The sequence below is a fragment of the Patescibacteria group bacterium genome (genome assembly GCA_038063375.1).
Taxonomy (GTDB): Bacteria; Patescibacteriota; Minisyncoccia; order Phycocordibacterales; family JANLHH01; genus JANLHH01.
On sequence record JBBTVG010000005.1, the window covers coordinates 21,669 to 73,553 of the forward strand.

Genomic DNA, 51,885 nt, shown 5'->3' on the forward strand with positions numbered 1-51,885 from the left:
CTATCACCCAAGGTCTTTCGGTGCTCCTTAAGGTCGCATCTTAATCTCCGCTTCATTTCTTTCCCGCCTCTTGCAATACCTCAACAATATCATCAATCTCTCCTCTCAAAATGCCTTCTATATTATGCCATGATTCTTTGATCCGGTGATCAGTGACGCGATTTTGTGGCACGTTGTACGTACGAATTTTTTCCGATCGGTCGCCGGTGCCGATCTGCCCCTTCCGCTGGGAAGATGTTTTTCGCGCCTCTTCTTCCTGTTTTTTCTCATCAAGCTTTGCCAAAAGGATGCTCATCGCCTTTTCGCGGTTTTTAAGCTGACTGCGCTCGCTTGTACAACGGACCGCGATGCCGGTCGGCTTGTGAATGATGCGAACCGCGGTCTCCACTTTGTTCACGTTCTGGCCTCCGGCACCCCCTGAACGAGAAAATTCCATTTCCAGGTCAACGGGGTTGATCTCAACGATATGCTTCTTGCGCAGTGGCATGATCGCGACCGAAGCGGTAGACGTGTGGATCCTCCCCGACTTCTCGGTCGCGGGAATACGTTGGATCCTGTGCACCCCCATCTCAAAACGAAGCTTCTTATAGACACCCTGCCCTTTTATCTCAAATGATGCTTCCTTGTACCCTCCCAATGGAGAAAGCGATTCATCCAGTTTTTTATATATCCACCCCTGTTTTTCCGCGTATCGTTGGTACATTTCCGCAAGTTGGTACGCAAAGAGCGCCGCTTCTTCTCCGCCGGCGCCGGCGCGCACTTCAAGAATGATCTCGTTGGGGTACGCTTCCTCTTCCTCTATCGCACCCTGTACCCGAGTGATCTGCGCAATGATTGAATCTTTTTGCGCTCTGATGTCTCGCAATTCATCCTTTGCGAGCTCCGTCATCGCTGCATCTTCTTCGGTAAGTTTCTGTATGTCCCGCTCCTCTCTAATCAGGCGCTCCAATTCGGCCGCTAAGAATTGGGTCTTGGGGTTCTGTTTCAACTCTGCAATATGTTCAATCAGAAACTGATTCGCATCCTGCGAAGATTGTATATTATTGTCGTTCATGATGTTTTTCCCTTTGAGTTCTGGGCAACGAATTCCTTACCTTTTATTATCGCATGATTTCTGTTCTAAGACCCACTGCGCAATAACCTTTTCTACTGCAATGACGAATTTTCGGCTACAAACAACTACACACTTCCCAATGAATACGCCGTATTCACCTCCTCGCGCTTCGCTGTTTTCGCCAGAAAATTCGTCATTTCGTTACGAAAAATTATTACGCAGTGGGTCTATACAAAAACCGCCCAAAAAAGAGGCGGTCTTTGTGTTAAAAGTCGCTATTTTTCTACCGATTGCTCCAGAGGCTTCTCTTTCTTTTTTTGTGCTTTTTCAGCTTTTTTTACCACAGGATTTTTCTTTGGTTTTTTCGGAGCGGCAGCGGCTCTTCGCTGTTTAAATTTCTCCACGCGTCCTGCGGTATCCAGTATTTTTTCATTACCGGTGTAAAATGGATGGCACGCGCTGCAGACTTCAACTCTGATCTCTTCCAAGGTGGATCCCACCTCAAATTCTGCGCCACACGCGCATTTTGCTTTTGCCTTTATATGGTATTGCGGGTGGATATCTTTTTTCATGGCATTAATGTAATTGGCTCAAAATATATCATATTCCTAGCTGGCTTGCAAGATATTGATCTGCGCCTGAATCTTGGTGGCAATCTCCATTACATCATCGCCATAAAATGCGTACGCGGATTTATTCGCGTTTTTCCACCCCGCAAAATAACGGAGCGCCGCAAGGCGTTCGGCGGTATACCCACCCGCCGCCGCACCATTATCTTCCAGAAGGATAGCCGCTGCCATAAAAGCATCCTCCGCCTCCCATGGACTCGGCGGATTGTTCCCCGTGAGTTTGGCAATCCTCTCTTCAAACAACACCCACGTGGAGGGAATGAATTGCGCGGGTCCCATCGCGCCACCGTAACCATACGATGGCGGACAGGAAACAGCCGTATTAAGCGGATCAAAACCGACTCGCACGGCAAGTGTCGCAAACGGATCGGTATCCCGCGGAGATTTCATGACCGTTGGAAAAAGTCTTCCCGTGTTTTTTCCTATTCCGGAACCTGTTCTTAAGTCCTTCACAAAACACTGACCCGTATTTTCTCCGAGATTTGATTCCTGCGTGATGATCCCTAAAATAAGCGCCGCGCGTACACCGGTTTTTTCAGACGCATGCATCGCATACTCAACCGCTTTACCGAACGGGATTGCGGCGGAATCTCGAAGAGAAAAAAGTTCAGCGCGGATTGTCGCGGCGCTTTTTTCCTTTTCTTTTAATATGCCTTGATACGCCTTCTCTTGCCCTTTTGTGGTCGCCAATATCTTATTGCGCTCTTTGCGTTTTTCTTCAATTCTTCCTTTCTGAAGTTCTTGGAGAGTGCGCAGTTCCACCTCCTCGGTTTTTTTCTCTTCCAGCGCATCTCGTTCCTGTGTCGTTATGTTTTTTGCGGTCTCAATGACATTAAACGACTCCTGGAGCGATGCCTTGATCGAATCAAACGAGTCCAGGTCAACAAAAAAAGCAGAGAGGTCTTCATTGGAAAGCACAACCTCAACCAAGGAAAATGAGTCTATTTCGTTGGTTTTGCGTATAAGCTGCGCGAGTGATTCTTTCTCCCTGCCTATCTTATCCGAAAGAGAGCCAATGATCTGTTCTTTGCGATCAATATCGGTACCGAGTTTTTTGATCGTGAGATTGCGAGCCTTGATGCTCAATTGCGCTTCGGCTATCTGCGCGTCCAAAATGGCAACATCACGTTCGAGCGACACTTTTTCGCGCTGTTTCTCCGAGAGTATGTTCCGTTGTGCTTCTATTTCCTTTTCCAATCCCGCCAAGTCATCTTCAAGCTGTGCCCTCCGACCATCAACGGTACTCTGGGTCGACTGCGCGAATGTTGCGCGAATCTCAACTCCGGCGGCAAAAACAAGCCACCCCATCAAGAGAGTCGCCGCGCATATCGCTTTTGTGTATTTCCGTAATATGATACCAGATTCGCTCATAGCACAATTACCTTTCATTGTACCCATGATCGCACGTTCGGGCAATACAAAACAACACCAGACGTTCGCGCATGGTGTTGTGTATGAGGGTAGAGTGTTCCCAATTAGGCCTTCTCGGATGGGGCTTCCTCTGCTTCTTCTTTCTTTCCCTTTTTTTCCACTTCAATGGAAGCAAGATCAATCTCCGGCGTAACAATCTCTTCCTCCTTCTGCTCTGCAATAGAAGCCACCGTTTCTGTCGGCTCGGCGGTTGCAACAACTCCTGCAGGTAATTTCAAGTCTCCCACGCTGATATGGCTATCAAGTAGGGTCAACAGCGAAAGGTCAACCGAAACATCGTGCGGCAGATCTTTGGGGAGCCCTTCCACTTCAAGTTCATAGAACACTTTCACTAAGGTGCCGCCCAAATTTTTTACTGCCAACGATTCGCCTGAAAACACGAGGGGGACGCTCACGGTAACTTTCTTATCCTTATCAATAGCATAAAAATCAAAGTGTATCGGTTCATCGGTGATCGGATCAAGCGCAACATCGTGGATGAGCACATCAACCTCCTTCCCTTCGGTATTGAGTGTGATGACGGATGATTCCCCGGCCTCTTTCCATATTTTCTTGAAATCAATTTTTGATATGGAAATAGGCGTGGACTTCGTTTTGCCGCCATAAAAAACACCGGGTATTTTGCCTCCCGCACGCACTTTTTTGGCATCAATGCCCGTATCTCTCTTTTCTGCAGCTAATGTAAACATGCGCCCTATTGTACACAACTTGCCAAAAATGTCCACCCTGTAAGAAGGGCTTCTTATAAAAATTCGGGGGAAATTACATGGTGACGAGATTAGGGGGTGTTTGCCCCTCCAGTACCGCAATGATATTTGCTGCCGCTATTTCAGACATCTTTGATCGCGTCTCTTCGGTCGCTGAAGCGATGTGGGGTGTCACGATAACATTCGGAAGATCTGTTAAACCCTTCGCTATGATTGGTTCATTCTCAAAAACGTCAATTGCCGCTCCCTTAATGGTGCCGCTCTGGAGTGCCACAACAAGCGCCGCCTCATCAACAACAAGTCCACGGGAAGTGTTCACGAGATATGCGGACGGCTTCATGAGAGCCAGTCGCTCGGCGTTGATGAGATGCTTGGTGGAATCAAGAAGCGGCACGTGCACCGATACCACATCGGCCGCCTTAAGCACTCCTTCCACCGTGTCATGAAAAATAGCATTCGTTGACGCCTCAAGAGCGCTGTTTGCTTTTACGTCGTAATAAATAATATCCATACCGAGTCCTCGGTACGCGCGCTCGGCCACCTGCGCCCCGATCCTTCCCGCGCCCAAGATACCGAGCGTCTTTCCGCGCAGATCAATACCCAAAAAAAGTTCCGGTTCCCATCCTTCAAATTTGCCCGCCCTGAGATAACTATCCGCCTCAACAATACGTTTGGTAAGCGCCATAATCATCGCCAAAGCGTATTCGGCGACCGTTTCGGTGAGAACGCCTGGAGTATTGGTGATGATCACGTTTCTCTCTTTTGCGGCATGGAGGTCTATGTTGTTGTACCCAACGGCATAATTGGCAAATACTTTCGCTTCTGGAGCCGCCGCGAATACTTCGGCGTCTATCGTGTCGGTCAAGAGACAGAGCACCGCGTCATACGGCTTCGCCGAAAGCGCGCTTTTCAATTCCTCTTTGGTAAGCACGCCGTCTTTCTCGCTCACCACCACGTCGTAGCCCTTTTCTTTGAGCATCATGATGCCGATTTCGGGAATGCGGCGTGTCACGAATATTTTTAACGGCTCATTCATACGCTCATTTTTAAACCTTCTGCTCTATATTGTTAAATAATTTCAATCGCTCAAAAACAACTTTTCCGACCGCGTCTTGCGCGGGTTTCATGAGTCGGTACGGCGCGATCTCGTCAGGGTTCTCCGCGAGCGAGCGTTCCATCCCCTCTCGATAAGCACGCCTGATCTCCGTATTGATATGGATAGTGGAAACACCCGCCGCGATCGCCGATTTAAAATTCTCATCGGAAATACCGGACCCGCCATGGAGTACGAGCGGCACGCCCGCCGCCTCTCGTATCTCCTTGATACGCGCGATGTTCAGCTCCGGGTTCTTTGCGTTTCGGAGCATGCCGTGGATATTGCCCACCGAAGGTGAAAAAAGGTCAACGCCCGTTTCTTGTACAAAACGTTTAGCGTCTTCCGGAGTCGTCAGATGTTCTAATGATACGCCTTCCGGTATCTCATCAAGCAGTTTTGAAGAGGTGCCGATGTACCCCAATTCCGCTTCCACTAAAATGTCAGGATTCACTGACCGGGCATACGCCACGCACTCTTTCGTCTTTGCAATATTTTCTTCTATTGATAATTTCGCTCCGTCAAAGATGACTGCGTCAAATTGAGCGTCCACCGCTTCTTTCACTCGCTCCACCGAATAGGTGTGGTCGGCATTGATGAAAATGGGATAATCAAACTCCTCGCGAATACTCTTCACAAGCGCAACAGCCTGTCGCACTCCCACAAAATCGCGCTCACCTTCCGAAAGACCGATAATGACGGGAACCTTGAGGCTTTGCGCCGCCCGAAAAATCCCCCATAGACCCTCAATATTGGAAATATTAAAATGACCAACCGCCACTTTTGTTTTTTCAGCTTCTTTTATGACTTCTCTCATCGATTTCATGTTTCATATTGTACCATGAACGCGCAAGAAAAAAATGGGGATACTACAACGAGAGAGGGTGGTGGAAATCTTTGCTCTTGTGGCCTTAGGTGTGAGTTGGTACTATGAAAGATACTATTACTAATGATAACGAGGAAGCCCCACGATATGGATGATTTTGATTTTATCGCGATCGGCGATATCACGACCGATGCTTTCATACAATTAAGGGACGCTTCGGTGGAAGATGGTATTGATGGACGTAAAAAACTCTGCGTAACCTTTGGAGATAAAATTCAGTACGAAAACGTAGTGGTCATACCGGCGGTTGGCAATAGCGCAAATGCCGCTGTTGCCGCGGCACGCTTGGGGCTCAAGTCGGGGTTGGTCACTAATGTGGGCAGCGATGACCACGGCAAAGAGGACCTGGAATCACTGAAAAAAAATGATGTCGCAATAAACTTCGTGAAAATACACGAAGGGAAATTAAGCAACTATCACTACGTGCTTCGCTTTGGAGCCGAACGGACTATTCTCATCAAACATGAGGCGTATGATTACGCCATACCTGACATAGGGTCGCCGAAATGGATCTATTTGAGCTCGCTTGGCGAGAACTCCCTGCCCTTTCATCATACCCTCGCGAAATATCTCACTGAACGCCCGGAGATCAAGCTTGCGTTTCAGCCGGGAACATTTCAGATAAAACTCGGCTACGAAAATATTCCCGACATTTATAAACTCTCGGAATTATTCTTCTGCAATGTACAGGAAGCGAAACGTATTCTGAAGACAAAAGAAAATGATATACAAAAGCTCCTCTTAGGCATGCGCGATCTCGGCCCGACTATTGTGGTCATCACCGACGGTCCGGCGGGCGCCTACACCTATGACGGCAAAGAAATGTGGCACATGCCCATGTATCCCGATATAGCGCCGCCGGTAGATCGCACCGGCGCCGGCGATTCGTTCGCGTCCACTTTCACGAGCGCGCTCGCACTCGGCAAATCCATCCCCGAAGCGCTCATGTGGGGACCCGTCAATTCCATGTCCGTCGTGCAGTATATCGGCGCGCAAGAAGGACTCCTCTCGCGCTCACAGCTGGAAAAATTCCTCAGGGAAGCCCCCGACACCTACAAGCCGAAACAGATCAAGTAATAAAGGGTATTAAAAAGAAAAAGGGTGACTCTGAAAAAGAGTCACCCTTTGTACAAATTACTGCTGAAGCTACTGCTTAGGACGAGATGCGGCTGTTCTTGTTGGCCTCGACCGTGTATCCCTTGTCCTTGAGGAACTGAACCGAGAAGATCTCGAGCTCGTCCGTGGGGGCAGAGAAGGCGACGCCGCTGTCGGTGGACCTTGTCACCCTTGGCGGTCGTGCCGTGGTAGGTCTTCCAGTTCTCGAGTGGGATCGACTCGAGGTTGATCATCACTTTTGAACCATTTTCGAGCTGGGCCGGAACACGCGGTTTCTTGAACAGCTTCTTCATGCTTTTTCTCCAGTAGTTGAAAGAACATTCATTGTTGCCGGATGGCAAAAATGAAAACCGACCGAAAAGGTCGATTGGAAATTATACTACACCCTAAGCATTTTTTTGTCAATACGCAGCACAAAACGAAACATCGCAGGGTTTAACCCTGCGATGTTTCGTTTTTTCAACAAGTGAGAAATTTTAGAGAGGACTAAAATCCGAGCTTTTCTTTGACGAGAATCATTCGCACAGTGCGTCCCATGAACGCAGGTTCGCGGAGAAATGTGAACGTCTTCGCCAGCACGGTGCCACCCATGCCAAGGTCCTTCATGCGATTGTTCTCAAGTGGCACCACATGCTCGTTGAGACGGCTATAAGCGTCATTATAGGTTGGCGCTATTTTTTGCACTCCTGCGACAAAAATGAGATTGGGAGAGGTAGATACTATCGGAGGCAACTGGCTCCCCGATGCCGAAGCGATTATCATTTCGCCGGTTTGCGCAATCGCGTGAACACTACCAAGATAGTACTCGGAAAAAATGGACTCGTTGCGCAACTGTGCTTGTTTTGCGGGATCTTTCTCCGCGAGCACGGCGGCATGCAGGTTGTTGTATCCATGCGTGTCTCCCTTTAAATACTCAATAAGTCCTATCTCCTCAAGCGTGGTTGAGGAGCCGTTATTGATGCTCGCCCCTTTGGGAATAAGCTCTTTTACTTTCGCGAGAGCTTCGGCGCGGTCGTTCACTACGAACACTTCCACGCCTCGTTCGCGCAAGGCATCTGCGGTTTTATTGATAACCTCGGTACTCGGGATTGTATTGTATTCCATATATTTATATTTATTGTTGTTAAATCTATTTCTTTTTGCTCTTCTTGTCCTTGTCTTTGCCGACACCTTGAACGAGCTTGTGCAAAAGCTTAGCCATGTATGCAACATTGATAGAGTAATACACCTCTTGGCCGCGCCGCTCGTCCATCACTAAGTCCGCCGCCTTGAGCACTTTGAGATGCTGGGAAACGGCCGGTTGCGAGAGTTTGACCCTCTTCACCACAACAGAGACCGTAGAGGGGCCGTTCATAAGAGCTTCGAGCACGCGGTAGCGGTTCGCGTTACCGATGCCTTTGCCCAACTTCTCCATTTCGTCGCATAACTCCGACATATGCAAATATTATTATATATCTATATAAAAGTCAACGCATTCATCAACTGCGCTCAGTATCAAATTACTTCTTTTTTATAGCGGCTTTGACGGCCTTTTTGATTGAGGCGATGCCCATGCCGTAGTGTTCTATGAGCTCATCCGGAGTGCCGGACTGGCCAAACTGATCTTGCACGCCGATGAATGTGATGGAGGTCGGGTGCGCGGTCGCCAAAAATTCCGCTACCGCCGAACCCATACCGCCGTATACCTGATGCTCCTCCACCGTAATGAGCGCTTGATGTTTTTTTGCAAAATCCAACACCCCTTTTTTATCAAGCGGTTTGATGGTTGCCAGATTCAAGACTGACACCCCGACACCCTCGTCTTCCAGTTCTTTCGCGGCCATAAGCGCGTTGTACACGAGCGCGCCGCACGCAATAATACCAACTTGGCTTTTTATTCCCTTTTTTGGCTCAAAATAAACTTCCGCCTTCCCTATCTTGAATGGTGTCGCCTCAGTGGTGATGACCGGTGTTTTTTCCCGCGCTAAACGTATATACACCGGCCCTTCCATTTTTGCCGCAGCCAAGGTAGCTTTTTTCGCTTCAATAGAATCGCACGGCGCAATGACCGTCATACGCGGAATCACTCGGGTAATGGCGATGTCTTCAATTGCCTGATGCGTACCGCCGTCAGGACCCACCGACACGCCCGCGTGCGCCCCCGCGATCTTTACGTTCGCATTGTTATAGCAAATGGTCGTTCTGATTTGCTCCCAGTTTCTTCCCGGAGAAAACATGGCATACGAAGCGATGAATGGAATCTTCCCCATCGCCGCAAAACCGCTCGCAACGGAGGCCATAGACTGTTCAGCGATTCCCATTTGAACAAAGCGCTCGGGAAATTCATTTGAAAAAATGCTAGTTTTGGTGGAGTCAGTCAGGTCGGCACACAGCGCGACTACGCGCTTGTCTTTCTTTCCCGCCTCCAAGAGCCCCTCGCCATATCCTTGCCGAATGGGAACCTGCTCAACGTCTTTGCTGAAAAGTTTTGGATTAAGTTTACTCATGTTCTGATTTTATTTTACCCCCAAGTGTGCGGAGTTCGGCAAGCGCCATCTTCGCCTCCTCTGCGTTCGGCGGTTTGCCGTGCCATCTGAAGTCGCGTTCAAATTCTTCCACGCCTTTGCCGGGAATGGTATGCGCAATGATCAGGGAAGGTTTGTCGTATGCGGTTTGCGCCTGTCCCAACGCATCATTGAGCACTTCAAAATTGTGCCCGTCTACTTCCTGTACATGCCAGTTAAAGCTTTCAAATTTTTCGTAGAGTGGCTCCAGCGGCATAATGTCCCACGTGTAGCCGTCTATCTGAATGTTGTTGCGGTCAACGATCGCAATCAGGTTGTGGATCTTTTCTTTGCCGGCTTGCATCGCCGCTTCCCACACCTGTCCGCAATCAAGCTCACCATCGCCCATCAATACGTAAAAATGTTTTCGTGATGTCATTTCCCTATTATCCATGCGGTCAGCAAGCGCCATGCCAACTGCCTGTGAAAGACCGGAACCCAAAGGGCCGGAGCTGGTCTCAAGGGCAGGCAGCCACTCTCTGTGGGGATGTCCCTGCAGGCGTGAACCGAATTTTCGCAAAGTGGCGAGCTCTTTGAGAGGAAGAAAGCCTGCATGTGCCATCGCGGCATAGAGCACCGGACAAATATGGCCGTTGGAAAGGATGACACGATCCCGATCGGGCCATGAAGGATCTTTGGGCTTTTGTTTTAATATATGAAAATAGAGTAGCGTGAAGATATCGGCCATACCCAAAGGGCCGGCAGTGTGTCCGGAACCTGCCTCCACGAGCATTTCAATCACCGACTTTCGGATCTCATTTGCCTGCAGTTCCAATTTTTTTACTTTATGATCGCTTAAATGTGCCATAGCGTAATTACTCCTCGTACATTCCTTCGGGATGGATGTTTCTGAAGTCGTTAATAGTTTTCTCTATGTCGTCGCTTTCAAAAATCGCGGATCCGGATATGAGACGCTCCGCGCCGGCACCCACCAAGAATGGAGCGATTTCCAAACTCACTCCTCCGTCAACACTTATTATAATATCCGGATGCTCTCTGCGCAACGTGGAAATCTTTTCAATAACGCGCGGATCAAACGGCTGTCCTTGGGAACCGATCTTTTCAATGCCCATGAATTGCACAAAGTTAATCCTCTCAATCCATTCTTCCAATTCACTATTGGGCGTGTCTATATTTATCGCGATGCCGATCTCCGTATCCATATGCTTCGCCATCTCAATGATCTCGCCCATCTTCTCCGTAGACTCAAGGTGCACAACAAGGCGGCTGAATCCCGCAAAAATAAAATCTTCTATGTGTTCTTCCGGCCGCTCTATCATGAGGTCCGCTTCAAAATAAAAATCCTCCCAAAAGGGCAACCCTTCTTCCTCTCGAAGGATCTTTTGGAAGTGCTCCTGGTCTCCCTTATAGTACGGCCAGCTTGGATGGGGGGCAAATTTGCCGTCCACTATGTCGATTTGAACTATGGGCGCGATACCGCGCACCTGGGCCAGTTTCTCCTTGAGGTCTTCAAAATCTTCCGGAATGATTGCGGGAAGTATCTCAATCATAGATTGGAAGATAAGGAACCGTGAGGCATATTGGCACCCTCGCCCAATTCATCAATTTTTTTAATCCTCCTTTGGTGCCGTGCGTCTTCGCTAAACGACGTTTCAAGGAAGAGCATCACCGCCTCTTTCGCCTCCTCTTCGTTCATGAAACGTGCGGCGAGTGAGAGAATGTTTGCATTATTGTGTTCACGAGACAATTTCACGATATCAAGAGAGCCGCCTGCCTCGCCGGCGCGAAGGCAAGGCGGGCCGTAATACACTATCGCGCGTACACCGGCTACTCTGTTGGCGGCAATAGCCTCACCTTGGCCTGATCCCCCCAGCACGATTCCCTTGCTTCCCGGATCCCCGGCAACCAATTTTGCGGCAGAAACGACAAAGTCCGGATAATCATCGGATTCGTCGTATTGGTACGCACCAGCATCAAAAACTTCGTACCCGCTCTCGGCAAGAAACATTTTTAATTTTTCTTTGAGTGGAAACCCCGCATGATCACTGGCAAGATATATTTTCATAGGTTGCATAAATAGTTTTTACTCCCCCCTCAACTTCCACGATTTGATGCCGATGATGAGGAGCGAGATGATGAGGAAGAGTGATGGAAGAAGAATTGATGCCAACTGATCGTCAGTCGGACCACTTATCCAGCTGCCGGTAACCGGTGTATTGTTGAAAGTAAATAAAAGAATGCCGAGCATGAGCGGAAAAGCAACGACTGCAAACTTCGCCCATGCAATGAATGCTTCACGGCGAAGGAAGAAAAGTATCAACGTAATAATGAAAGGGGTGGAAAATGCAATAGCTATCGGATCGAAAAAATGTGTCATTTCCACACAGCCACGATACTCTACTGTATTTTCTGTACACAGAAAATTTCTAACAGGGATCCTTATGAAGATAGTGGATACGAACAACAAGGATACCGCAAACAAAATCGCTATTATTTTTTTCTGCTTCATAGTTTTTATTCTACCACATTAGCCTTGATCTTCTCCACAATCTCTATCAGGCTCTGAGCATCTTCTGTTGAAATCTTTTGCTTGTCTTCGTCATCCTTGTCGTGCCCGCGACCATCTTCGCGATCTTCCTCTTCGTGCTTATCGTTCCCATCTCTTTCTTTCTCTTTCGTATTCTTTCTGATTTCCTCCTTGAGTTTGCTGAGTATCTTGTCCAGCTCTTTTGTCGCTTTTTTGGGTTTCCCTTTTTCCAATTCTTTCTTCGCTTTTTCAACCGACTCCATAAGGTCTTTCTTTAGACCTCTCTGTATGTCCATCGTGTTGATAATATCTTCAAGAATTTGGAGTGAAAAGACACTGGTATTCTCACCTTCGCCAATGGAAACATCGGTTGTGCCGTCTCCATTAACGTCAATTGCAAGAAGAGAGGTAGTAATATCTCCTCCGATTTGAACGGTCGCGGTGGTGCTTGCCGTTACGGGAATATCTTCATAGAGAACAGTGTTTGTCATCTCTTCACCGATCACTTCTTCAATTTTAAGCGTAAATGTGCCAAGTGAAAGTCCGTTCAATTGAACCATGGTAGTTGAGGCATTGCCTCCGCCGGTATACTGCCCCTCCCCGATCTGCCAATAATAGCTGTTGGGAATCTGCTCTTCAAAAAGTTCAATATCGGACAACGGATCAGGGTTTGGTATTGAGCCCGTATGGCGACCAGATTCATCATAGAGATGTAGTGAGACGGGTGAATGAGCGCTTATGCGCAACCGCTTGATGGTGTCTGAAACGGGCGGAGTAGATGATGAAATGAAAACGGGAAGCATGCTTGTGGCCCCACGCTTAATGAGAGTGGTAATGAGATCTTGAAGGGGATCAATTTCAAGAATATTTTTGTGGGAACGACCACTAATTTCAGGCAGTAGAAATTCTTCTTCGTTATATTTAAATATATCAACATAATACCTCTCCCCTCCCAATGCTTCAGCTGATACAGAAACAACTGTCCCATCTCCTTCCGATGTGATGAGCGGCTGCGGATCAATGACGTCTACATTTTGGCATACCGAGAGATCTTGGGTGCACACATTCTTTATTGCCGCCGTATATCGAACGCCACGCAACGTATCAAGCCCCCAGCCGACCACTTCAATAACGTCAATTCCTTCCGGTGGTGTCCATGCATCAAGCTCTTTGTGGCGCTCTTCGGCATTCACCAAGAAATGTTCTTTGAGAACGTTGGGGATATTCACTTCACCCGAAAGGGGTTCAGCTCTACCGCCGTACTCACCGCGGAGAAATCTGCGTAACGTATCATAGTCTGAAATGGAGTCACTGTAGATAGCGCGAAGCGCCTCTGTTACGAATGTGACGGCATCAAACTCAATGACCGGACGAATGGACGTGCCAAGACGGTTGAAATACTCTTGTGACGGAAGAAGAGTATATGCGCTCTTCATATTCTCCGCCATCTCACGGGTAGCTTCCTTGCTGGGAAAACCAATAGGAAATTTTGCTCCGTGAAGCATTTCCAAAATCGCTTTCGGCGTTCCGAGCTCCGGAGCGGCAATCATAATAATACGGTCAACGAGGTGCGCTTTCCCTTGCCGTTCCAATTCATTCATTAATTCCTTTGCCACCAAGCCGCCGTTTGAATGCGTAACGAGCGTTACTTTGCCTGTGGGCGAGGTGCTTGCCATCTCTTCAATGCGCGACACCATAGTGTATCCGCTGTTTTTAAGGGAGATAACGCGGGTTGCTACGTCTTTGATATCCATCCGCCAGTCATACGGCAGTGACTGAAATTCTTTGATGTCGCCATTGGCAACCATGGCATTCATGTGCGCAAGAAATCCTTTGTAAATATTGACAGTATATGCCTCATCAACAACATCGTTGGTGTAAATATCAGGATCAATACTTTCTCCCGTAATCGGCGAGAGAGCGAGCTTTCCTACATCGTTGTTTGTGTTTGGTGTCCACAATTGATTCTCAAAGAGTCCCTCCTGTACGTACAACCGGCTCGCTTCAAGCCCCGGCAGAAACGCCACATTGGAATAGCCGGTTTGGAAGAAGAGAGTGCCGTCAGCAGGTAGATACAGAGTGGTGCTTGCGCTCTGCGCTTCAAAATAATATTGATACTTCCCTTTTGGGAATGTCGAGGTGGCGATATATTGTTCACCGTTGGTAAAAATACCGTCGCGAAGCGTGGTGCTTGCGGACGCCATGTCGGGTACCATTGAGAAACTTGTTGTCGCGGTGCCATTTCCCACAAACACATTCATTCCGCTGGGCGCAGTAGCGCCGGTATACACCGCCTTAAACACCATGGGTGTAGAGCTCGCTGTCCCCTTGTTCGGATGCACGCCCGAACTTATCGCGTCTGCCGCAAAGCCATCTTCTTCGGCGTAGGAGAGCATTAATGAAACATCAGGAGCACTTATCCACCCGTCCTGCGTTATCCAAGGGAGAAGGTCGGAATTAAACCGGTCAAGAACAAGGGGTGTGTCGCAGAAACTATCGGCGTTCGTGTCTGCACAGCCTTCTGCTGGTTTGTCATAAGTGTCCCAGTAGTTGCCGCCGTCAGGAAGCGCGCGATTAAAAAGACTTACGCTATTGAAGGAATTTATGTGGCGAATCGCGCTTGCAAAAAAGTTATTCTGAAAAATCTCGTTGTTCTGGGAATACTGAAGATTCATCGCATAGAAACCGTGGTTTCGGATGGTGTTGTTGTGGATGATGTTGTTGTCAGAATATTGGAGAGCCATGCCGATAGGTCCATTTTCTATGAGATTCAGCGTAATCGTGTTTTTGTTACTCCGGGAGAGAGAAATACCGCCGTTCGAATGAAAGTCTGTGATGATGTTTTGAGAAAGAGCATTCCCGTTTGAAGAAACGAGGAAAATACCGAACGGGAGCGTGGTGAACGTATTCTTTGTGATGTTGGTGGACGAAGCGGTATCCAGAGAAACACCAAAGGCGCCTTCAGCGATAGTGTTCCCTTCGATCGTAATCCCCTCCGATGAAATAAGCGCGATGTTGTCGCGGAAATTTTTGATTGCGAGGTTTTTGATGGTGACTCCTTTCCGCCCCGAGAGAAAGACCCCCATGCCGGAACCTGGGCCGGAAAGCATATATCCTCCGCCATCAAGGGTGATGCCATCGGAGTCAATCTGAATAGTTTGAGCGAGGTTTCCGGTGAGCACGCAGGTCTTTGCAATGCTATTCCAAATCCCAATAGAAGCGCAGTCTCCTCCCGTTGCATCGTCGCGGATAAAGTACGTGCTCTCCCGTGGTTGGATAATGAGGAAATTTTTATCGTTGAGGTTTTGTGTGAATACGCCGCGACCCGTGCCATCAGTCGTGAACGTGCGCTTATCGTGATAATCGTTTTCGTAGAGGAAATAGGTATGTGCCAGTATTAGACCGGTAAGTACGATTTCGGTGGAAGAAGCGATAGTAAGGGGTTCAAGACGTATTGTTGCTGTATCAAGAGCGGAAACAAGGCGTACACGAAGCGGCTCTGTGCTCGTGAACGTGAGAGTGTCTACGTCGTTTGTTGCTTCAAAGTACGTATCTTCCCCTTCAACGATAAGAGGAATAGTCTGCGCAGACACACCAAAAGAAAAAAGAAAGAAAAGCGCCCCTGTACCAAGTGCTTTGAGAACTGTTTTTTTATTAGTGGCGCTTTTTACCATTTCCTGTCTTTTTTGACTATTTCAGATATTTTCCGCTTGCAATCACATGCTCCACCAGCGAATGCGTATACCCCATTTCATTGTCGTACCACGCGACCACTTTTACCAAGTTGCCGCCCACGACGCGCGTAAAAGCAAGATCGGCGATAGAAGCGTGCGGATTGCCGATGATATCGGAAGAAACGAGCGGCTCTTCAGTAACGGTAAATACTTTTCCCCATCGCTTTTCGCCTGCCGCTTTTTTTAATATCGCATTCACCTCTTCTGCGCTCGTATCTCGTTTGCTCACGAACGTAATGTCAGCAATGGAGCCGACCACGATCGGCACACGCATCGCGATGCCGTCAAACTTTCCCTCAAGGTCTTTGATAACTTTCGTGGTGGCGATGGCGGCGCCTGTCGTTCCTGGAATGATATTTTGCGCCGCGGCGCGTCCTTTGCGGAAATCTTTCTGGTCGGGAGAATCCACTATTTTTTGCGTCGCCGTGTATCCGTGCACGGTATTCAAGAGCGCTTTCTCAATACCGAGTGCCTCATGCAATATCTGCATGACCGGACTGCCGGCATTCGTGGTGCATGACGCGTTGGAAGAGATCTGGCATACCGCAAGCGCCTCTTCGTTCACACCCATAAGCACCGTACTGCCGGAGACCCCCGCGTCTTCCGGATTGTCTTTGATCGGCGCAGATACGACAACGCGCTTGGCGCCCGCCACCAGATGTACTTTTGATTTTTCATAACTGGCAAAGATACCTGTCGATTCCAGTACGATATCAATATCAAGGTCGCCCCACGGCAACTTGCTCGGTTCTCGTTCACTTAAAAAAATAACTTCTTTACCGTCAACAACAAGCTTCCCCTCTTTGACGACAATCTCAAAATCACTCTTGCCATATGCCGTGTCGTACTTCAGAAGATATGCCAGATTTTGGATATCCCCCAAGTCATTGATAGCAACGATCTCAAGCTCTTTACGATTCTTTGCGATTTTGAAAAACGCACGTCCGATGCGTCCAAAACCATTAATGGCCACTCGCGTTGTTTTCATACGTACTTTAAAGATTATTCAGTAATTACCATTCAGTATACATGACAGCCACGGAAAAGAAAAAGCGCTCTAGAATGGTACTTCCGTGGGGTATTACTTACACAGAATCTCCATAGCAACACTACGAAAAACAGCCCGGGAGGGCTGTTTGAGTCACGCCAAACGCAATTACAGATTTTTTAGTTTTTCTTCAAATATTTTTTTGAGCGCAGCGGGATTTGCCGCGCCGCTAGTCGCTCGCATTCCCTGTCCAACAAGATATTGCAGTGCCGCTTCTTTGCCCGCCCTATAATCGGCGGCAACCTGTTCGTTCTCGCTGATGATCCGCAGAACAGTCGCTGCCAATTCCCCTTCGTCACTTTTTTGGAAGAGTCCTCTTTGCTGTGCGATGGCACGCGAATTGCCGCCTTCCGTGACAAGTATTTTCAAAATATCTTTCGCGCCACGGGAAGAGATCTCTCCTGCGCCAGTCATCTTCATTAACTCCACAAAATCCTCTATCTGTGGAAGCCTGACTCCTCCCGCAGAAGGAGAAAGGCCCACCAAGTCAGAGGTGATGTAGTTTGAAGCAAGCGCGATTGCCTTTTTGTCGCCCGAAAGCGCCGAAGCCACGCGTTCAAAAAATGCTCCGAGTTCCCGGTCAACAATGAAGCTTTCAATATCTTCATCTTTAATGCCGTACTCTTTTTTATACCGCTCTCGTTTCTCCCACGGCAATTCGGGAAGTTCCATGTTTTGGAATTCCTCTATCTCGCTTATTTTGAGCTTCGGCAGATCAGGATCCGGAAAATAGCGATAATCTTCGGAAGTTTCCTTGAGGCGCTGAGAGAAAGTAGCTTGTTTTTTCTCATCCCATCCGCGGGTTTCCTGTAACACTCGCTCTCCTTTTTCAATCACCGTGATCTGTCTTTCTATTTCATAGTTGATGGCGCGCTCCACCACGCGAAACGAGTTAAGATTTTTCACCTCCACTTTGGTGCCAAACGTGTCCGTCGTGCTCACCGACACGTTTGCTTCCACGCGCATCTCCCCTTTCTCCATATTCGCGTCGGACGCGCCGAGGAAACGCAGCAAGAGCTGAAGCTCTTTCGCGAAGGCAACCGCCTGCTCTGCGTCTTTCACTACCGGCTCCGTCACCAGCTCCATCAAGGGCATCCCTGCGCGATTGAAATCAACAAGGCTGTACCCGCCTTGACTCGTCTCCGGCGAGGCAGGATCCCCTTTTTCGTGAGTGGAACGCGCGGTATCTTCTTCTAAATGCACGCGTGTGATCGCTACCCCCTTGAGCAATCCTCCCGAGACGAGTGGATATTTATATTGGCTGATTTGATAGCCTTTGGGAATATCGGGATAAAAATAGTTCTTCCGATCAAACTCGGTGAAGTCGGCAATGGTGGCACCGATCGCTTTTCCCACCTTGAGAACGTGTTTGACCGCTTCCTTATTAATGACAGGCAAAGTACCCGGATGCGCCATACATACGGGGCAAATATTCACATTGGGGCGTTTCTCCTCGGGGTCGTTCTTGGAGTTGCAGAACATCTTGGTCAGTGTTTTCAACTCCGCGTGCACCTCCAATCCTATCGTTGCTTTATACTCCATGGTTTCACCTTATACCAAAATATCTAGTAATACAATTGTGCGGCAAAGGTTGAAACAACAAACGCCACGCCAATCACTATCAAAAAAAATTCTGCCATACGCCTTTCCGGTATCTTAGTCCAAAAGCTCGCTACTTATATAACTTACCGCGGACACCACAAGCGAGCCGAGGAGCGCGGCAAGGAAACCCTCCACGGAAAATCCTTTCACGATCGTTGAAAGGAACCAAAAAAGAAACCCGTTGATCACGAACGTAAAGAGTCCTAGCGTCAAAAGATTGATCGGAAGCGTAAGGACGACCAGAATGGGTTTTAAAACAATATTTACCACCCCTAAGAGTACAGCAACGATGAGCGCCGTATAAAACGAGGTCACGGCAATGCCCGGCACGAGATATGCCGCAAGTAAAAGCGAAAGTGCGACGATGAACCATTTTACGATTATGCGCATCATAGTGTGGTAATTATATCACAATTTTCTTCCACGATACCCATATCAAGGGTAGTCCTTGATATTTTATTTCCCATGGCAGTTTTTGTACTTCACCGGTGTTCCGTCTGGCCTTTTCGCTCCGCATGGACACGGGTCGTTGCGCCCCACTTTTTCCCCTTCTCGTTTTATCGTACCAGCCGAAGCACTGTCGGTCGGGCGCGCCACGTCGCCTATGAGACGCGCGTTCTCGTGCACTTCTTTTAACTTTTGCTCTTCGTGCGCGAATGCGCCGGCGCCTATGTTCGGCAAGAGTTCCATAAAGTGAGACTTGACGCTGTCCTGCATGTCGCGAAAGAGCCGCAATCCTTCTCTTTTGTATTCAACGAGCGGATCACGCTGGCCGTATGCGCGAAGGTTGACCGAACTGCGCATATAATCCATCGCTTCCAGGTGTTCCATCCACAACATGTCCATTGTTTGGAGCGCTAGTTTGCGCACTCCGTCCCAGAATACTTCTTCCCCGAGTGTTTGTTTTTTCTCCTCAATAAGTTTTTTAAGATCCTCTCGCCCTTCTGTAATTTCATCCAAAAACTCGCGCGCGTACGCGCCATCCCCGCGTAAAAGTTTCCCTCGGCGTTCGTAGACGGTCTTGCGCTGTTGGTTCATCACGTCATCATAGGCGAGAACATGTTTGCGCGCGTCAAAATTGAACCCTTCTATCTTCGTTTGCGCGTTTTCAAGCGCGCGGCTGATCATTTTGTTCTCAATGGGCTGGTCTTCGGGAATACCAAACCTACCCATCATCGTTTTGATCGCGTCAGATGCAAACACGCGCATGAGCGTATCTTCCAAAGAAACGAAAAATTGCGTTCCGCCCGGATCGCCCTGACGCCCCGCTCGTCCGCGGAGCTGGTTGTCAATGCGCCGCGCTTCGTGCCGCTCGGTTCCCAGCACGAACAACCCGCCGAGTCGCTTTACCTCTTCGTACTCTTCCTGGCTCGCCGGGTTTCCGCCAAGCTTAATATCCACGCCGCGTCCCGCCATGTTCGTAGCCACGACCACGGACCCTTTTCTTCCGCCTTGAGCGATGACCTCTCCTTCACTTTCATGCTGTTTGGCGTTGAGCACCTTATGCGGTATGCCCTCTTTGTTCAGATACGCGGAGAGCAGCTCGTTTTTTTCAATAGAAACCGTACCGACGAGTACCGGCTGGCCTGTGTCGTGAAGCTCTTTTATTTTTTTCGCGACCGCTTTGAATTTTCCCTGCTCTGTTTGGAAAATCAGGTCGTTCCCATCAATACGCGCCACCCTCTGATTGGTCGGGACGGGAATAACCTCAAGTCCGTAGACTTTATAAAATTCCTCGTGAGAAGTAAGCGCCGTACCGGTCATGCCGGAGAGCTTTTTATAGAAACGAAAATAATTCTGAAACGTGATGGAGGCAACCGTGCGTGATTCCCTCTGCACCTGCACTCCTTCTTTCGCCTCGATCGCCTGATGGAGCCCCTCCGACCAACGCCGCCCCGGCTGGAGGCGTCCGGTAAATTCGTCCACGATGATCACCTCGTCGTCGCGCACCACGTAATCTTTGTCGCGCTCAAAAAGCGCCTGCGCGCGCACTGCCGTTTCCAAATGGTGAACATATTTGATGCCTTTTTCGGTATAGATATTTTCAACCCCGAGTGCGTGCTCGGCTTTTTCAATCCCGCTATCGGTGAGCTGGATCGCTTTCAGTTTCTCATCAACCGCGTAATCTTCGTCCTTCTTGAGATGCATGGCAATGCGGGAAAATGTCCTGTAGAGGTCTTCGGACTCCTGCGCGGGAGCGGAAATAATAAGTGGAGTACGCGCTTCATCTATCAAGATGGAGTCTATTTCGTCCACGATCGCGTAGTTGTGTTCTCGCTGAACCAGCGCGCTTTTCGTGTATACGACATTGTCGCGAAGGTAATCAAAGCCGAATTCGTTATTCGTACCGTAGGTGATGTCCGCCTCATACGCTTCACGCCTGGTGCACGGGCGCAAGAATTGGTGAAATACTTTAAACGAGCCGAGTTGATCACGCTTTTCGTCCAGTTCTTTGTGGGTTGGGTCATATATGTATGATGAGTCGTGGTTGATGACCGCGATGGAGAGTCCCAAAGCGGTATAGAGCTGACCCATCCACACCGTATCTCTGCGCGAGAGATAGTCGTTCACGGTAACCACATGCACACCCAGGCCCTCGAGCGCGTTCAAATACGTCGGCAGTGTCGCGACCAGTGTCTTTCCTTCACCCGTCTTCATTTCTGAAATATTTCCCTGATGAAGAATGATCCCTCCCATGAGCTGAACATCATAGTGCCGCTGTTTCAGCACGCGCTTAGCTGTTTCCCTTACGACCGCGAAAGCTTCCGGAAGAATATCGTCCAGCGTTTCCGCGGGACCCTCTTCTGAGCGAAGCCGCTTGCGAAACTCTTGCGTTTTCGCCTTCAGGGCATCGTCGGAAAGCGCGCTCATTTTGTGCTCGTACGTATTGATCTGTGCGACAAGAGGCTCAAGGGTTTTGAGCTTCTTCGTAGTACCATCTCCAAAGATTTTACTTAAAAACTCCATAGTTTTCCTCAATATTACCATAAAAACAAAATCCCCCCTAGGGGGGATTTTGAGAAGACTAGAAGAAAATTATTTCCTCTTGCGAGCTTTCGCGCGCTTTTTTGTGGTCTTCTTTTTTGCTGCTTTTCTTTTCTTTGGAGCAGCTTTCTTTCTTTTTGCGGCCATATATAAAAAACTGTTTTTAGGTTTATAAAAAATCGACCTCATGTATGCTCTCTAAAAATTAAAAAACTTTTAGAGCAACTAACAACTTGAAATGAAAAAATCGTTTATGAACTTTTTCTAACTTAATTATCGTACATTCAGAAATAAAAACAACAATATTTCGTGCTCATGTGTGGATAACTTTTTGAAAAACATTTTTTAACAAAAAAATATTTTTCTTTTCTTTTAACCATAGAGATATATTTTTACATACGTGCGGTTCATGCTCACGTCACTTACTGGAGTGCGAACAAAAAAATTCCACCGCGGTGGAATTTTTTTGTTCCTGTACATCTATGGTCGGCGGGGGCGGCTCCTAAACAAATGTCTTAAGTGAGTGCAGCCGCCGACCATAGATGTACACAAACACGTACACTCACTAGTTCATATAGTATACCTTTTTGTTAAGTTTTTTCTAGTTACTAGTTGATAGACACGCCCCGTGAGTTACTTTTGGCATGGCACAAAGTGCGTTTCTTTCAGCGCAATTCCAAAATCTACTACGGGGCACGCAAAGTCCCGCCGAAGCGGGACCTTACGCAGACATTCGTTTGTTTTGGAGCACCACATAGCACTCACACCACTATACTACCCGAATTCCCTAAAAAGTCAACCGAGCACCACTTTTACTAACTTCTCCATTGGGTATCTGCGGAAACAATGATTACATTATGCACCAAAAGTTTCATTTGTTTCAAAAGTAAAAGTGGTGCTCCGGTCAACCCCCTAGTATCTCCATTCATATTACTAGCAGCTGAATTCTCCCTCGCCGCACGCGGAAGGAAGTTCGCGTAAAACGGGAATACCAGGTTCTTTGCCTTTCCAAATATAATCTTCGGGTTTTGTCGTCTTCCATTCGTGTTCATGATTCCACAGCGTCCAGAAATACCGCCATTCATTCCATCCGATGCCGAGCGTTTTGACATAGATGTCATTTTCAACAAGCATTTTCCCGATCTTCCTCCCCGTCATGCAGGGAATACTGTAACAATAGGTAACGATCTCTTTTCCGGGATTAGCCGCGATAAGCTCCCGGAATTGCCCCACGATTCGATCCACTTCTTCATAGGCGGGCGTGTTCGGGTCCGTGTACGCGGGAATATTCACGGCGCTTATGATATGTTCGCGCTCGTACTCTTGCGGGCTTCTCAGATCAACAATGACAATACCTGCCCCTCCTTTATCCAATTTTCCCCGCAAACCGTGTGGACTCACATGCGCCGCGTTCTCAACTTCATAAAATTCCTTGATGAGTTCATTGGTGCTCGGCTTGTATGATTTTTGCATTGCAAAAAACGCCCCGCCGCCCGCCAAAGCTCCGACAACCGCCGATATGAGTATGATTTTTACGTTTTGATTCATATATTATTGTTTTATCGCCTGTTCAATGATTGATTTAAACTCTCCGTAATTTCTCGGGTTTTGCAGCTTTTTGCCGTTGAGAAAGAAAGTTGGCGTTCCACTGATCTTGAGAGAAATGCCGCCGTTGTAATCTTCATTTACTTTTTGCTTCACTTCCTTTGAGTCTATGTCGCTCCTGAATTGTTCGCTGTTAAGACCGAGCGACTCGGCATATTTCACAAAACTATCAACCGCGTTCTTTTGATTTGACCATTCTTTTTGATTTTCAAAGAGAAGGTCGTGCATCTCCCAGAATTTTCCTTGCGCTCCTGCTGCCTCCGCCGCGCGCGCCGAGAGGTCGGCGTTCGGGTGGATCTGACGGAGAGGAAAATGCCGGTACACAAAAGCAACATCGTTGCCAAACTCATCCACCAGCTGTTTCACCACCGGATGGTACGCGCCACAGGCGGGACATTGAAAGTCGCTGTATTCAACAAGCACGATCTTTGATCCGCTGTTGCCCTTGACCCAGTCCGACGAAGAGATACTTAAGAGAGCGGATGGTTCGGAAGGCGTGAGTGTAGTATTTTTTACTAATCCCCAAACAACCCCTCCGACAAAAACCGCCACGAGAAGCCACACGGCTATTTGCTTAGCTTTTTTCATTCGTTCCATTCGCGTTTGCCTGGCAAGCTTCTCCTCCCGCCGCGACTCTATGCTCTCCTTCGGAGATATCTGTTGGTTTTGTTCATCCATAATCATTGCAGTATATCAAATGATAGGAATAACAAACAAGGGGCAATGAGAACCGCCGCCATTATCTTTCATTACTTCCCTCTCAACTTCCACGATTTGATGATAATAATGAGGAGAGAGATTATGAGGAAGAGTGATGGAAGAAGAACTGATGCCAGTTGGTCATCAGTTGGGCCACCTATCCAACTGCCCGTGACCGGCGTGTTGTTGAAGGTATATAAAAGAATGCCGAGCATGAGCGGAAACACAACGCCCGCGAACTTCGCCCATGCGATGAACACTTCACGACGGACGAAGAAAAGAATGAGAGAAACGACAAGAAGAGGGAGAAAAGACCAGAGAAGTGGTTCTATAACGTTAATTATGGAGGTTATACATTCACGTTCCTTGATACTTTCCTCCACGCAAAAAAAATCTTGGACAGGAAAAAATAATGCTCCGGTAAACAAAGCCGAAACAACAAATAATACAGGCACGATTTTCTTTTTATTCATGTTTTTATATTATCACATTATTTTTAATTTTCTCCACAATCTCTATCAACTTCTGTGCATCTTCGGTTGATATTTTTACCTCTTTTTCTTTGTCTTTATCTTCGTTTTTTTCGTGCTTGTCATTCTCATCTCTTTCTTTTGTATTCTTTTTGATCTCCTCCTCTAGTTTGCTAATCATTTTACCCAGCTCCTTTGTCGCTTTTTTCGGTTTCCCTTTTTCCAATTCCTTCGTCGCTTTTTCAACTGACTCTGTAAGGTCTTTCTTTAGACCTCTCTGTATATCCATTGCGTTGATAATATCTTCAAGTATTTTGAGCGAGAAAGCATTGGTGTCCTCGCCTTCGGCAATGGAAACATCGGTTGTGCCGTCTCCATCAACATCAACTGCAAGAATGGGGGTGACGATATCTCCTCCGACCTGAACACTCGCCGTGGTGCTTGCCGTTACGGGAATATCTTCATAGAGAATAGTGTTCTTTGTTTCTTCACCAGTCACTTCTTCGATTTCAAGGGTAAATGTGCCTAACGAAAGTCCGTTCAATTGAACCGTAGTTGTTGTGGCACCGTTTCCGCCGACATATTGCCCTTCCCCGATCTGCCAGTAGTAGCTGTTAGGAATTTGATCTTCAGAGAGTTCAATATCAGAAGACGGGTCTGGATTTGGTATTGGCCCTGTATGCCGGCCAAATTCGTCGTAGAGATGAAGGGTAACTGGGGAATGAACACTTATGCGTAGGCGCTTGGCAGGATCAGCAATGGTAGGCATAGACGATGACATGAAATCTGGAAGCGCGCTTGTGGCTTCACGCTTAATGAGGGTGGTAATGAAGTTTTGGAGAGGTTCAATTTCAAGAATATTTTTGTGGGAACGATTTATACTAGTAAGTGGTTCATTATACTCAAATATATCCACCCAATACCTCTCCCCTCCCAGTGCTTCCGCTGAAACAGAAACTACCGTTCCATCCCCTTCCGACGTAATAAGCGGCTGAGGATCAATAACATCCATCACTTGGCATATGGAAAGATCCTCATTGCACACATTCTTTTCCGCCGCTCCATATCGGATACCGCGCAACGTATCAAGTCCCCAGCCGATCACTTCAATAACATCCATTCCTTCCGGCGGTGCCCATGTATCAAGTTCTTCGTGGCGCTCTTCGGCATTAGTCAGAAAATGCTCTTTAAGAACGTTCGGAACATTCACTTCGCTCGGTAAGGGTTCAACTCTTTCGCCATACTCACCACGGAGAAATCCGCGCAATGTGTCGTAATCTGAAATTGACTCACCATAGATAGCACGGAGCGCTTCTGTTACGGGCGTGGTCGTACTAAACTCAATGATCGGACGAATGGACGTGCCGAGACGATTGAAATACTCCTGTGACGGAAGAAGAGTATATGCGCTTTTCATGTTCTCTGCCAATTCACGGGTAACTTTCTTACTTGGGAAATTCAGAAAGAAAAAATCTATACCGTGCAGTATTTCCAAGATCGCTTTCGGTGTTCCAAGCTCCGGAGCAGCAACCATGATGATGCGGTCAACGAGGTGCGCTTTCCCTTGCCGTTCCAACTCATTAATCAATTCTTTTGCCACCAAGCCGCCGTTTGAGTGGGTAATGATCGTTACTTTACCGGTAGGCGATGTACTTGCCATCTCTTCGATACGCGACACCATAGTATATCCGCCGCTTTCAAGAGGAATAATACGGGTTGCTACATCTTTGACATCCATCCGCCAGTCATAGGGCAACGGTTTGAACTCTTCAATGTCACCGCCGGCGACCAGTGTATTCATGTGCGCAAGAAATCCTTTATAGATATTCACGGTATATGCCTCATCAACAACATCGTTGGTATAAATATCGGGATCAATGCTTTCTCCCGTAATTGGCGAGAGAGCGAGCTTTCCTACATCATTGTTTGTGTTTGGTATCCATAATTGATTCTCAAAAAATCCTTCTTGTACGTACAACCGACTCGCCTCAAGCCCGGGTAGAAAGGCGACATTGGAGTAGCCGGTTTGGAAGGTGAGAGTGCCGTCAGCAGGCAGGCGGACGGTGGTACTTGTGCTCTGTGCTTCAAAGTAGTACGTGTAGTTTCCTTTGGGAAAAGTTCCGGAAAACACATACTGTTCTCCGTTCTCGAATATGCCATCGCGCAATGTGGTGCTTGCGGATGCCGTATCAAGCGCCATCAAGAAACTCGTTGTCGCGGTGTCGTTTCCCACAAGCACATTCATCGCATCCGGCGCAGTTGCGCCGGCATAGACTATCTTAAACACCATGAGGGTAGAACTTGCCGTGCCTTTGTTGGGATGCACGCCCGGGCTCTCCATGTCAGACAAGAATCCTTCTTCTTCCGCATAAGCAAGAGTGGAGGTTGTTGCAGAAGATGCTCTCAACACACCCATGTAATCGTAAACTTCCTGTATGGTGTCAATGTAACTTAAATCTTCATCTGTGTATGAAATAAAATAGATTTTTTTATTTATCTTCGGGGCAGCGAAGCGAATAGCCTTTACTTGATCATCATAGATACCAACCCAATGTTTAAGTTGAAAAAGGGTGCCATCAAAATAAAAAGTGCTCGCGACAGTACCATAGCTCGTATATCGCGCGCGTCCGGTTTTAACATCAACATATCGTAAATAGTTGTCGTTTCCTCCAGTCGGATCTAGTAATGCCCAAAATTTCCACCCGTCAGCACCTTTTGTTGCCGACATATCAATGATCGTGTCGCTTGGCGACAATCGAATCCCTTGTATGGGGCTGTATAAAAAAGAGGTGAAGTAATGAACACCATTAGAGTCAGTTCCCATATCAAAAGGAATGGTGTCAGATAATTGCCACTTCAAGTCTTTGCTGTCGGTGTCATCAACCTGTGTGCTCCAATCGCTTCTATAAGCCGCGAACGACACCGATGGTACGACAAAAAGCGCGCTCGTAAAAAGTGTGCTGAAAAAGCATATCGCGGTGATTTTGCGTGTTGTGTGGAGAGGTTGAATGCTCATGGGGCGCCTATTCCATTTTACGGATTGCGGCCGGCGCGAATCTCTCCTATATAATAGTCTGCTTGAGCTTTAAACTCCGGATTGAGCTCTGTCGCTTTCTCCAGTTCTGCGATTGCTTTCGTGCGCTCCTCGTTTGCAAGGTATGCCGCGGCGAGCGAGACGTGGAATTGAGCATTGTCGGCTCCCGCAGTCTGCGCTTTCAGAATACGCTCTTTCCAGATATTAATGACCGTCTCATAATCTTTCACCGCCGCGAATGCTTGAATGAAACGATCGTCGGGGACCGCTATGGTTCCGTACACCGGCACCAGGAGTTCTTTCGCAAGATCAAAATTCTTGTTATAGATCGCGATTACCGCGTAAATATCCCGCGCGGTTCCGTTCTTTGGTTCAATTTCATACGCCGTTTTCATGGTGAGAAGCGCCTTGTCGTATTGCCCTTTGCCGAGGTACGAATTTGCCAACTCAAAATAGGTGGACTGTTTGCTCGGGGAAAGTTCAATGGCTCGTTCCAAATGAGCAATTGCTTCGTCGGGCGCGCCGACGGAATTTAAAAAGGAGCCGATCAAGAGTTCGTAGCGCATATCGTCCGGTGTCTCTTTGATCTGCTTGCCCATCTCGTCTCGCGCGAGGAGAATGAATTTCTGCTTCATGTCTTGAGGCGCGCCGGTAGAGACAATGCGTCCCGTGGTTTGCATGAGATGTTCGCGCACTTCCGGAGTGCCAAATGAATTGTACGCGAGCGCCTTCTTGAAATATTCAATATTTTTTTCCAGCCCCGCTTCTTGGGGGGTCATGCCTTGGATGAGCGCGCGATTGGCGAGGAAACCTTTTGCGTTTACGGCGTAGATAAGAATGATTGTCGCGACAAGAACTATCGCCATGACAGTGTGTTCGGGTATCGCGGAGCGAACCGGCTCTTTTTGTTCGCTGTTCTTTGCTGTCGTCATGGTTGCCATTGTGTGTATATATCCGAGCATCGTGACAAACAGCACATAGCTTATCAGGTTATCAAACACGAACAGATTCTGAAAAAAGTATGCCGCGAAAAGACCCGTGATGACACTCTTTTCCATTACTGAAAAGGAATTGTCTCTTCTTCGCCAGATATAGAAAAGCGCGGCGGCGAAGATAGAAAGGTACGCGAGGAGCCCCACAATGCCTCCGGCGATAAGCCAATCTAAAAATACATTGTGCGCACGGTCAAAGAATGGCTCCTGGTCATACAGCCGCGAATCATAGTATTTGTTAAATACCAGATTGAAATTGTCTTGTCCCCAACCGAGCAAAGGATTTTCCTTAAACCCTTCAATCGCCATACCCCAAATCTGAAAGCGAGACTTAGTAGTTTGCTCCTGTAATGAGATACCGGAAAAACGCGAGAGCACGGGACTTTTCTTCACAAAGTTTGTATCTTTGATCGCAAAGAAAACGCCGGCAAGCACGATTACGCCGATGATAACTCCGCCTGCGATTTTTCTGAAAAGCGGCCTTTCCCTCTCAAAAAGCGCGATGAGAAGCGCGGTAAGGAGCACTCCCCCGATGAGCCCCAAGATCGTACCGCGTGTCGCGGTGTGATAAAGAATAAAGACATTGAGGAGCATGGTGGCGCCATACACAAGACGAAGTAAAGAGAATCGCGTGCGCACGGAAAGTAAAGCGGCAATAAATATATGGAAGAGCATATAAACCGCCAAGTATGTCGCGTTGCCAAAGGTCGCATCAAGCCGAACACCTCCCTGGTTGATGGTAATCGCGCCCGAGAGCTGAAACAATCCATAAATGCCGACTATCACGCTGGCACCAAGGGAGACTTGAAGCAACCTCTCCCATAATTTTTCTGTGGTAAGAACAGATGTCGCGACGACAAAGTACGCGAAAAGATGGAGCAATGTTACCAAACCCTCCATACGCTCGTAATTGCTCCAGAAACTACGGGAGATGTTTACGCCAAAAAGGTCGGCAACCGTCATGACAACTACAAACGCGCCAAGAGCGATAAGTATCCACGATCGTTTCGGCCGATACGAGGGAGAGGTGAGCGCCAACACCAGCCACGCGCCGAAGATGATCTCCACCAATGCTCTAAACGCGAAATTCTTTCCCGTGATAAAAGGGAAAAACATATCGTTCAAAACAACAAGAGCAAGAAACGGGGTCAAGAAAACACCTCCGATCACCAGACTTCGCAAAATACGCTCAATATTCATACCATTGACTATAGCATGGGGTGCAATGCATGCAAATACCGTACTCTCGCAAGGCCATCCCGTGACGACAAGCGCTCCGTACGACCTTGAACTCTTTTGACACTTTTTGAATTTTAACTATAATACAACGAATGGAGCACGAGATAAAACCAAATGCGGTATACACCACCTCCGAAGCGCAGCAATTTTTGAGAGTGAGCGAAAGTACGATTAAGAGACTACTTAAAAAAGAGCTCCTCAGAGCAAACAAAGTAGGCGGCCAGTATCGGATCCTCGGCAAAGAAATGTTGCGCCTTGTTTCGCCGGAACTTGAAAAAGGAGCCGCGAGGTCGTATCTGAAACTTAAAAGAAAAGTGGTCACTAAAATCAACAAATGGTAATGATATGAAAAAAGCGCTTATCACAGGAATCACCGGACAAGACGGGTCTTATTTAGCCGAACTTCTCCTTGAAAAAGGATACGAGGTTCATGGCATCATACGGCGCGCGAGTAGTTTTAATACTGAAAGAATCGGTCATCTTTACCAAGACCCGCACGAAACAGAGAAAAAACTATTTCTCCACTACGGCGATCTCACCGACTCAACAAATCTCATTAGGATAATCAAAGACGTTCAACCTGATGAACTTTATAACCTTGCCGCGCAAAGCCATGTGAAGGTGTCTTTTGAGACGCCTGAATACACCGGAAACTCCGATGGGTTAGGCACCTTAAGAATACTTGAAGCCATTCGCCTGCTCGGTCTTGAAAAGAAAACAAAATTCTACCAGGCGTCCACTTCAGAAATGTTTGGCGCCACTCCCCCGCCGCAAAATGAGGAGACTCCTTTTTATCCTCGCAGTCCCTATGGCGCCGCTAAACTCTATGCTCACTGGATAGTAAAAAACTACCGCGAAGCATACGGTATTTTTGCTGTTTCGGGAATCCTTTTTAATCATGAGTCTCATCGGCGCGGCGAAACATTTGTCACCAAAAAGATCACTCGTGCGGCAGCGAGAATAAGCTTAGGGCTACAGGAAAAAGTATACTTGGGCAACCTCAATGCGAAACGGGACTGGGGCCATGCGAAAGATTATGTGTACGCAATGTACCTCATGCTTCAGCAAGAGATTCCCGAGGATTATGTCATCGCAACGGGCAAACAATTTTCCGTGCGGGAGTTTTGCGAGGCGGTCTTCAAAGAACTCGGTGTTGAGATCGTCTGGAAAGGAAGTGGAGTTGACGAAAAAGGCGTTGATAAAAAAACGGGAAAAGTTGTGGTGGAAATTGACCCGCGTTATTTCCGGCCTACCGAGGTAGAATCACTTCTTGGCGACCCGACCAAGGCAAAGCAAAAACTCGGCTGGGAAGCAAAAATCGGTTTTGAAGAATTGGTCAAAGAAATGGTCGCGACCGACCTCGAGGAAGCAAAGAGGGACGTCCACTTGGAGCAAGGCGGGTTTAAAACGAAACAGCGTCATGAATAATACAAATATATGAACAAGGATTCTAAAATTTATATTGCGGGACACAGGGGGCTTGTAGGATCTGCGATCGTACGTGCACTCCAAAAAGAGAGCTATCAAAACCTCATCCTTAAAACAAGGCAGGAGTTGAACCTGCTTGACCAGACGGTGGTAAAAAAATTTTTTGCAGAAGAAAAACCCGAGTATGTTTTCCTTGCCGCGGCAAAGGTTGGGGGAATCATGGCAAACAAGACCCATCCTGCCGACTTTATTTATGAAAACCTGACGGTTCAAACAAATGTCATTCATAATGCCTATACACAAGGAACAAAAAAATTACTATTCCTGGGAAGTTCTTGTATCTATCCGAAATTATGTCCACAACCAATCAAAGAAGAGTATCTGTTAACGTCAGAACTTGAGCCGACCAATAAAGCATACGCGCTAGCCAAGATCGCGGGAATCTATATGTGCCAGTCGTATAACGAACAATACGGCACGAACTTTATTTCTCTCATGCCCACCAATCTCTACGGACAAAACGACAACTTTGACCTTGCTGAAGCACATGTCTTGCCTGCAATGATGCGGAAATTTCACGAAGCCAAGATCAAAAAAGAGCCCAGTGTCACCATGTGGGGAACGGGAAATGCGAAACGAGAATTTTTGCACGTGAATGATCTGGCGCTCGCAAGTGTATTCTTGATGAATCAATATGATAATTCTGATATCATTAATGTCGGCACGGGAGAAGACGTCACTATAAAAGAACTCGCGGAAAAAATAAAAGCTGTTGTGGGATACGAAGGTGAGATTAATTGGGACACAACTAAACCCGATGGTACGCCGAGAAAACTCCTTGACGTCACCAAACTTCACGCCCTCGGATGGAAACATACTATTCCGCTTGATCAAGGCATCGTATCAACCTACGAATGGTATAAGAAAAATTATGAGTAAAGTCACTATTATACGACCAAAAAAAGTGTTCAGCCTTGAGGACCTCAAGGAGGTTTGGCGCTATAAGGAACTCCTCTATTTCTTCACCTGGCGCGATTTCAAGGTACGCTACAAACAAACTACTATCGGTATCATGTGGGCAGTCTTCCAGCCATTTATGACGATGGTTGTTTTCAGCCTTTTTTTTGGCACACTCCTCAAGATTCCTTCTGATGGCATTCCCTATCCGATCTTTGTTTATACGGGACTTCTTTTCTGGCAATTCTTTTCCGGAGCGCTATCCGAAACAAGCAGTGTGCTCATAGCTAATCAATCAATCATCACCAAAGTCTACTTCCCGCGTCTCATCCTCCCTCTCTCGTCTGTCGCGACAAAGTTTGTTGATTTCGCTATCGCCGCGGTCATCCTTGTGGGTATGATGTTCTATTATGGCTACACACCGCACTTAAGCGGTCTTTTGATCATCCCGTTGCTTCTTCTCATTACCTTCATGGCGGCAGTGGGCGGCGGACTTTTTCTTGCGTCCGTCAACGTGAAGTATCGTGACGTGCGTTATGTATTGCCCTTCTTCATTCAAATACTCCTTTTTCTCACGCCGGTCATATATCCCGCAAGCATCGCGGGAAAATATTCATGGATACTCGCGCTCAACCCCATGATGGGTGTCATCCAAAACGCGCGCGCTGCGCTCCTCGGAACCGCACCCATCAATTGGCTCCTCCTTGGCATTTCTTTTGCGGCGTGCGCTGTGCTCCTCGTCATCGGCGTAATCTATTTCAAAAAGGTTGAGCGCTATTTCGCTGATGTTATTTAATATGAAAACAAAAGGAAACAATTACGCATTTATTGATAGTCAGAATCTCAACCTTGGTATACAAAAACTTGGGTGGAAATTAGACTATCGAAAATTCCGAATTTATCTTAAAGAGAAGTATGGTGTAGAAAAAGCATATATGTTCATTGGTTTTGTCGCGCTGAATCAAGGACTGTACGACAACCTTCAAGAAGCCGGTTTTGTATTGAAATTCAAGCCAACTATTCCCGATGAAAATGGAAAAATGAAAGGCAATGTCGATGCCGATCTTGTCTTGGGAACAGTTCTTGAGATGAACAAATACGACAAAGCGGTCATTGTCACGAGTGATGGAGACTTTTATTCTTTAGTGCATCACTTATATGAAACAAATAAACTGCAAGTCGTACTAAGCCCTGATGTAAAAAATTGCTCAGGATTGCTCAAGCAAACCGCAAAAGAGAGGATGCAGTATATGAATGAACTACAGAACAAGCTAGAGTATAGAAAAAAGAAGAGCACCGCTTAAGGACGAAACCTTAAACAGTGCTCTTCCCTAGAAATACACTGATATAATATACCAAACAAACAAAATGTCAAGCAAGTCAATCATTGAAATAAAAGATGTAGGGAAGAAATATAACATCACGCACCAGCGGGGTGGGTATGTCGCGTTGCGTGACGTGCTGGCAAATGTTTTCAAAAATCCTTTCCAGTTTGCAAAGCATAAAGCAAAGCAGGTCGTCGGACTTACAAAAAAAGAGGAGTTTTGGGCATTGCGTAATGTAAACCTCGAGATCAACAAAGGCGACATTGTCGGTATCATCGGAAGAAACGGCGCGGGAAAATCCACGCTTTTGAAGATCTTAACAGGGATCACACCTCCCACCGAAGGAGAGATCATTATGCGCGGCAGAACTGCTTCCCTTCTTGAGGTTGGTACCGGTTTTCATCCCGAGCTCACCGGGCGTGAAAACATTTTTCTCAACGGCGCCATTCTCGGCATGACCAAAAAAGAGATTGCGCGCAAGTTTGATGAGATCGTCGCCTTTGCCGGCATTGAAAAGTTCCTTGATACCCCAGTAAAATACTATTCAAGCGGCATGTATGTCCGCCTCGCTTTTTCCGTCGCCGCGCATATGGAACCGGATATTCTCCTTGTTGACGAAGTCCTTGCCGTCGGCGACGCGGAGTTTCAGAAAAAATGCCTTGGGAAAATGGAAGAGGTCACGCAAGCAAAAGGGAGAACTATTCTTTTTGTGAGCCACAACATGGCGGCAATTCAAAGATTGTGCCCAAAAACAGTCTGGCTCGAAAAAGGGAAAGTAAAAATGTTTGGAGAAACAGAAGAAGTTGTTAATCATTACCTTGGCGATACGAGTTCTAAAACAACAGAGGCGCACTGGGGAGAAGAAGAGGATTCAGGGGATGATATAGCAAAACTTATATCCGCGCGTCTTATAAACAAGGAAGGGGAAGCCATACCTTATGTCTACTCTAATAAAGAAGTTGGAATTAATATTGAGTACAAAGTCTTGAAAAATGGATACTCCCCTCTTCCGAATATTCATGTGTTCACAAATAAGGGTGAGTATGCTTTCATAAGCCACGCTGATTTCAGCACCAATCTTGATAAAGTTGGTCTACACAAGGCAACTGTGTGGATACCAGAAAATCTTTTGAACTGTGGCACTTATATAATAGGAGTAGCTATTACCACCATGATACCTCTCCATATCCATGTCTACAAACAAGACGCTCTTGTTTTTCAAGTCTTGGAAGATATAGAAGACACGAAAAAAAATGATTTCAATCAACGCATACCGGGAGTAGTACGTCCACGCCTAGTATGGAAAATAGAAACACCTTAAGAATACAAATACAAAAAATATGAACATTACAGATATAACAAGAAAAACCCTCAAAAAATCAAGATGGCTAGTACATATAGTCAGAAAGATCCGTAATTATATTTTTGCCATAAAACCAGAATTAATTGCGCCTCGCGATCTGTATAAAGACATGCGAGAACTATGTCAGTCGATAGATCTTAGAAATCCAATATTCATCGACGGAGGCGCGCACAACGGCTCGACGATACTTAAACTTAGAGACGAAGGATTTATGAATTCGAAGATAAGTGCGTTTGAGCCTATCCCGAAAGTCGCCGCAGCAATATCAGAAATAGGCGATAAAAATGTAACTGTATTTGCAAAGGCCCTTGGAAATAAGGATGGGACTATTGATTTTAATGTAAACAAAAAAATCGTTACCTCTTCACCTCTCGATCCAGACATGACCAATAAATATCATCCGGGACTCGCCGACCTGTCGGAAAAAATTACTGTATCTGTCGTAAAAATAGATACTTTAGTTAGAGAAAAAATCATTCCTCAGCCAGATATCATAAAATTTGATTTGCAAGGATACGAACTACTTGCTTTCCAAGGTGCAGTGGAAACACTTCGACAGGTAAAAATAATTTTCACAGAAGTTGAGTTTGTAGAGCTCTATAAAAATCAACCTCTATTCCATGATATATCCCTATTTCTAAAGCAAAACAATTTTTCATTATTTAATTTATACAATCTTGGCGACCATCATGATGGACAAATTATTGCTGGCGATGCATTATTTCTAAATAACGCATACTTCAAGAAATAAAACAAATGCGTATCTTCACTACAGCACGGAAAGTGTCGCCGGAGGTTCCTATGAGTTTTTTTAATTTTGAACGCTTTGAAAAACAATGTGGTGATTTTTTATTTATTGACGCACGTATTAATTTTAAACCAATAAAAGAAATTAAAAATGAAAAAATTGTCTATTTCGAAATAGAAGAACCTAATCGTTTTGCGTCCGGAGATCCCGCATTCCGACGAGAAGAATATGAACAGTACTTTTATAAAATTCTTACAGTTTGCCCTTACACGACTGAATGGCTCAACAAAGTCCAAGGTAAAAAGCGAAGGCAGTTCGTATTTTTTCCTTTTAACGAAAACTTAATTCCCCCACCAGTAATAAAATTATATGATGTTATATATTTTGGTGGTATTCATTCGAGAGAAATTCTTCATATTTTGAAGAGTATAGCGAAATTCAATTATCGTTTTGTTGCACCATCGGAAAACAAAACATATAAAATAGTCCAGAACTTATACCTTATAAGAAAAATAAAAAAGATTTTCTCATTTTGTCGCTCGAAAGAAACACTTATTACCAATAAAGATGTTCCTCACTTAAAAAAACTAGAACTCATTTCTCAAAGTAAAGTAACAATCGTCCACAACCTCTTAAGCTTCAATGTACGATACGTATGGCATATTCAGAATACTCCTGATTTTAAAAACAACCAAGCATTTTCACTTATTCCTTCAAAGAATTTTTTAAAGAGTATTCTATACTTTTTTCTTAGAAAAGAGTTCCTTGTTCCTCAACAAAAAACAAGAATGTTTGAAGCTGCGTTCTGTAGGTCACTTATCCTATGTCGTAAGGACTCTTTTAATGTTATTGAGAAATTCTTTACACCAGATAAAGAGTTTGTTTATTACGAGAAAGACAAGCTCGAAGAAAAACTAAAGGAGGTTTTGGAACACTACGAAGATTATAGTAAGATTATTGAAAATGCGTACCAGCGAGCTTCGCGTGAATACACGACACAGGTATTTTTTAAGAAATATTTAAAAAACATAAAATAAAAATATGATCCCTTTAATGAAAAACGCATTCTTGCACGAGCATGAGACAAAAAAAGCTCTCGCTGATTTTATCATAAAGAGCGATAAATTAAGCATGGGGGAAAAATGCGCGGAATTTGAAAAAGCTTTTGCAAAAAAACAAGGTAGGAAAGAAGCGGTTCTCTTTAATAGCGGCGGAAGCGCGAATCTTTCCATGCTCCAAGCGCTAAAAAACCTGGGGAAATTGAAAGACGGCGACCTTGTTGGGTTTTCCGCGCTTACCTGGTCCACAAACGTCATGCCTATTATCCAGATGGGCATGAAACCGGTGGCGATTGATTGCAGTAAAGACACCTTAAACGTAATGTCCGATAATGTGTTGGCGCGCATTAAACAGACAGAACTCAAGGCGCTCTTTATCACGAACGTACTGGGTTTTGTCGGTGATCTCGACAAAATCAGGAAGGTTTGCGATGAGCATGATATTATTTTAATAGAAGACAACTGCGAGTCGTTGGGTACTGAATTGCTGGAGGGCAAAGCGGGAAATTTTGGTCTTGGGGCAAGTTTCTCGTTTTTTGTGGCGCACCATATGTCAACAATTGAAGGAGGAATGGTATGCACCAATGATGAAGAATTCGCAGAAATGCTCCGTATTGTGCGGGCAAACGGATGGGATAGAAATCTATCGGCACCCCAGCAGATAAAATGGCGGAAAAAATATAACATTACTTCAGAATTTGAAGCCAAATACACATTCTACGATCTGGCGTTTAATGTACGACCTACTGAGATCACTGGGTTTCTCGGATTGTCTCAACTTCAATTTTTGGATGAGAATATCAGAACAAGAGAAGAAAATTACCTCCGTTTGGAAAAGGTGCTCCAAAAGAACATTGACCTTCTGCCCTTAAAGCACGACCACATAAGTACACTTTCTCTTTTTGCCATACCTGTGGTATGTAAAACTCCCGAATTGCGAGAAAAATACATGGCACAATTCTCAGGTGCCGGCATTGAAATACGCCCCATGATTGCCGGCAATATACAGAAACAACCGTTTTATAAAAAATATGTAAAGGATGATTTTAGTCTGCCCAATACGAATTTTCTGCACGACAACAGCTTTTATTGCGGCAACTACCCTGAACTCTCCGAGAATGATCTTGAAACGATAAGCAGCTGCCTCTATAAATATTAAAATATGATTGTGGTAAAACTAATTGGAGGACTCGGAAACCAAATGTTCCAATACGCATTGGGTAGACATCTCGCCCATATAAATCACACTGAATTAAAATTGGACATCTCCGGCTTCCATGACTATAAACTCCATGCGTATAGCTTGGGCCATTTCAATATCGTGGAAAATTTTGCAACCAAAGAAGAAGTGGCGAGATTTCAAAAATATCGCAGGAAACGGGGAAAGAAATGGTTTCTCTATAACAGGCTGATCGCAAATGAACGAAAGTATATAGAAGAAAAACAGTTCCATTTTGACCCGCGGATCTTAGAAATAAAAGAAGAAGCTTATCTTGATGGTTATTGGCAAACTGAAAAATACTTCAAAGACAGTGCATATATTATACGCAAGGAAGCGATCGTTAAAACCACTCTGCAGGGAAAAGATGCGGCTGTTGCCAAAGAGATAGAGGCGACCACCTCGGTGATGGTGCATATCAGGCGTGGCGATTATGTTACGAACGAGCAAACAAACGAATACCATGGAACATGCGGGCTAGATTACTATCATAAGGCGATCGAGCTCATGTCCGAGAAAGTACACAATCCGCATTTTTTTATATTCTCAGACGATCACGAATGGGTAAAAAACAACATCGTATTGGAATATCCGGTAACGTATGTGGATCACAATAAGGCCGACAAAAATTACGAAGACTTGCGGCTTATGAGTCTTTGTAAACATCAAATCATCGCCAATAGTTCCTTCAGTTGGTGGGGAGCATGGCTTAATCAAAATCCCGAAAAAATAGTGATAGCGCCAAGCAGATGGTTTAGTAAAACAAAACCTAATGTTGATACAAAAGACGTAATTCCTGATTCGTGGATTAAGATCTGATCACCATGTGTGGAATAATCGGCATAACAGGAAAAGATACCCAAAAAATAGACGCATCAAAACTTTCTTTGATGCTTGCTTCCCTAGGGAAGCGCGGTCCTGACGACAAAGGCACGCTCTCCTTCCCGCTCTGCACCCTCGGACAAACGCGCCTTTCAATCATTGACCTTTCTCTAGGCCACCAGCCCATGCGCGATAACAAGCGCGATATGGCGATCACCTTCAATGGAGAAATTTACAATTATCGCGAATTAAAAAAAGATCTTGAAGCAAAGGGGTATGTTTTTTCAACCAATTCGGACACCGAGGTCATTCTCAAGGCCTATCAAGAATATGGCGACGAATGCCCTAAATATCTTGACGGAATGTTTGCCTTTGCAATTTGGGACAACGAAAAAGAACAGCTTTTCTTGGCGCGCGACCGTTTTGGCAAGAAACCGCTCTACTACGCGTTTGACAAAAACAACAATCTTCTTGTCGCATCGGAAATCAAAGCGCTTTTTGAATCGGGTCACATAAAGGGAGAACTGGATTATGGCGCGATAGATAATTATCTGACCCTTATGTATGTGCCGCCATGGAAAAGTATTTACAAAAATATACACGTTATCTCCCCCGCCTCAAAAGCAGTATATAAAAATAGCGAACTTCATATAGAAAAATACTGGTCAATACCTGAAAATCCCCAAAAACCTACCTATGAAGAAGCGAAAACAAGAATCAAAGAACTCATTCAAATGGCGGTCAAAAAACGGATGGTCGCTGATGTAGAAGTTGGCTCGCTCCTCTCGGGCGGTGTTGACTCCACTCTGGTAACCTATCTCGCGCAACAATTCATGGATCGCCCGATCAAAACCTTCTCGGTTGGCTATCAAGGTAGTGCGAGCGAACTTCCCTATGCCAGAGAAGCGAGCGAAAAAATTGGCACAGACCATTACACTCTTGAAATAAAAGCGAATCTTATCGACGAGCTTGAAAAAATCACTGAATACATGGACGAGCCACATGCCGACTCCTCAAACTTTCCTCAACACTTAATTTCAGAACTTGCTTCATCAAAAGTTAAAGTGGCACTCTCGGGTGACGGGGCAGACGAGTTGTTTATGGGTTATGGTTGGTATTCTAAATATGGAAATATAAGAAAAATTGTACAATTAAAAAATTTCTTCTTTTCAAATCAATTTAAAGAACATATTAAAAATATATCAGTATTTCAAAAAAATGAGCGTAAAAAACTATGGAAAAATTTTGGTGAAATAAGCGATGATATTGTAGACCACGCAATCAATACCATTAAGGGTAATGGGGTGCGGAAAATAAATTTCTTTGATCTGACAACATACCTTCCGGGCCAGCTTCTCTATAAGATAGATAGAACGAGTATGATGCATTCACTTGAGATACGCTCCCCTTTTCTTGACAAAGATCTGGCGGAATACGTGTACAACATTCCAACTGAATATAAAATGAACGGTAATCAGGGAAAAATCATCCTCAAAGATATTCTGGCGGAAATCATGCCAAAAGAATTTGTTTACAGAAGAAAGCAGGGATTCGGCGCGCCGGTTAAAGAGTGGCTGAAGACAGAGACAATGAAAAAGTTTGTTCTCCATACGCTGGGAAACAACGCATCAATATATAAATTTCTAAAAAAAGAGGCAGTCCTATCAATGATTAACGCTTTTTACCAAAAAGGTGACGACAAGATGTACTACAAAATATGGTCTCTCTTGTGTCTTGAACTATGGCTAAAATCTCATGAAAAATATCATAGACTTACTGTTTAATAATTTTCGTAGCCAAAATATAAAGATTGGAGCCGAAAAATTATTGAGCAGTAGGTCTTATAAGTAAAGCTTTTTCACTTTTCTTATGACTAAATTTTTTAAGGCGCGGAGCGCGGAGCGCCCGGAAATTTCCGGGCGAACCCATTCAGAAAACCACTCCGGCAAGATGGGGTATTTTTTTTCTATGATGAGCTGGGCGTCATTTGCTTTCCATACACCGTGAAGAAGTGACATGTCTTTCCCTTCTTTTTCGTGTGAGGTACAAAAGGCGCGTACGTCCTTCGGTAAACAGTGTCCTCCGAACGACTTGCCATATCGGAGATAGCTTTTTTTCTCAAAGAAAAAATTGATGACCTTTTCAATGCTCGCCAAATGCTCCTGATCCGTAGGTAACGCCATCGCATTTCCAAATTCATTGACGAAAGCGATGCGAAGCGCATTCCATGTATTTGAAAGGTATTTCAGATATGACGCCTCTTCAGGAGTGCCGTAGAATATCTTGGTTGCGCGCTCTTGCCATATGTTAAAAAAATGAGGTTGCTCTCTCACAGTATTACGGCTACCAACAATAAAATATTGTGGCGCCATACATTCCTCTACCGCCTTCTTTTCGTGCAAAAATTCTGGCACATAATAATCAAATCGCAGAGAGACGAGAGATGCCGGAAGAACTGTTGAGCGGAGTACGACGGTACCCTTTGCATCGTGAAGAGACTCCAGCGCTTTTTTAATAGCCTCAATATTCTGCTCCCCTTCCGGAGAAACACGATCCCCGACACACACAAGATAGCACGTGTCAGGGCCATCTTTCTCAAGGGGAGATGAGAGTGGCGTGATGGTATCATAAGAATTTTGATACTTGTCCGCGTAGTGCATTTTTGGCTCCCCGACATCGTAATAACACACATGGTAACCGATGTGTGAGAGAGCCAAGGCATTCGCTTGCCCCACCCAGCCGTAACCGACAACGACAATGATTTCTTTTGGTGAAAAACTCATAGAATACCAGTGAATAATGAACTCTATGGTACCATTTTACCAATGATAATCAAGGTGTTATACTGGGGTGAAATTATTATGGTGAAGAAAACCCACAAAATACCTGATACAGTTGTTCCTGCCTCAAAATGGATACCAGAACCTTTATTCCAAACGATCCAAAAGTTGATTCCTGTCGCCTGCGTTGATTTGATCATCTTGAGAAAAACCAAAGGGGTCGTTGAAACGCTTCTCATTAAGAGAAAAATTTACCCGGAAGAAAACAAGTGGTGCCTTATTGGCGGCCGCATATTGAAGGGTGAGCGAACTAAAGATACTATCCGGCGCCAAGCCGGAAATGAGCTTGGAGTGTCAGTAAAAATAATTCCGCCGTGGAGCGAGACCATGCCTTTCGCCGTCTATAACGATCCTGTTGCCGATAAGCAGAAGCATTTCGTTGCTCTTAACTTCCCGGTTATCATTACTAAAGGTACTATCAGGGAAAATGGTCCGGAGTTCAGTGAGGCGCAATGGTTCCCCTTGCATAAATTGCCCAAAACAATCGGTTTCCATCACCACCAGGTACTCAAAGATTTCATTAAAACGCGCTTACCTTATTCCATTAAAATAATATGACAAAAATACTTATCACGGGCGGCGCCGGGTCTGTAGGTTTCCATCTTTCTCTGCATTTATTAAAAACGTACGGTCCGGACACGGAATTGGTGCTGGTAGACAACCTCCAGCGCGGCGCAATGGATAATGACTTAAAAAAACTCTTGGAAGACCCGAGGGTGCGTTTTTTGAATCTTGATCTTACTGACCAGTCTTCATACAAAGAATTTGGGAGTGGGTATGATCACGTATATCACCTCGCTGCGGTAAACGGAACAAAGTACTTCTATCAAATGCCGCACGAAACTTCACGTATCAATCTTCTGACACTCATCTATATTCTGGAGTGGTTTAGAACCGAAAATCCACAGGGGAAACTCTGCTTCACCTCTTCAAATGAAGCATACGCGGGCGGATTAAATGCGTTCGGAATACTTGCCATCCCAACACCGGAAAATGTACCGCTTGTTATTGAGGACCCCTTTAACCCTCGGTGGTCATACGCCGCGACAAAACTCATGGGTGAAGTGCTCATGATCCATTATGCGGCCATGTACAACCTTCGTGCGCTCATCGTGCGCCCGCACAACTTTTACGGTCCGCGGGCAGGTTACGACCACGTAATCCCTGAATTTTCCATGCGTATTTTGGATCGTATTGATCCGTTCCCTATTTACGGCGCGGATGACACAAGAACATTTTGTTACATTGAAGACGCAGTTCGCGCCATGCAAATGCTCATGGACTCAGCGAAGACCGACAAGCAACCGATTGAAGTTGTGCATATCGGGGATACAGAGGAAATCATGATACGTGATCTTGCGGAAAAAATGTTCACTGTTGCGGAATGGAAACCAAAAACGACAGAAATCAAAGATTCACCGCACGGAAGCGTGAAGCGACGACTCGCGGACGTAACAAAATTAAAAAATCTTGTCGGATGGAAACCTGAAGTTACTTTGGATGAAGGGTTAAAGAAAACTTTTGAATGGTATCGGGAGCATCCGAAAAAATTCTAGTGTTTTGAAAAAAATTCCTTAATGCGATCCGTTACGAAGACCACATCTTCATCAGAGAGGGTGAACGCAGATGGCAACCACAGCGCTTGTGTCAAAAGCTTTGTACTGTTGGGAAAATGGTCGTCCGGCAACAGATATGCACGTTGACGATGGATTGGTAGCCAGTAGCGGCGGCAATCAATGTTATCTTCTTTGAGATATGCGTCCAGCTCATTGCGGCGCTCAACAATTATATCTGTCCATTGGGGGACACCGCCGCCTGAAATATCAATATCAAAGACAGAAAAACCGGAGATGCCTCTGAGTGATTCCCGATAGAGTATATAGATGTGTTTCATCCGTTCGGTGCGCTCCGCGAGAAGTCTGAGCTGTCCTAATCCAAGTGCTGCTTGGATGTCAGTGAATTTAAAATTAAACCCGATAGTGTCGTGGAGATCATCCCCACCTGTGCCGCGCACTGGTCGTCCCTGATCCTTCAATGGCTTCAGTTTCATGTAGAGCTCATCGCTATTGGTCACTATCATACCGCCCTGACCCGTAGTGATGGTCTTGGCCGCGGAAAACGAGAAGCAACCTGCATCGCCTAATGTACCCAGATACTTACCCTGATGCTTGGAAAAAAATGCTTCGGCGGCATCTTCCACGACAACCAGTCCATGCTCGTTTGCGATGGCGAGAATGCTTTCCATGTCCGCACCACGGCCAGTCACATGCACAGGGACGATTGCTTTTGTTTTTGGTGTAATTGCTTTCTTGAGCGCTTCAATGCTTATAGTAAGCGTTCTGGGGTCAATGTCCACGAGAATGGGAGTGGCTCCGCACAAAGAAACTGCGTTTGCGGTGGCAATAAATGTTGCGTCAGGGACAATAACCTCGTCTCCTAAACCTACTCCTGAAGCTTTTAATGCTAGGAAAATAGCGCTAGTGCCACTCGTCGTGGCCACGGCATACTTCACACCAAGAAGAGCGGCAATTTCAGTCTCAAATCTGGCAGTGAGTTTTCCTTCGTTCGCGTAATTGTCAACGAGAACCTGTTCTATCAATTCCCGCTCGAGTGGACTGCCGATCTGCGGCTCCCACCACGGAATTTTTTTGTTTTTATTTTCCATGCCTACTTAATGATTCGCGGGATCGGAAGAGGCATAATGAATTTACCTTTGAAACCTGCTTCTTTCGTCTTTTTAATAAGTTCCATTCCAATGTGCCATGAAAGAACGAGGGCATACTCCGGCTGTTCTTTAAGAAGCTTTTCTTCCTCAAACACGGGAATATGTGTTCCGGGTGTAAATAACCCTATTTTCGGCGACCCTTTCTTCTCACATGCATAATCTAAAATGTCGGTGGTAATCTTGGTAAAACCCAAAAGCGTGTTGGCGCGCGCCGGAGATCCCAGACCGGCAATGCGCGCGCCTTGTTTCTTCACCTTCAAAAGAAGTGCTACGAGATCGTGTTTTGCCAATATGATGCGTTCAGCAAATTTTTTGTGCGCTTTTACGTCGTAGAGACCAGCCTTTTTCTCGGTAGCCAAGAGTTCTTTCGCTCGCGCGCTCATCTGGTGTTTACCTTTCATGGCGTACACACGAATTGATCCGCCGGCGGCAGAAATACGTTCAGCGTCGACGACGGATAGTCCCACTTGTGCAAAGAGATGCTGGAGAGGCTGAAGCGCGTAGAAACGAAGGTGTTCATGATACACAGTATCAAACTCTAGCTTCTCAAAAATGTCTAAAAGGTATTGCGATTCGGAAACGAACACACCGTCGGTAGCGAGCAGGTCCTTAACATTCTTAGCCAAAGAAACGGTATCGTTGATGTGCGCAAACACGTTCGTGGCGGTAATAATTTTAGCCGGACCATATTTCTTTAGAATAGTTGCGACAGTTTCTTTATTGAAAAAACTTTTGATCGTCGTAATGCCGTTCTTTTTTGCCACATCCGCGGCACCTGTCGGTTCAACACCGACAACTTTCATCCCCTTCTCTTTAAAACCCTGCAGGAGCGTGCCGTCATTTGAACCGATATCCACGATTAGACTCTTGGGAATCGCATAACCCTGTTTTTCCAACGTATCGGCAAGAGCTCTGAAGTTCCGGATAAGCATATTGGTGAGACCGGTACGGTAGGGGTAATCCGGCGGAAAAACTATTTCCGGCGGTACGATATAGTCGATCTGAGTTAATCCGCACTTGTCGCAATACACCAAATTAAGCGGGTAGGTTACTTCGGGTTGATCCAAGCTTTCTTTAGTTAAATACTCCTGCACCACGGGCTGGTGACCAAGAGAAAGGATTGGTTTTAAGTTTTTATTTTGACAGATCTGACACTCCGAAACGTGCCCTGTGTATTTTGTTTTTTTCATATATTGAATTCCCTTTTGGTAAAACTAATGAAGTATAGTATAGACCAAAAACTGACTTTTTAAAAACGTTTTACAGGTCTAATAAAATGTATTGACTATACATAAATAAATGGTATAAAGTACATAGTATACTCATATGGTCTTTAATCAACCGCTTAAATCTCAGGATGGAGAAATCATGAACTCACCGCAATATGACAAGGCGCTGCTCAAGTCAGTCGGCGACGACGTATTCATAAGCAGTGCTGTGGAGATTCGCAGACCTCATTTGGTCTCAATAGGAAACCATGTTGCCATTGACAGTGGGTTCTACCTCACTACGGCACTGGAAACGAACGACCACATCCACATTGGTCCTTATGTAAGTATTATCGGTGGCAGAGAAGGTAAGCTCACGTTAGGCCGCTTCACTAATATCGCTGCCAAAAGCACGATTATCTGTGCTTCTGATGCATACCTTGGTGAAGGGCTGATCACGGCTCCCGGCGTACCGGAAGAAATGCGTGACCGTCTGGTTGTTGAGCCGATTGTCTTTGAAAATTTTGCTAATGTTGGCGCGAATGTCACTATACTTCCCGGAGTAACCCTCGCGGAAGGGTGCGTTATCGGCGCTTGTTCATTCGTACCCCGAGGCACCAAAACCGAGCCGTGGACTATTTATGCCGGTAATCCCATCAAGCCAATCAAAAAACGGTCGAAGGAAAAAATGCTCCAGTACGCAAAAGAATTGGGGTATCTCTAGTGCTCTCTTTGGAAAAAATACCGCTCTCTCTTGTGAGAAAAGCGGTATTTTTATTGCCTCGTACGCCAGCAAATGTGTGATATAATACGCTGAAGCTACGAAACAATGCCTGCAGAGAATGCTACAACCCTTTCATATATAATTACTACTAAGAACAAGCTCCCCTATCTCAAAGAGTCCATGGAGAGGTTATTGCAACACGTCAAAAACGATGAGGAAATCATTGTTGCCGATGGTGCAAGTACTGATGGCACGAAAGAATTCCTTAGCGACCTTAAAAGGACTGGTAAAATAAAATATTTTGTATCTGAACCGGATTTTGGCGAATCACACGGCTTGAATAAACTTCTATTCGTAGCGCGCGGTGTGCTTATTACAGTAATCACCGATGATGACGTTTTCCACTATCCTGCCATAGAGGCATGCAAGAAATTCATGCTTTCGGAGACCCAAGTAGATATGGTAAGTACCGAGGGTGGTTTTAAGAACCAAAACATAACCACCGGCGTCAGGCCGCTTGGTTATGAGCAGAACTATCGGCAATGGCAAAAAGATCGTACACCATTTTCTTTTTGCGGGCTAGGCACCATGATTCGCAGATCATCACTTCCCCTCTTGGGATTATGGGATCCGTCATTTCGGCGTGCTGATGCAGAATTTTCGTTACGAGTTACCGCCGGCAAGGCAAACATTGCTTGGTATACCGGCTATTCGTTCGTAAACATAAGCAACCCGCAAAGTGTCAGCTTGGTGTATATGAAAAAGATAAAGGATGAGACTGATCGTTTGAATAAATTTTACTTAAATAAAAACCCTGATTCGTTTATTGTTGAAAAATTAAAAGTTCTTCGCAATAAAATTCGGAGTGGTTTTTTCGGGAAAAAGCCCTCATCAGCCGCCTTTCAAGCACAGTGGCCGAAACTCTCTGCCGACGCTCTCAAGTGGCTTGAAGAGATGAATGCGACAGGAAATCCAGAATTTCTTTGGAACAAATAACATGCCTTTTACCGACTCATTTTTTTCCCCATACCGCGTCTACGCGCGTAAACTAAAACGACGTTTTCGCGGCAAGGTGACGCTCCAACCACTATCTCGTCCCAAAGGCGCGGTACTACTCTCCTACGTTACTCACCCTTTCACTATACAAAAGGAAGAACTTGACCGGAGTCCGCACACCAATCCATGGGAATGTCTTATCATCGCCGAGATTCTTCTTGAGCGAGGATTTGCGGTTGATGTTATTGATTGGACCAACACAACATTCATTCCTAAAAAAGATTATACGGCAGTGATTGATGTCAATCAGAATCTGGAACGACTGGCGCCGTTTCTCGATGAGAAGTGTGTAAAAATTTTCTACATCACGGGCGCGCACTGGCTCTATCAGAATGAAGCGGAGCAGAAACGTCTGAAAGAACTGAAAGAAAGGCGCGGGTGCATGCTGGAACCGCGGAGGCAAATGAACCCGTCAAATAATATTGAATATGCCGATTATGCCACGGCGCTTGGCAACGGATTCGCTCAAGACACCTTCTCGTACGCAAAGAAAGACATCGTGAATATCCCCCTCCTTTCGGTTGCGCAATTTCCATCGCCGGAACGAAAAGATTTTAAAAACATCAAAAAGAATTTTGTCTGGATAGGCGGCGGTGGCGCGGTACACAAGGGGCTCGACCGCGCGCTTGAAGCATTCGCACGCATGCCCGAATACAAGCTTACGATATGCGGACCCGTTGCCGCCGAGAAAGATTTTACGGAGTGTTATAAGAAGGAGTTGTACGAAACGCCTAACATTAAACTAATGGGACGTATTGATGTACGAGGCGAACAATTCAAAAAAATCGTTAATGATTCGGTTGGATTAATCTACCCGTCGTGTTCAGAGGGCCAAACTGGCAGCGTAATAACCGGTCTTCACGCCGGTCTTATTCCCATTATCACCCGGCAATCCGGAGTAGATGCGGAACCTTTCGGTATAGAGCTAAAAACAGCCTCTGTCGAAGAAATTACTGACGCGGTAAAACGGATTGCCGCGCTTACCGATGATGAATTGAGATCACGATCTTTGGCTGTATGGCACTACGCGCAAAAACACCACACAAAGGAACAATTTAAGGAATCGTATGCCTCGTTCATGGATAAGGTAATGAAAGAAAGAAAAATATGAACAAACCCCTCATTTCAGTCATCATACCGGCGCATAACTCCGAAAGCACTATCGGAGTAGCAATTGACTCCATGTTAACGCAAACATACCCCAACTTGGAAATAATCGTTGTAGACGATAACAGCACAGACAATACTGAAAAAGTAGTGCGCGAATACGAAACACAAAACAAAAAAATACAATACTATAAACTCCCTTATGACGATCCGAATCGCGTGAATAAGCGCGGACGAAATGTGAATGCCGGCTATTTGGCGCGAAACTACGGATTTGAAAAAGCGCGTGGGGAATGGATCACCTTTCAAGATGCCGACGACGCCTCTCTTGTAAATCGTATAGAAGCGCAGTACAACCTTGCTATAGAGTATGGCGCTTCGCACGTATGCATTCAATGGCAACAATTCAAAGAAGAATTACTGGGGAAAAGATTGGACATTGGAAAAATCTTTCAAGAAGAGAGGAATATGGTAATAACAAACAAAGAAATAATAGCACTTGCTAAAAAAACCAAAGGGGTCATTATTCCCTTTCTGGGCAAACTAAATTCTTTTATTCCTTTTGAATGGAAAAGAATGCGAGTTATCAATAAGTTCTTTTTCCAGTCTCTTGATTCTTACCCGGGATCAGGGAACAGTCCCTTATTCAAAAAGGAGATCGTGGAAAAAGTAAGATTTCGCCCAGTGAACGAACGGGTTTGGCCATCATTTACGGGGCGTGGCGCCGACCGCGATTTCAATTTTCAGGTTGCTGAAACATTCGGCAATAACATTTCGTTCAAATTGCCGCTTTATTTGTGGAGGGTGGGTCAAGAAAACAATCTTGGTTATAATTTTAAAAAATATTTGATAAAGTAACACAATGAAAGACTACCCGGGTCACCCTTAAAAAGTAACTAAACATTGCTTATAATAGAGCTTTGTATTTTGTTTTTTTAATGACATAATTCACCTATAAGTTTATAAACTTTTAACACCTTATCATGAAAAAAATAATGCCTATTTTTATAACAATCATCGCTTTCCTTTCCCCTTCTTTATCATATGCGAGTGGCGTATTCACATTTACACAAAATTATTGTGTATTCGGAGCATCTTGTTCTACGCCAAACAATATCTCCCAAAGTGGATTGGGATCAAATTCAAACAATACATTTACATGGGTGGGAGATAGTGTAACTATATACAATAGCTCAACGCCTTTAAATTTTTATGATATTTGGAATGTTACTGATGAAAATAATGTTGCTACAGCGGGATATGCACAAACAAGTCAACCGCAAGACTTCAGTTCGTTGCCCAATGGAAAATATTGGGTAGTAGAAGAATATGCCGGTGCCGGTAATAATGATTGTGTAAATAATTATGGCACCACAAACTTTACGATTTGTTGGCAAACTGCGCAAACCAATGCCGTTGTAAAATTTGAAAAGATGGGTACAGGGAGTTATCGGGAGGCAGACGTTACCTCACCATCAGTACCAATCTCGATTAGCGGTTCCGGCACTATAAACAGAATTGCTAAATTTATTGCCAATACTACCATAAGTGATTCGCTTCTCTCCGATGACGGCTCAAATGTCACACTCACCAGCGGGAATCTTTTTCTACAGATAGGATCTTTGATTGATTCTGTAACCAACGGAGTGCTTAACTTTGGTACAACACAAGCAACCACTATGACTTTTGGACGCACCGGACAAAACATGATTATCAATAGTAAGGTAGGGGTCGGTACGAATACTCCGTCCGCAACACTTCACGTAAATGGTGATTTCTTCGCTAACCTAATTAGTGTAGTCGCAGACGGTCTTGGTCTCGACACCTACACACCAGGGACACTTACTATCGGCTCAACTACCGCAAGCGCTATTAGAATCGGACGTACGGGAATTACTACAACTGTTCCTGGAACAATTTCTTTTGGCACAGCTTCTACTATATCTAATTGCAATTCCACCACAACTCCCGCAAGCTGTGGTTCTGCGTCAGCCGGAAGCATAGCGCTTCCTAATGGCAGTTCGACACTTGTTGTAGAAACCACGGCAGTAACTGATAGTAGTCAAATATTGATTACGGAAGACTCATCTCTTGGTTCGCGTTTGGGCATCACCTGCAATAAGGGGACTAGCCGTTCATATAGTGTAAGCGCAAGAACCGTTGGGACAAACTTCACCATCAAATCGAGTTCCAACCCCGCCATAAACAAAGCATGCTTAAGTTATTTAATTATTAATTAAGACCAAAACATACGACTTCACAACTTACTCTGTTGACATACGCGCCCAGAACGTGTCTTATTATGTAAATTGTATGAAAAAAATATTAAAAAAACTATTCTTTGGGAAGAAGGCGTTTCAGATAATTTTCAGAAGACTGTTTGATGTCTCAATAGAAGGAATGAATATTGGGACTGGAGGACGACATCCAAATGAAAACGGAGAATTGTTCGCCGCCAGATATGCTTTATCTAAAGAGCAAACCCATGTTATTTTTGATGTTGGTGCACAAGGGGGAGACTATATTAAGGAGATATTTAATCTCACAAAAGGCAAGGCAAAGATATATGCTTTTGAACCATGTTTAAGAGACTATGAAATTCTTAAAAAAGAACTTGGTGACAACGCAATTATAGTAAAAAGTGCTTTGGGGGATACTGACGGTGAGGCAATTCTTTACCGTCCAGACAATATTAGCGGACTAAGCACTCTTCATAAACCCCACGGAGGGTTTGTTGGAAGCGAAAAGGTAAAAATTCAAACTATAGACAATTTTTGCAAATTGAACGATATTAAAAATATTACTTTGCTAAAACTTGATGTAGAAGGTAATGAGTTAGCTTGCCTTAAGGGGGCAAAACAAATGTTGCCGAATATTAAATATATTCAATTTGAATTTAGTGCTTCAAGTAGAGATTCGCGAACATATTTCAGGGATATATTTAATTTTCTTTCTGATTATAAAATCTATCGGGTACTAAGAGACGGACTCTATGAGATAAAAAGTCCTGAAAAAATTACTGAACTTCTATTTACTACCAATTATCTAGCAGAAAGAATGAACACATGAAACAATTGATTAAAAACATCACTCCGCCGATCATATATGCGCTTTTAAGAAAACTTTTGGTCAAACCAAAAACCTTCTCTCCTAAATGGAACACTCTTATCTATAAACCACTAGAGGGTCTGCAAATATTTTTTGACCCTACCGGTCCCTGGCAAAAAACGATTCTTAATAATACCTATGATACTTTTCTTTTCAAACGTCTAAATAGTGAGGCATTGCAAGGAAAGATCATTTACGATATTGGCGCGCACATAGGATTTCATTCTCTTTATTTTGCTCGGCTTGTCGGGCCTAAAGGAAAAATCTATGCCTTTGAGCCGAATCAAAAAAATGTTGAGCGACTTAAACTCATACGAGACAAGAATAATGACATACGAAACACGGTTTCTATCTTTGATGTTGCGGTATCAGACATCTTAGGTAGCGAAGAATTCAGTATGAGCGAGGACATAGAGAGTGGGAGAAGCTCTGGGGGTTTCATTGATACGGCTGATACTATCTGGGAAAGAGGTGCTTTCAAACAAAGAGGGTTTACTGAAACAAAAGTTAGAACAGTCCCACTTGATCTCTTCAAGAAAGAACTTGGGATACAAGAAGCTCCCGATCTTATCAAGATAGATGTTGAGGGCGCCGAGTCCCTTGTGCTCCTTGGCGCAAAGAACACTCTTTTAAACAAGAAACCGATCATTCTTTTAGAAGTACATTCAATGCTCAACATGTTCAATGTGGTATTAATTCTCTCTTCCCTCTCCTACGAATTAGAGATAATAAAAGAAGAAACAGACGGTCGGTGCTTTATAGAAGCTCGTCCAAAAAGTATATGATAAAAAAAATCGTCATTCTCCAAACCTCCGGCAATGAATTGGCAAACCAGCTCTGGA

General features: G+C 45.4%; 47 protein-coding genes. 21 read left to right on the forward strand and 26 right to left on the reverse strand.

Annotation, left to right across the window (positions count from 1 at the left end; genetic code table 11):
- Positions 1-52 precede the first annotated feature (52 nt).
- The 6 genes from AAB523_00870 to AAB523_00895 all read right to left on the reverse strand — a co-directional run bounded on the left by AAB523_00870 (position 53) and on the right by AAB523_00895 (position 5,740).
- Positions 53-1,054, reverse strand: a complete 1,002-nt coding sequence (locus tag AAB523_00870; protein ID MEK7555821.1) for a PCRF domain-containing protein — start codon at positions 1,052-1,054, stop codon at positions 53-55.
- A gap of 275 nt (positions 1,055-1,329) precedes the next feature.
- Entirely contained in the window at positions 1,330-1,626 is a 297-nt protein-coding gene (gene rpmE / locus AAB523_00875) for a 50S ribosomal protein L31 (GenBank protein ID MEK7555822.1), read from the reverse strand.
- Positions 1,627-1,662: 36 nt separating this feature from the next.
- Entirely contained in the window at positions 1,663-3,054 is a 1,392-nt protein-coding gene (locus AAB523_00880; GenBank protein MEK7555823.1) for a hypothetical protein, read from the reverse strand.
- Positions 3,055-3,158: 104 nt separating this feature from the next.
- Positions 3,159-3,803, reverse strand: a complete 645-nt coding sequence (locus AAB523_00885) for a 50S ribosomal protein L25 (GenBank protein MEK7555824.1) — start codon at positions 3,801-3,803, stop codon at positions 3,159-3,161.
- A 73-nt stretch (positions 3,804-3,876) separates the two neighbouring features.
- On the reverse strand, positions 3,877-4,857 hold the full coding sequence (locus tag AAB523_00890) for a D-glycerate dehydrogenase (GenBank protein MEK7555825.1): 981 nt from the start codon (positions 4,855-4,857) through the stop codon (positions 3,877-3,879).
- 10 nt (positions 4,858-4,867) lie between these two features.
- The gene (locus AAB523_00895) at positions 4,868-5,740 is read right to left on the reverse strand and encodes a class II fructose-bisphosphate aldolase (protein MEK7555826.1); all 873 of its coding nucleotides are present in this window, start codon (positions 5,738-5,740) and stop codon (positions 4,868-4,870) included.
- A 147-nt stretch (positions 5,741-5,887) separates the two neighbouring features.
- Here AAB523_00895 and AAB523_00900 point away from each other — a divergent pair, with 147 nt between their 5' ends.
- On the forward strand, positions 5,888-6,877 hold the full coding sequence (locus tag AAB523_00900; protein MEK7555827.1) for a carbohydrate kinase family protein: 990 nt from the start codon (positions 5,888-5,890) through the stop codon (positions 6,875-6,877).
- Between the two features lie 525 nt (positions 6,878-7,402).
- Here AAB523_00900 and AAB523_00905 read toward each other — a convergent pair.
- The 17 genes from AAB523_00905 to AAB523_00985 form a co-directional block, all read right to left on the reverse strand.
- Positions 7,403-8,020 (reverse strand): lactate utilization protein, encoded by a 618-nt coding sequence (locus AAB523_00905; GenBank protein MEK7555828.1) that lies wholly within the window; start codon positions 8,018-8,020, stop codon positions 7,403-7,405.
- Positions 8,021-8,045: 25 nt separating this feature from the next.
- Positions 8,046-8,351 (reverse strand): metalloregulator ArsR/SmtB family transcription factor, encoded by a 306-nt coding sequence (locus AAB523_00910; GenBank protein ID MEK7555829.1) that lies wholly within the window; start codon positions 8,349-8,351, stop codon positions 8,046-8,048.
- A 64-nt stretch (positions 8,352-8,415) separates the two neighbouring features.
- Positions 8,416-9,402: a transketolase C-terminal domain-containing protein gene (locus AAB523_00915; protein ID MEK7555830.1), complete on the reverse strand. Its 987-nt coding sequence runs from the start codon at positions 9,400-9,402 to the stop codon at positions 8,416-8,418.
- Positions 9,395-10,267, reverse strand: coding sequence for a transketolase (locus AAB523_00920; protein ID MEK7555831.1), 873 nt, complete (start codon positions 10,265-10,267; stop codon positions 9,395-9,397). The genes AAB523_00915 and AAB523_00920 overlap by 8 nt, the downstream gene beginning before the upstream one ends.
- A gap of 7 nt (positions 10,268-10,274) precedes the next feature.
- Entirely contained in the window at positions 10,275-10,970 is a 696-nt protein-coding gene (locus AAB523_00925) for a hypothetical protein (GenBank protein ID MEK7555832.1), read from the reverse strand.
- On the reverse strand, positions 10,967-11,485 hold the full coding sequence (locus AAB523_00930; GenBank protein MEK7555833.1) for an RpiB/LacA/LacB family sugar-phosphate isomerase: 519 nt from the start codon (positions 11,483-11,485) through the stop codon (positions 10,967-10,969). The genes AAB523_00925 and AAB523_00930 overlap by 4 nt, the downstream gene beginning before the upstream one ends.
- Before the next feature lie 18 nt (positions 11,486-11,503).
- Positions 11,504-11,797 carry a hypothetical protein gene (locus AAB523_00935; protein MEK7555834.1) on the reverse strand — a complete coding sequence of 98 codons (294 nt, stop codon included), beginning with the start codon at positions 11,795-11,797 and terminating at the stop codon, positions 11,504-11,506.
- A gap of 137 nt (positions 11,798-11,934) precedes the next feature.
- The gene (locus tag AAB523_00940; protein MEK7555835.1) at positions 11,935-15,621 is read right to left on the reverse strand and encodes a NosD domain-containing protein; all 3,687 of its coding nucleotides are present in this window, start codon (positions 15,619-15,621) and stop codon (positions 11,935-11,937) included.
- A 16-nt stretch (positions 15,622-15,637) separates the two neighbouring features.
- Positions 15,638-16,669, reverse strand: coding sequence for a type I glyceraldehyde-3-phosphate dehydrogenase (gene gap / locus AAB523_00945; protein MEK7555836.1), 1,032 nt, complete (start codon positions 16,667-16,669; stop codon positions 15,638-15,640).
- A gap of 168 nt (positions 16,670-16,837) precedes the next feature.
- On the reverse strand, positions 16,838-18,271 hold the full coding sequence (gatB, locus tag AAB523_00950) for an Asp-tRNA(Asn)/Glu-tRNA(Gln) amidotransferase subunit GatB (protein MEK7555837.1): 1,434 nt from the start codon (positions 18,269-18,271) through the stop codon (positions 16,838-16,840).
- Between the two features lie 114 nt (positions 18,272-18,385).
- The gene (locus tag AAB523_00955; GenBank protein MEK7555838.1) at positions 18,386-18,721 is read right to left on the reverse strand and encodes a phage holin family protein; all 336 of its coding nucleotides are present in this window, start codon (positions 18,719-18,721) and stop codon (positions 18,386-18,388) included.
- Positions 18,722-18,787: 66 nt separating this feature from the next.
- The gene (gene secA, locus AAB523_00960; protein MEK7555839.1) at positions 18,788-21,298 is read right to left on the reverse strand and encodes a preprotein translocase subunit SecA; all 2,511 of its coding nucleotides are present in this window, start codon (positions 21,296-21,298) and stop codon (positions 18,788-18,790) included.
- A gap of 951 nt (positions 21,299-22,249) precedes the next feature.
- Positions 22,250-22,864, reverse strand: coding sequence for a rhodanese-like domain-containing protein (locus AAB523_00965; GenBank protein ID MEK7555840.1), 615 nt, complete (start codon positions 22,862-22,864; stop codon positions 22,250-22,252).
- Positions 22,865-22,867: 3 nt separating this feature from the next.
- The gene (locus AAB523_00970; protein MEK7555841.1) at positions 22,868-23,599 is read right to left on the reverse strand and encodes a thioredoxin domain-containing protein; all 732 of its coding nucleotides are present in this window, start codon (positions 23,597-23,599) and stop codon (positions 22,868-22,870) included.
- Between the two features lie 71 nt (positions 23,600-23,670).
- Positions 23,671-24,093 carry a hypothetical protein gene (locus AAB523_00975; protein ID MEK7555842.1) on the reverse strand — a complete coding sequence of 141 codons (423 nt, stop codon included), beginning with the start codon at positions 24,091-24,093 and terminating at the stop codon, positions 23,671-23,673.
- A gap of 4 nt (positions 24,094-24,097) precedes the next feature.
- Positions 24,098-27,106, reverse strand: a complete 3,009-nt coding sequence (locus tag AAB523_00980) for a hypothetical protein (protein ID MEK7555843.1) — start codon at positions 27,104-27,106, stop codon at positions 24,098-24,100.
- A 17-nt stretch (positions 27,107-27,123) separates the two neighbouring features.
- Positions 27,124-29,316 (reverse strand): O-antigen ligase family protein, encoded by a 2,193-nt coding sequence (locus tag AAB523_00985; GenBank protein ID MEK7555844.1) that lies wholly within the window; start codon positions 29,314-29,316, stop codon positions 27,124-27,126.
- Between the two features lie 131 nt (positions 29,317-29,447).
- Here AAB523_00985 and AAB523_00990 point away from each other — a divergent pair, with 131 nt between their 5' ends.
- The 11 genes from AAB523_00990 (at position 29,448) to asnB (ending at position 40,059) form a co-directional block, all read left to right on the forward strand.
- Positions 29,448-29,696, forward strand: coding sequence for a helix-turn-helix domain-containing protein (locus AAB523_00990; protein MEK7555845.1), 249 nt, complete (start codon positions 29,448-29,450; stop codon positions 29,694-29,696).
- 4 nt (positions 29,697-29,700) lie between these two features.
- Positions 29,701-30,783, forward strand: a complete 1,083-nt coding sequence (gene gmd, locus AAB523_00995) for a GDP-mannose 4,6-dehydratase (protein ID MEK7555846.1) — start codon at positions 29,701-29,703, stop codon at positions 30,781-30,783.
- 9 nt (positions 30,784-30,792) lie between these two features.
- Complete coding sequence (locus AAB523_01000) at positions 30,793-31,722, forward strand: GDP-L-fucose synthase (GenBank protein MEK7555847.1); 930 nt, start codon at positions 30,793-30,795, stop codon at positions 31,720-31,722.
- Positions 31,715-32,536 (forward strand): ABC transporter permease, encoded by an 822-nt coding sequence (locus AAB523_01005; protein ID MEK7555848.1) that lies wholly within the window; start codon positions 31,715-31,717, stop codon positions 32,534-32,536. Before AAB523_01000 ends, AAB523_01005 begins: the two co-directional genes overlap by 8 nt.
- Before the next feature lies 1 nt (position 32,537).
- Positions 32,538-33,044 (forward strand): NYN domain-containing protein, encoded by a 507-nt coding sequence (locus AAB523_01010; protein ID MEK7555849.1) that lies wholly within the window; start codon positions 32,538-32,540, stop codon positions 33,042-33,044.
- Between the two features lie 64 nt (positions 33,045-33,108).
- The gene (locus AAB523_01015; protein MEK7555850.1) at positions 33,109-34,386 is read left to right on the forward strand and encodes an ABC transporter ATP-binding protein; all 1,278 of its coding nucleotides are present in this window, start codon (positions 33,109-33,111) and stop codon (positions 34,384-34,386) included.
- Positions 34,387-34,405: 19 nt separating this feature from the next.
- A complete protein-coding gene (locus AAB523_01020) occupies positions 34,406-35,179 on the forward strand; it encodes an FkbM family methyltransferase (protein ID MEK7555851.1) in 774 nt (257 codons plus the stop codon).
- A gap of 50 nt (positions 35,180-35,229) precedes the next feature.
- Positions 35,230-36,213 (forward strand): glycosyltransferase, encoded by a 984-nt coding sequence (locus AAB523_01025; protein MEK7555852.1) that lies wholly within the window; start codon positions 35,230-35,232, stop codon positions 36,211-36,213.
- Between the two features lie 16 nt (positions 36,214-36,229).
- The gene (locus tag AAB523_01030) at positions 36,230-37,393 is read left to right on the forward strand and encodes an aminotransferase class I/II-fold pyridoxal phosphate-dependent enzyme (GenBank protein MEK7555853.1); all 1,164 of its coding nucleotides are present in this window, start codon (positions 36,230-36,232) and stop codon (positions 37,391-37,393) included.
- Between the two features lie 9 nt (positions 37,394-37,402).
- Positions 37,403-38,272: an alpha-1,2-fucosyltransferase gene (locus tag AAB523_01035; GenBank protein MEK7555854.1), complete on the forward strand. Its 870-nt coding sequence runs from the start codon at positions 37,403-37,405 to the stop codon at positions 38,270-38,272.
- Positions 38,273-38,277: 5 nt separating this feature from the next.
- On the forward strand, positions 38,278-40,059 hold the full coding sequence (gene asnB / locus AAB523_01040) for an asparagine synthase (glutamine-hydrolyzing) (GenBank protein MEK7555855.1): 1,782 nt from the start codon (positions 38,278-38,280) through the stop codon (positions 40,057-40,059).
- A gap of 57 nt (positions 40,060-40,116) precedes the next feature.
- Here the strand turns inward: asnB and AAB523_01045 are convergent, their stop codons facing one another.
- Positions 40,117-41,058, reverse strand: a complete 942-nt coding sequence (locus tag AAB523_01045) for a hypothetical protein (GenBank protein ID MEK7555856.1) — start codon at positions 41,056-41,058, stop codon at positions 40,117-40,119.
- A gap of 78 nt (positions 41,059-41,136) precedes the next feature.
- On the opposite strand from AAB523_01045, the gene AAB523_01050 reads away from it, so the two are divergent.
- The gene (locus AAB523_01050) at positions 41,137-41,673 is read left to right on the forward strand and encodes an NUDIX domain-containing protein (GenBank protein ID MEK7555857.1); all 537 of its coding nucleotides are present in this window, start codon (positions 41,137-41,139) and stop codon (positions 41,671-41,673) included.
- The gene (locus AAB523_01055) at positions 41,670-42,671 is read left to right on the forward strand and encodes a GDP-mannose 4,6-dehydratase (GenBank protein MEK7555858.1); all 1,002 of its coding nucleotides are present in this window, start codon (positions 41,670-41,672) and stop codon (positions 42,669-42,671) included. Before AAB523_01050 ends, AAB523_01055 begins: the two co-directional genes overlap by 4 nt.
- Here AAB523_01055 and AAB523_01060 read toward each other — a convergent pair.
- Entirely contained in the window at positions 42,668-43,780 is a 1,113-nt protein-coding gene (locus tag AAB523_01060; protein ID MEK7555859.1) for a DegT/DnrJ/EryC1/StrS family aminotransferase, read from the reverse strand. The genes AAB523_01055 and AAB523_01060 overlap by 4 nt on opposite strands.
- A 2-nt stretch (positions 43,781-43,782) precedes the next feature.
- The gene (locus AAB523_01065; protein ID MEK7555860.1) at positions 43,783-45,030 is read right to left on the reverse strand and encodes a class I SAM-dependent methyltransferase; all 1,248 of its coding nucleotides are present in this window, start codon (positions 45,028-45,030) and stop codon (positions 43,783-43,785) included.
- 136 nt (positions 45,031-45,166) lie between these two features.
- Here AAB523_01065 and AAB523_01070 point away from each other — a divergent pair, with 136 nt between their 5' ends.
- From AAB523_01070 to AAB523_01100, 7 genes are all read left to right on the forward strand, one after another.
- Complete coding sequence (locus AAB523_01070) at positions 45,167-45,772, forward strand: acyltransferase (protein MEK7555861.1); 606 nt, start codon at positions 45,167-45,169, stop codon at positions 45,770-45,772.
- A gap of 105 nt (positions 45,773-45,877) precedes the next feature.
- Positions 45,878-46,768, forward strand: coding sequence for a glycosyltransferase (locus tag AAB523_01075; protein ID MEK7555862.1), 891 nt, complete (start codon positions 45,878-45,880; stop codon positions 46,766-46,768).
- The gene (locus AAB523_01080) at positions 46,731-47,939 is read left to right on the forward strand and encodes a glycosyltransferase (GenBank protein MEK7555863.1); all 1,209 of its coding nucleotides are present in this window, start codon (positions 46,731-46,733) and stop codon (positions 47,937-47,939) included. The genes AAB523_01075 and AAB523_01080 overlap by 38 nt, the downstream gene beginning before the upstream one ends.
- On the forward strand, positions 47,936-48,793 hold the full coding sequence (locus AAB523_01085; GenBank protein MEK7555864.1) for a glycosyltransferase family 2 protein: 858 nt from the start codon (positions 47,936-47,938) through the stop codon (positions 48,791-48,793). The genes AAB523_01080 and AAB523_01085 overlap by 4 nt, the downstream gene beginning before the upstream one ends.
- 125 nt (positions 48,794-48,918) lie before the next feature.
- Positions 48,919-50,175: a hypothetical protein gene (locus AAB523_01090; GenBank protein MEK7555865.1), complete on the forward strand. Its 1,257-nt coding sequence runs from the start codon at positions 48,919-48,921 to the stop codon at positions 50,173-50,175.
- 73 nt (positions 50,176-50,248) lie between these two features.
- Entirely contained in the window at positions 50,249-51,004 is a 756-nt protein-coding gene (locus tag AAB523_01095) for an FkbM family methyltransferase (protein MEK7555866.1), read from the forward strand.
- Positions 51,001-51,828, forward strand: a complete 828-nt coding sequence (locus tag AAB523_01100; protein MEK7555867.1) for an FkbM family methyltransferase — start codon at positions 51,001-51,003, stop codon at positions 51,826-51,828. The genes AAB523_01095 and AAB523_01100 overlap by 4 nt, the downstream gene beginning before the upstream one ends.
- Positions 51,829-51,885: the final 57 nt, after the last annotated feature.

Bases quoted from the DNA above. Each gene is read 5' to 3' on its own strand.
- AAB523_01015 (MEK7555850.1), top strand. From the start codon at position 33,109: ATGTCAAGCAAGTCAATCATTGAAATAAAAGATGTAGGGAAGAAATAT.
- AAB523_00910 (MEK7555829.1), bottom strand. From the start codon at position 8,351: ATGTCGGAGTTATGCGACGAAATGGAGAAGTTGGGCAAAGGCATCGGT.
- AAB523_00985 (MEK7555844.1), bottom strand. From the start codon at position 29,316: ATGAATATTGAGCGTATTTTGCGAAGTCTGGTGATCGGAGGTGTTTTC.
- AAB523_01070 (MEK7555861.1), top strand. From the start codon at position 45,167: ATGGTCTTTAATCAACCGCTTAAATCTCAGGATGGAGAAATCATGAAC.
- AAB523_01060 (MEK7555859.1), bottom strand. From the start codon at position 43,780: ATGGAAAATAAAAACAAAAAAATTCCGTGGTGGGAGCCGCAGATCGGC.
- AAB523_01055 (MEK7555858.1), top strand. From the start codon at position 41,670: ATGACAAAAATACTTATCACGGGCGGCGCCGGGTCTGTAGGTTTCCAT.
- AAB523_00895 (MEK7555826.1), bottom strand. From the start codon at position 5,740: ATGAAATCGATGAGAGAAGTCATAAAAGAAGCTGAAAAAACAAAAGTG.
- AAB523_01080 (MEK7555863.1), top strand. From the start codon at position 46,731: ATGCGACAGGAAATCCAGAATTTCTTTGGAACAAATAACATGCCTTTT.
- AAB523_01025 (MEK7555852.1), top strand. From the start codon at position 35,230: ATGAGTTTTTTTAATTTTGAACGCTTTGAAAAACAATGTGGTGATTTT.
- AAB523_00905 (MEK7555828.1), bottom strand. From the start codon at position 8,020: ATGGAATACAATACAATCCCGAGTACCGAGGTTATCAATAAAACCGCA.
- AAB523_01045 (MEK7555856.1), bottom strand. From the start codon at position 41,058: ATGAGTTTTTCACCAAAAGAAATCATTGTCGTTGTCGGTTACGGCTGG.
- AAB523_00915 (MEK7555830.1), bottom strand. From the start codon at position 9,402: ATGAGTAAACTTAATCCAAAACTTTTCAGCAAAGACGTTGAGCAGGTT.
- AAB523_00870 (MEK7555821.1), bottom strand. From the start codon at position 1,054: ATGAACGACAATAATATACAATCTTCGCAGGATGCGAATCAGTTTCTG.
- AAB523_01050 (MEK7555857.1), top strand. From the start codon at position 41,137: ATGGTGAAGAAAACCCACAAAATACCTGATACAGTTGTTCCTGCCTCA.
- AAB523_01075 (MEK7555862.1), top strand. From the start codon at position 45,878: ATGCCTGCAGAGAATGCTACAACCCTTTCATATATAATTACTACTAAG.
- secA (MEK7555839.1), bottom strand. From the start codon at position 21,298: ATGGAGTTTTTAAGTAAAATCTTTGGAGATGGTACTACGAAGAAGCTC.
- AAB523_01085 (MEK7555864.1), top strand. From the start codon at position 47,936: ATGAACAAACCCCTCATTTCAGTCATCATACCGGCGCATAACTCCGAA.
- gatB (MEK7555837.1), bottom strand. From the start codon at position 18,271: ATGGAGTATAAAGCAACGATAGGATTGGAGGTGCACGCGGAGTTGAAA.
- AAB523_01005 (MEK7555848.1), top strand. From the start codon at position 31,715: ATGAGTAAAGTCACTATTATACGACCAAAAAAAGTGTTCAGCCTTGAG.
- gmd (MEK7555846.1), top strand. From the start codon at position 29,701: ATGAAAAAAGCGCTTATCACAGGAATCACCGGACAAGACGGGTCTTAT.
- AAB523_01020 (MEK7555851.1), top strand. From the start codon at position 34,406: ATGAACATTACAGATATAACAAGAAAAACCCTCAAAAAATCAAGATGG.
- AAB523_01010 (MEK7555849.1), top strand. From the start codon at position 32,538: ATGAAAACAAAAGGAAACAATTACGCATTTATTGATAGTCAGAATCTC.
- gap (MEK7555836.1), bottom strand. From the start codon at position 16,669: ATGAAAACAACGCGAGTGGCCATTAATGGTTTTGGACGCATCGGACGT.
- AAB523_00900 (MEK7555827.1), top strand. From the start codon at position 5,888: ATGGATGATTTTGATTTTATCGCGATCGGCGATATCACGACCGATGCT.
- AAB523_00970 (MEK7555841.1), bottom strand. From the start codon at position 23,599: ATGGATGAACAAAACCAACAGATATCTCCGAAGGAGAGCATAGAGTCG.
- AAB523_00930 (MEK7555833.1), bottom strand. From the start codon at position 11,485: ATGAAAATATATCTTGCCAGTGATCATGCGGGGTTTCCACTCAAAGAA.
- AAB523_00935 (MEK7555834.1), bottom strand. From the start codon at position 11,797: ATGACACATTTTTTCGATCCGATAGCTATTGCATTTTCCACCCCTTTC.
- AAB523_01100 (MEK7555867.1), top strand. From the start codon at position 51,001: ATGAAACAATTGATTAAAAACATCACTCCGCCGATCATATATGCGCTT.
- AAB523_01090 (MEK7555865.1), top strand. From the start codon at position 48,919: ATGAAAAAAATAATGCCTATTTTTATAACAATCATCGCTTTCCTTTCC.
- AAB523_00885 (MEK7555824.1), bottom strand. From the start codon at position 3,803: ATGTTTACATTAGCTGCAGAAAAGAGAGATACGGGCATTGATGCCAAA.
- AAB523_00990 (MEK7555845.1), top strand. From the start codon at position 29,448: ATGGAGCACGAGATAAAACCAAATGCGGTATACACCACCTCCGAAGCG.
- AAB523_00920 (MEK7555831.1), bottom strand. From the start codon at position 10,267: ATGGCACATTTAAGCGATCATAAAGTAAAAAAATTGGAACTGCAGGCA.
- AAB523_01095 (MEK7555866.1), top strand. From the start codon at position 50,249: ATGAAAAAAATATTAAAAAAACTATTCTTTGGGAAGAAGGCGTTTCAG.
- AAB523_00890 (MEK7555825.1), bottom strand. From the start codon at position 4,857: ATGAATGAGCCGTTAAAAATATTCGTGACACGCCGCATTCCCGAAATC.
- AAB523_00965 (MEK7555840.1), bottom strand. From the start codon at position 22,864: ATGAATCAAAACGTAAAAATCATACTCATATCGGCGGTTGTCGGAGCT.
- AAB523_00975 (MEK7555842.1), bottom strand. From the start codon at position 24,093: ATGAATAAAAAGAAAATCGTGCCTGTATTATTTGTTGTTTCGGCTTTG.
- AAB523_00955 (MEK7555838.1), bottom strand. From the start codon at position 18,721: ATGCGCATAATCGTAAAATGGTTCATCGTCGCACTTTCGCTTTTACTT.
- AAB523_00880 (MEK7555823.1), bottom strand. From the start codon at position 3,054: ATGAGCGAATCTGGTATCATATTACGGAAATACACAAAAGCGATATGC.
- AAB523_00925 (MEK7555832.1), bottom strand. From the start codon at position 10,970: ATGATTGAGATACTTCCCGCAATCATTCCGGAAGATTTTGAAGACCTC.
- AAB523_01000 (MEK7555847.1), top strand. From the start codon at position 30,793: ATGAACAAGGATTCTAAAATTTATATTGCGGGACACAGGGGGCTTGTA.
- AAB523_00940 (MEK7555835.1), bottom strand. From the start codon at position 15,621: ATGGTAAAAAGCGCCACTAATAAAAAAACAGTTCTCAAAGCACTTGGT.
- rpmE (MEK7555822.1), bottom strand. From the start codon at position 1,626: ATGAAAAAAGATATCCACCCGCAATACCATATAAAGGCAAAAGCAAAA.
- AAB523_01030 (MEK7555853.1), top strand. From the start codon at position 36,230: ATGAAAAACGCATTCTTGCACGAGCATGAGACAAAAAAAGCTCTCGCT.
- asnB (MEK7555855.1), top strand. From the start codon at position 38,278: ATGTGTGGAATAATCGGCATAACAGGAAAAGATACCCAAAAAATAGAC.
- AAB523_01065 (MEK7555860.1), bottom strand. From the start codon at position 45,030: ATGAAAAAAACAAAATACACAGGGCACGTTTCGGAGTGTCAGATCTGT.
- AAB523_00980 (MEK7555843.1), bottom strand. From the start codon at position 27,106: ATGAGCATTCAACCTCTCCACACAACACGCAAAATCACCGCGATATGC.